Source organism: Bremerella alba (assembly GCF_013618625.1).
Taxonomy (GTDB): domain Bacteria; phylum Planctomycetota; class Planctomycetia; order Pirellulales; family Pirellulaceae; genus Bremerella; species Bremerella alba.
On the sequence record NZ_JABRWO010000023.1, the window covers coordinates 1 to 46,784 of the forward strand.

General features: G+C 55.1%; 40 protein-coding genes, 1 tRNA gene, 1 other RNA gene and 1 pseudogene. 22 read left to right on the forward strand and 21 right to left on the reverse strand.

Annotated elements, in window-relative coordinates:
* Positions 1 to 154: 154 nt before the first annotated feature.
* Entirely contained in the window at positions 155 to 712 is a 558-nt protein-coding gene (locus HOV93_RS24925) for a hypothetical protein (RefSeq protein WP_207399274.1), read from the forward strand.
* Between the two features lie 297 nt (positions 713 to 1,009).
* On the opposite strand, the gene HOV93_RS24930 is transcribed toward HOV93_RS24925, so the two are convergent.
* Entirely contained in the window at positions 1,010 to 2,599 is a 1,590-nt protein-coding gene (locus tag HOV93_RS24930; RefSeq protein WP_207399275.1) for a hypothetical protein, read from the reverse strand.
* 217 nt (positions 2,600 to 2,816) lie between these two features.
* Here HOV93_RS24930 and HOV93_RS24935 point away from each other — a divergent pair, with 217 nt between their 5' ends.
* Positions 2,817 to 4,796, forward strand: coding sequence for a vWA domain-containing protein (locus HOV93_RS24935; protein WP_207399276.1), 1,980 nt, complete (start codon positions 2,817 to 2,819; stop codon positions 4,794 to 4,796).
* A gap of 37 nt (positions 4,797 to 4,833) precedes the next feature.
* On the opposite strand, the gene HOV93_RS24940 is transcribed toward HOV93_RS24935, so the two are convergent.
* Positions 4,834 to 5,451 (reverse strand): hypothetical protein, encoded by a 618-nt coding sequence (locus HOV93_RS24940; RefSeq protein ID WP_207399277.1) that lies wholly within the window; start codon positions 5,449 to 5,451, stop codon positions 4,834 to 4,836.
* Positions 5,452 to 5,700: 249 nt separating this feature from the next.
* On the opposite strand from HOV93_RS24940, the gene HOV93_RS24945 reads away from it, so the two are divergent.
* Positions 5,701 to 6,066, forward strand: coding sequence for a hypothetical protein (locus HOV93_RS24945; protein ID WP_207399278.1), 366 nt, complete (start codon positions 5,701 to 5,703; stop codon positions 6,064 to 6,066).
* 159 nt (positions 6,067 to 6,225) lie between these two features.
* On the forward strand, positions 6,226 to 7,518 hold the full coding sequence (locus tag HOV93_RS24950; protein WP_207399279.1) for a leucine-rich repeat domain-containing protein: 1,293 nt from the start codon (positions 6,226 to 6,228) through the stop codon (positions 7,516 to 7,518).
* 61 nt (positions 7,519 to 7,579) lie between these two features.
* Here HOV93_RS24950 and HOV93_RS24955 read toward each other — a convergent pair whose 3' ends face one another.
* From HOV93_RS24955 to HOV93_RS24965, 3 genes are all read right to left on the reverse strand, one after another.
* Complete coding sequence (locus HOV93_RS24955; RefSeq protein ID WP_207399280.1) at positions 7,580 to 8,413, reverse strand: hypothetical protein; 834 nt, start codon at positions 8,411 to 8,413, stop codon at positions 7,580 to 7,582.
* A gap of 16 nt (positions 8,414 to 8,429) precedes the next feature.
* On the reverse strand, positions 8,430 to 8,753 hold the full coding sequence (locus tag HOV93_RS24960; protein ID WP_207399281.1) for a Dabb family protein: 324 nt from the start codon (positions 8,751 to 8,753) through the stop codon (positions 8,430 to 8,432).
* Positions 8,754 to 8,906: 153 nt separating this feature from the next.
* Positions 8,907 to 9,323, reverse strand: coding sequence for an FHA domain-containing protein (locus tag HOV93_RS24965; RefSeq protein ID WP_207399282.1), 417 nt, complete (start codon positions 9,321 to 9,323; stop codon positions 8,907 to 8,909).
* 114 nt (positions 9,324 to 9,437) lie between these two features.
* Between HOV93_RS24965 and HOV93_RS24970 the strand changes: the two genes are divergently transcribed.
* A complete protein-coding gene (locus HOV93_RS24970) occupies positions 9,438 to 10,394 on the forward strand; it encodes a TIGR01212 family radical SAM protein (RefSeq protein WP_207399283.1) in 957 nt (318 codons plus the stop codon).
* Positions 10,395 to 10,477: 83 nt separating this feature from the next.
* On the opposite strand, the gene rnpB is transcribed toward HOV93_RS24970, so the two are convergent.
* Positions 10,478 to 10,878: RNase P RNA component class A (rnpB, locus tag HOV93_RS24975), an RNA gene on the reverse strand.
* A 194-nt stretch (positions 10,879 to 11,072) separates the two neighbouring features.
* Between rnpB and HOV93_RS24980 the strand changes: the two genes are divergently transcribed.
* From HOV93_RS24980 to HOV93_RS24995, 4 genes are all read left to right on the forward strand, one after another.
* The gene (locus tag HOV93_RS24980; RefSeq protein WP_207399284.1) at positions 11,073 to 11,825 is read left to right on the forward strand and encodes an NIPSNAP family protein; all 753 of its coding nucleotides are present in this window, start codon (positions 11,073 to 11,075) and stop codon (positions 11,823 to 11,825) included.
* A 226-nt stretch (positions 11,826 to 12,051) separates the two neighbouring features.
* Positions 12,052 to 13,560 carry a M48 family metallopeptidase gene (locus HOV93_RS24985; protein ID WP_207399285.1) on the forward strand — a complete coding sequence of 503 codons (1,509 nt, stop codon included), beginning with the start codon at positions 12,052 to 12,054 and terminating at the stop codon, positions 13,558 to 13,560.
* A gap of 90 nt (positions 13,561 to 13,650) precedes the next feature.
* Positions 13,651 to 14,178: an ATP-dependent zinc protease family protein gene (locus HOV93_RS24990; protein WP_207399286.1), complete on the forward strand. Its 528-nt coding sequence runs from the start codon at positions 13,651 to 13,653 to the stop codon at positions 14,176 to 14,178.
* Positions 14,179 to 14,304: 126 nt separating this feature from the next.
* On the forward strand, positions 14,305 to 15,501 hold the full coding sequence (locus HOV93_RS24995) for a RimK family alpha-L-glutamate ligase (RefSeq protein WP_207399287.1): 1,197 nt from the start codon (positions 14,305 to 14,307) through the stop codon (positions 15,499 to 15,501).
* Between the two features lie 61 nt (positions 15,502 to 15,562).
* Here HOV93_RS24995 and HOV93_RS25000 read toward each other — a convergent pair whose 3' ends face one another.
* From HOV93_RS25000 to HOV93_RS25030, 7 genes and pseudogenes are all read right to left on the reverse strand, one after another.
* Positions 15,563 to 16,378 carry a hypothetical protein gene (locus HOV93_RS25000; protein WP_207399288.1) on the reverse strand — a complete coding sequence of 272 codons (816 nt, stop codon included), beginning with the start codon at positions 16,376 to 16,378 and terminating at the stop codon, positions 15,563 to 15,565.
* 580 nt (positions 16,379 to 16,958) lie between these two features.
* Positions 16,959 to 17,246, reverse strand: a pseudogene (locus HOV93_RS25005) (ISAs1 family transposase); the annotation flags it as partial.
* Positions 17,247 to 17,638: 392 nt separating this feature from the next.
* A complete protein-coding gene (locus tag HOV93_RS25010; RefSeq protein WP_207399289.1) occupies positions 17,639 to 18,193 on the reverse strand; it encodes a sugar O-acetyltransferase in 555 nt (184 codons plus the stop codon).
* A 337-nt stretch (positions 18,194 to 18,530) separates the two neighbouring features.
* Complete coding sequence (locus tag HOV93_RS25015) at positions 18,531 to 19,502, reverse strand: quinone oxidoreductase family protein (RefSeq protein ID WP_207399290.1); 972 nt, start codon at positions 19,500 to 19,502, stop codon at positions 18,531 to 18,533.
* A gap of 20 nt (positions 19,503 to 19,522) precedes the next feature.
* The gene (locus HOV93_RS25020; RefSeq protein WP_207399291.1) at positions 19,523 to 19,849 is read right to left on the reverse strand and encodes a nuclear transport factor 2 family protein; all 327 of its coding nucleotides are present in this window, start codon (positions 19,847 to 19,849) and stop codon (positions 19,523 to 19,525) included.
* 104 nt (positions 19,850 to 19,953) lie between these two features.
* Positions 19,954 to 20,838 (reverse strand): RNA polymerase sigma factor, encoded by an 885-nt coding sequence (locus tag HOV93_RS25025; protein ID WP_207399292.1) that lies wholly within the window; start codon positions 20,836 to 20,838, stop codon positions 19,954 to 19,956.
* A 571-nt stretch (positions 20,839 to 21,409) separates the two neighbouring features.
* Positions 21,410 to 21,482 (reverse strand) — tRNA-Ala (locus HOV93_RS25030).
* 233 nt (positions 21,483 to 21,715) lie between these two features.
* Here HOV93_RS25030 and HOV93_RS25035 point away from each other — a divergent pair.
* A complete protein-coding gene (locus tag HOV93_RS25035) occupies positions 21,716 to 22,798 on the forward strand; it encodes a lysylphosphatidylglycerol synthase transmembrane domain-containing protein (protein WP_207399293.1) in 1,083 nt (360 codons plus the stop codon).
* Here HOV93_RS25035 and HOV93_RS25040 read toward each other — a convergent pair.
* Entirely contained in the window at positions 22,713 to 23,684 is a 972-nt protein-coding gene (locus tag HOV93_RS25040; RefSeq protein WP_207399294.1) for a right-handed parallel beta-helix repeat-containing protein, read from the reverse strand. The genes HOV93_RS25035 and HOV93_RS25040 overlap by 86 nt on opposite strands.
* Before the next feature lie 97 nt (positions 23,685 to 23,781).
* Positions 23,782 to 24,684, reverse strand: coding sequence for a hypothetical protein (locus HOV93_RS25045; RefSeq protein WP_207399295.1), 903 nt, complete (start codon positions 24,682 to 24,684; stop codon positions 23,782 to 23,784).
* A 210-nt stretch (positions 24,685 to 24,894) separates the two neighbouring features.
* Between HOV93_RS25045 and HOV93_RS25050 the strand changes: the two genes are divergently transcribed.
* Positions 24,895 to 25,524, forward strand: coding sequence for a phosphopantothenoylcysteine decarboxylase domain-containing protein (locus HOV93_RS25050; protein WP_207399296.1), 630 nt, complete (start codon positions 24,895 to 24,897; stop codon positions 25,522 to 25,524).
* On the opposite strand, the gene HOV93_RS25055 is transcribed toward HOV93_RS25050, so the two are convergent.
* The gene (locus tag HOV93_RS25055) at positions 25,510 to 25,896 is read right to left on the reverse strand and encodes an acyl-CoA thioesterase (RefSeq protein ID WP_207399297.1); all 387 of its coding nucleotides are present in this window, start codon (positions 25,894 to 25,896) and stop codon (positions 25,510 to 25,512) included. The two genes, HOV93_RS25050 and HOV93_RS25055, sit on opposite strands and share 15 nt — an antisense overlap.
* Positions 25,897 to 26,040: 144 nt before the next feature.
* On the opposite strand from HOV93_RS25055, the gene HOV93_RS25060 reads away from it, so the two are divergent.
* The 3 genes from HOV93_RS25060 (at position 26,041) to HOV93_RS25070 (ending at position 29,797) form a co-directional block, all read left to right on the forward strand.
* The gene (locus tag HOV93_RS25060; RefSeq protein ID WP_207399298.1) at positions 26,041 to 26,532 is read left to right on the forward strand and encodes an acetolactate synthase; all 492 of its coding nucleotides are present in this window, start codon (positions 26,041 to 26,043) and stop codon (positions 26,530 to 26,532) included.
* Between the two features lie 175 nt (positions 26,533 to 26,707).
* Positions 26,708 to 27,457 carry an ABC transporter ATP-binding protein gene (locus HOV93_RS25065; RefSeq protein WP_207399299.1) on the forward strand — a complete coding sequence of 250 codons (750 nt, stop codon included), beginning with the start codon at positions 26,708 to 26,710 and terminating at the stop codon, positions 27,455 to 27,457.
* Positions 27,458 to 27,475: 18 nt separating this feature from the next.
* Positions 27,476 to 29,797: an ABC transporter permease subunit/CPBP intramembrane protease gene (locus HOV93_RS25070; RefSeq protein WP_207399300.1), complete on the forward strand. Its 2,322-nt coding sequence runs from the start codon at positions 27,476 to 27,478 to the stop codon at positions 29,795 to 29,797.
* Positions 29,798 to 30,058: 261 nt separating this feature from the next.
* Here the strand turns inward: HOV93_RS25070 and trhO are convergent, their stop codons facing one another.
* From trhO to HOV93_RS25090, 4 genes are all read right to left on the reverse strand, one after another.
* Positions 30,059 to 31,906, reverse strand: coding sequence for an oxygen-dependent tRNA uridine(34) hydroxylase TrhO (gene trhO, locus HOV93_RS25075; RefSeq protein ID WP_207399301.1), 1,848 nt, complete (start codon positions 31,904 to 31,906; stop codon positions 30,059 to 30,061).
* Between the two features lie 60 nt (positions 31,907 to 31,966).
* Entirely contained in the window at positions 31,967 to 32,302 is a 336-nt protein-coding gene (locus HOV93_RS25080; RefSeq protein WP_207399302.1) for an ATP-dependent Clp protease adaptor ClpS, read from the reverse strand.
* A gap of 361 nt (positions 32,303 to 32,663) precedes the next feature.
* Entirely contained in the window at positions 32,664 to 33,281 is a 618-nt protein-coding gene (locus HOV93_RS25085) for a toxin-antitoxin system HicB family antitoxin (protein WP_207399303.1), read from the reverse strand.
* A 470-nt stretch (positions 33,282 to 33,751) separates the two neighbouring features.
* The gene (locus tag HOV93_RS25090) at positions 33,752 to 34,672 is read right to left on the reverse strand and encodes a sugar phosphate isomerase/epimerase family protein (protein ID WP_207399304.1); all 921 of its coding nucleotides are present in this window, start codon (positions 34,670 to 34,672) and stop codon (positions 33,752 to 33,754) included.
* 304 nt (positions 34,673 to 34,976) lie between these two features.
* Between HOV93_RS25090 and hflX the strand changes: the two genes are divergently transcribed.
* The 5 genes from hflX to HOV93_RS25115 all read left to right on the forward strand — a co-directional run bounded on the left by hflX (position 34,977) and on the right by HOV93_RS25115 (position 41,149).
* Complete coding sequence (gene hflX / locus HOV93_RS25095; protein ID WP_207399305.1) at positions 34,977 to 36,308, forward strand: GTPase HflX; 1,332 nt, start codon at positions 34,977 to 34,979, stop codon at positions 36,306 to 36,308.
* Positions 36,308 to 37,090, forward strand: coding sequence for an SDR family NAD(P)-dependent oxidoreductase (locus tag HOV93_RS25100; RefSeq protein ID WP_207399306.1), 783 nt, complete (start codon positions 36,308 to 36,310; stop codon positions 37,088 to 37,090). The genes hflX and HOV93_RS25100 overlap by 1 nt, the downstream gene beginning before the upstream one ends.
* 419 nt (positions 37,091 to 37,509) lie before the next feature.
* Positions 37,510 to 39,000 carry a Gfo/Idh/MocA family protein gene (locus HOV93_RS25105; protein ID WP_207399307.1) on the forward strand — a complete coding sequence of 497 codons (1,491 nt, stop codon included), beginning with the start codon at positions 37,510 to 37,512 and terminating at the stop codon, positions 38,998 to 39,000.
* Positions 39,001 to 39,167: 167 nt separating this feature from the next.
* The gene (locus HOV93_RS25110; protein WP_207399308.1) at positions 39,168 to 39,917 is read left to right on the forward strand and encodes an RluA family pseudouridine synthase; all 750 of its coding nucleotides are present in this window, start codon (positions 39,168 to 39,170) and stop codon (positions 39,915 to 39,917) included.
* Positions 39,914 to 41,149, forward strand: a complete 1,236-nt coding sequence (locus HOV93_RS25115) for an amidohydrolase family protein (RefSeq protein WP_207399309.1) — start codon at positions 39,914 to 39,916, stop codon at positions 41,147 to 41,149. The genes HOV93_RS25110 and HOV93_RS25115 overlap by 4 nt, the downstream gene beginning before the upstream one ends.
* Here the strand turns inward: HOV93_RS25115 and purM are convergent.
* Positions 41,120 to 42,181 (reverse strand): phosphoribosylformylglycinamidine cyclo-ligase, encoded by a 1,062-nt coding sequence (gene purM, locus HOV93_RS25120; protein ID WP_207399310.1) that lies wholly within the window; start codon positions 42,179 to 42,181, stop codon positions 41,120 to 41,122. The genes HOV93_RS25115 and purM overlap by 30 nt on opposite strands.
* A gap of 671 nt (positions 42,182 to 42,852) precedes the next feature.
* Between purM and glgX the strand changes: the two genes are divergently transcribed.
* From glgX to HOV93_RS25135, 3 genes are all read left to right on the forward strand, one after another.
* A complete protein-coding gene (gene glgX, locus HOV93_RS25125) occupies positions 42,853 to 44,940 on the forward strand; it encodes a glycogen debranching protein GlgX (protein WP_207399311.1) in 2,088 nt (695 codons plus the stop codon).
* Positions 44,941 to 45,316: 376 nt separating this feature from the next.
* Complete coding sequence (locus tag HOV93_RS25130) at positions 45,317 to 46,285, forward strand: hypothetical protein (protein ID WP_207399312.1); 969 nt, start codon at positions 45,317 to 45,319, stop codon at positions 46,283 to 46,285.
* Positions 46,286 to 46,406: 121 nt separating this feature from the next.
* The gene (locus tag HOV93_RS25135) at positions 46,407 to 46,676 is read left to right on the forward strand and encodes a hypothetical protein (protein ID WP_207399313.1); all 270 of its coding nucleotides are present in this window, start codon (positions 46,407 to 46,409) and stop codon (positions 46,674 to 46,676) included.
* The last annotated feature ends 108 nt before the right edge of the window (positions 46,677 to 46,784 follow it).

Consider the following 46,784-nt stretch of genomic DNA (forward strand, 5'->3'; position numbering starts at 1 on the left):
ACCCTATGGCAATCAAGAATGGACCCAAGCCGAGGCCCAGCGTTCCGGCTTGAGTTACACCCTCCGCCCCCGCGGGCGGCCGCGTAAGAGTAGTTAGAGAAAAGACCCCCGTCCCCTTTTCTCTCTCTCGAGACTTTTGGACTGGACTAGAACTATGCCACAGACCGACATTTTTGTGACCGATCACGACTTGTATCAATTGGTACAGTTTCTTCTTGATCAGAATTGCAGAATTGTTCCCGACCTGAATTACAAAGAGCCATCCCCACTATTGATTGATAGCATGAGGGAATTTGAGAACACTCGAACCATTCAGGAAGAGAAATTGTTTTTTGTATTGAACAAGTCATGGCAAAAGTCACCTCTGGATTTCGGTCAATACGAAAAGGAGGGACACACCATTTATTACATCAAGCAAAAAAATGGTGGACCGACACTCGACATTTATGCACCGCTTCCAATCGTCCACAAGGATAACGTTGTTCTTCCTCACGGCTTTATTGCTTATCACGGTCAGTTTTGGAATCCCGTCGTAGAGGCAAATGAAACCGCTCCAGATCCCCTTAAGTCAGCTTATTTGAATGCCAGGAAGTTTCTGCGAAGAAATGCAATGACACGAAAGGCCAATAAACGCACATATGTAATTGCTGCAAACGCAAGGAAGAAACTCGAAGAAGGCTATGCTCTAGGGGCACCTTTTGAATCAGAGTAGGCTCCTACTTGCACAATCCGATCGAGCAAGCTGCGAGCGTCCTCCGGCTGCGGAAAAGCCACAATGTTGTCATCTGTTCGGCTGAGTGGCGCTGCCCAATCTTTCATTATGTTCAACCTCTGACCGAGAGCCACTGCCGCCCTCGGCAGTGTGAAGTGGCGAATCGGCTGGCTGTGGTAGTCGGTTAGGGCAATCGGTGTGATGGATCGCGGGGTGGACGGCAGCGGCTATTTTCTCGGAGATCACCTTAGTGGTCGAGAAACCAAGAATTCTGGCACCTTTGCTAAACCTGCCGTTTTAGCGAATCTCTTTTGCCGGGTTTTGTGGGACTTCGGCGATGGCTTCTTTGGGCTCAGCTGTTTCCTCGGTCTTCTTTTCGGTTTCGGCCGAGATCGATTCGGCTTGGGCGACGCGAAGCTGAACTTCGGTGGCATAGCGTGTCTCAGGCCGACCGCATTGAAGTTCGGGGCGAATTAGGAATTGCCCGGCTTCTTTCGTTTCGATCGTTACCGTCAAACGAATGCTCTGGCCTGCTTCAATGGTCAGCGGATCGAACATTGCCTGGCCTGGGGCGATGCGACCGGTGTGCCCCTCGACCTTGATCGGCTCGATCCCTTCCGACATGTTGACCACGGCTTGAACCAAGTCGGTAGGCTTATCGCTGAGGTTGGTCACCTCGATCCCATATTGGACTGGCTTGCCTTGGATGACAGGCACCGAAGGGGTGAAGATTTCCATTTTCAACGCGTCGACTGGCTGACGCATCTCTTCCGCAGTGACCAACGTGTCGATTTCCTGTTTGACCGGTTCTGCGGCTGCGATGTCCTCTGCAGGGGGCGCTTCAACAGCCGTCCAGGTAACGTCGACCGACTTGCTGGCGAGGGATCGCAAGAGCTTCCAGTCGTCGGCCGTTACCAGTAACGAGTTGGTGGCAGGGACCTTGTTGTCTGTATCAACGACGACCGAAATGTCGCCCAGCGAGAGTAACGTCACGTCGTCGATTTTCTCGACGGTGAGATCCGCGTTTTCAGGAACCTTGATGGCATGTTGCCCGATCGCCATGCGTCCGGCGTAGAGGTCGCCCACGGACATGCGAATCGACTTGGATGGCAAGTCGACATGAATCTTGATCGGCCCTTGCAGCACTTTGATCGAGTCGCCAGGGGTTGGGCTGTAGCCCTCTTCCCAGCTGTTGATCGATCGCAGGAAGCTTTCAGGCACGGCATACTTTTGTGAAACTTCTTCTAGCTTCATGCCTGGCAGAAAGGTCATCGCTGGTTTCGCCAAGTGCTTGTTGGGGGCAAAGATGACCGTCTTTGCGAGTTGGTCCCCTTTGGCAAGAACTTGTTCTCGTTGCTCGTCGGTGAGATCTTCTCGGTACGCCAGGCGTTCGATTTGCGTGAGCGCCGTGGCCCAGGTAAATGCGGCTTCCGACTTTTCAATTTCGGACCATGCATCTTCGAAGGACAGCACCTTGGGCAAAATGTCTGCCGTCGCCGGGGTTTCTTCCTCGGGTGCGGACTCTGTTTCCGTTTCTGTTTTCGCGTCTGCCGAGAAGTGGCTCTTGGGTTTCGTCGTCGGTCCGTTGGTAGAAACGGGGATGACCGGAACGGACCCTTGTCGATCTTCGTGGACCGGATTGGCTACGAACTCGTCGGTCGGGGTCGCTTGCTCAGCAGTCAGAATGGTTGGCACTTGCTGCACGCTCACCTGGCTTCGATTCTCGGCGAGCTCGGTGAATGCTTCCTTGGAAAAGAGCGGCGCTTCGCCGGCGCCATTCGCTTCTGCCGAAGGCGATGAGGCCAATTGATTGCGGTAGATCACGTACCCGTTGTACGCAACACAGACTAAGAGTCCCACGATCAAAAGATTACGAAGTACGGACACGGCATCCTCGGCTGGAGCGAGTTTTATCGAAATAATTGCGCAAGTTAGGAGTGCTGTATCAAATCTGAGGAAATCGTTCCAGGCCAATTGGGGGAGAAAATGCCAGCAATATCGCACGAGTCTGCTCGTCTGCGAGAAAATCCATGGCGGTAATTGGGATCATCTTCTAGTATTAAGTAACTCACCAAATTTGTTCCTTCCTCACCGACCGGCAAGCATGCATCGACCTGCCCCCACCGCCGACTGGTCTTCGCCAATCCTTTCTGAGGGGCAGGCTGCGCAAGCGGATCAGCCCAATCGCGAAGCTTCCGTTGGGTGGCTTCGTTTTGAAACGATCCAAAACTCGGCATCGTTTATGGTCTCGCTGATCGTCCATTTCTCGCTGGTCATGGTGATGGCCATGTACACGATCATTGAGTTGCCCACGCAGCAGATCGAATTGGTGGTGGTCGAACCGGATGTCGAAGACCGCGAGCGTCCCTTAGAGATCGAACTCGACGAGTCTGAAAAGATCGCCAAAGAAATGACGCTCGCGAATCTGACCACGCCTGAGCAGGGCATGGCCGGATTGGTCGAAGCATCGCTCACCGCGCCGCAATTGGAAATGCCTCCGACTGAAATCGCCAACGCACCCTTGGTGGCGCTGCAGGCCGAAGCGCTGCTTACCAAGGATGTGGATTCGCTGATCGAAGACATGCCGATCGGAACGGTCGGTTCGGTTCAAGCGGTCGTCGGAGACTACCAGGAAGCGATGGACCAGATCTCGCAAGAATTAGTCTGGATGCTTTCCAAGGATAATGTCCTGGTCATCTGGCTGTTCGATCAGTCGGAAAGCATGCAGGACGACCAAGCCAAAATTCGGCAGCGAATCCACCGCATTTACGGAGAAGTCGGACTCAGCGAGCATGCCCGAGGAGACGCACTGACGACCGGCGTGGCCAGCTTCGGGCAAGGCTTTCAACTGCATACCAAAGTGCCCACCGCCGATGCTGAAGAAGTCGATCAGGCGATTGCCTCGGTGCCAGTCGATCCTTCCGGCGAAGAGATGTTCAGCTCGGCCGTGGCAGAAGTGCTGACGCTGCACCGTCGTTACGCCAAGATCGCCGATCGTAAGGTGGCGCTGATTGTCGTGACCGACGAAAGTGGTAACACCAAAGACAATGAAGGGCGGCTCGAGAAAGCGATCTCGATTGCTCGGGCAACCGATACGCGGGTATTCATCCTGGGACGGGAAGCGGTCTTTGGTTATCCCTTCGCCCATGTGCGGTGGATGCATCCCGAAGAAGGAACCATCCATTTGCTGCCGGTCGATCGCGGACCCGAGGCCGCCCTGGTGGAGCAACTGCAGACCGATGGCTTTGGTAAGCGCACCGATGCGTTGACCAGTGGCTTCGGGCCCTTCGAACAAGTCCGCATGGCTAAAGAAACCGGCGGCATCTTCTTCATGCTTCCCGGCGAAGAGGCGAACATCAACAACGCGATCGATCGCCGGTATAAACCCAAAACGATGGACATGTATCGGCCGAACCTGAGCTCTCGGATGGAGCAAATGGGGGAAGTCAAAAATGACCCACTCAAGACACTTGTCACCAAGATCATTTACGACCTGAATCCTTATCAGGAAAGTGTCGCCGACGTGATCGAGATCCAGCAGGTCTTCAGCAACGACCTGAAACAATTTCGCCAAGAGGTACGTCAGCAGCAAGCCAAGATGATTACGTATATCACGTACCTGGACCGAGCGATCGAAGCGGCTGAGAAGAACCGCAGCCTAAGAGACGAGTCGACCTCGCTACGTTGGAATGCCAACTACGATCTGCTGTATGGTCAGCTGCTTGCCTATCGGGCTCGAGCATTCGAGTACGGCGCGTACCTGACGAACTTTGCCGAGAACCCACCGACGCCTCCGCAAATGCCTGGGTATATGGAATTTCGTGGTTGGCGATTGGCCACGGCCGACGAGCTATCGGCCCCTGACAAGACCGAAGCCGACATCTCGCTTTCGCGTGACGTGCTGCAGTTTGTCATGCAAGAGCACGAAGCCACGCCGTGGGCGACGCGGGCCAGTTGGGAGATCAAGCGTGGTTTTGGCGTCAAGCTCGAGCCGATCTTCTTCGATACCCGCCGAGTCAATCGTCCTCGACCGGCCGCGCCCGGCGGACCACCTCGCATGCCGGTACAGATTCCGAAGCTCTAGTTCCTGCTTGGCGTGAAAAGCCTTGCCGGGGCTTCGCCTATTCGTCGTCGTTGATCAGGAATCGGGCAGACGACAGTCCGTAGCGTTGTTGATTCACTTCTTCCCGCGACATCCCCGAGTTGGTCAGCTCTTCCTGCTCGCTGGGTAATTCTGTCATCGTCGCATTGGCGGTCGAGTAGTTTGCAGAGTAGCCCATTGACTGTTGGTAGGCTTCGTCAGGCACCGCGATGGGGTCGCTCTTCGCGACTCCCAGCAGACACGCGACGTCGAGCATGGTTCCGGCGATAAAGCGGCCAGGGCCTAAAACAGCGTGATAGAACATGAGCGCTCGATTCCAATCGTCGGAGATATGAAAAGGATCGTCGACCATGCCGCCGAGCCAGCCCATGTTGTCGGTGTTGGCGTGGGGGATGAATAAGAAGGCCATGCCGATATAGATCATCGCGAAGCCTGCGGAGACCAACCCGCTTTGCCAGACCGGCAGGGGCAAAAAGTATAAGGGAACCCCAAACAGCCCGGCCGTCATCAAGGAGGCGGCAATCAGCTTGAAGAAGACCACCCACTTGCTCTGCTGAGCGACGTGCTTGGTGTTGACCTCGATGTTGCCAACCGGCTGAGGGTCGTCTAGTTCGCACCAGTATTCGTAAAGACTCATCGCGACCGGTCTTCCCAAGGAATATTTGCTTAGCTGCAGGACCTTTCTACAAACCTAACCCACAAACGGTGCAGGGGCCGAAATCGGGTTGTTTTTGAGAAGGGGTCTCATTGCTGTCAAAGTTGGGCCTTTTTGGATTTAGATAGGAGGAATTTGATTTCCGGAAGATTACTATGAGGCGGATTGGGCGGAATCAAGCGATTTTGCCGACTTCCTGTTTGACAACCATGTGCTGTGGAGAATGGTGAAATGAACCGTGTTATGCTCGTGCTGATTGGCTTGCTTTCGGTCGCCCTGCTAAGTGGCGTCGCCATGGCGGATAAGGGTAAGGATTCCAAGTTCAGTACCGAAGAGATCATGAAGAAAGCCATGAAGGGTGGTTTGGTCGCTAAGGTTGCCAAGGGGGAAGCAAGCGAAGAAGACCAGAAGCTTGTGGTCGAAATGCTGGAATCGCTGGCCAAGAATCCGCCCCATAAAGGGAGCGAAGAAAGCTGGAAAGAAAAGACCGCCGCATTGTTGGCAGCGGCCCAGGGTGCCGTCGAAGGCAAAAAGGGCGCAGATGCCAAATTGAAGAAAGCGATGAACTGCAAGTCGTGCCACGACGAGCACAAGTAAGCAATAAATAGCAGGTTTACTGAGTTTTCGACAAGGGCCCTGGGCGATGTTCGCCGAGGGCCTTATTTCATTGGTTGCGGATCTTCTAGGTGTGCTGTAGCCTAAACGGATTACGCATACTCCTTTGACACCCGCCATTGACTAAGGATTGAGTTCCCCATGAGTCGTTTTTGGATTCTCGGTATTGTTCTGCTTGCCCTTCCGTTTTGCGTCGGCTGCCCGACAAGCACTCCTACCGATTCGCCTGAAAGTAAGGCCGCGGCGCCAGAGCCAGACGATCCGGAAGCGGTTGCCGCGCTCGAGAAGCTGGGTGGCAAGCTGACCAAAGATGGCAATGGAAACGTCATCCGCGCTGATTTTTCGGCCGTCGTGCCTGAAGACGTCAGCGAGTTTGAACCGATCTCGAAGCTGAAGCAATTGCAGCTGATCAAGTTCTACGGCGCGGAAATCACCGACCAGGTCACGACCTACATGAAAGACCTAACCGAGCTGCGTGACGTTGATTTCACCAACGGTGTGATCACCGATGCAGGCGTCGAGAATCTGACCAACTCGAAGAATCTTTCCGCGTTCGGTCTTCGCCGGACCAACATCTCGAACAAGTCGCTGGAAATCATCGCCAACAACTTCCCTAAAGCCCGTTACCTCGACTTTCGTTACTGCAACGTCGACGACGAAGGGATGAAGTCGGTTGGCCAGATGAAGAACATGGAAGTGTTGCGAACTGAGGGTGCTTTCATCAGCGACGAAGGAATGGCCCACCTGGCCGACCTGACCAAGATGCGTTTCCTGAACCTGCGTGATAAGAAAATCACCGATAAGGGAATCGCCTATCTATCTGGGATGAAGAACCTGGAGACGCTGGAACTGAACGAAGTCGCTTGTTCCAACGAAGGGCTTTCGCACATCCAAGAGTGCGTCAAGCTGAAGAAGCTGCACTTGTTCCGTACCAAGGTCACCGACGACGGAATGCAGTACCTGACCGAGATGAAGGACATGGAAGACTTGAAGTTCCGCCAGTCGCCGGTTCGTGGCGAGCAGATGGAACAGCTCAAAGGGATGACCAAGCTGAAACGCCTGGACGTGAGCGAAACCCCGTTTGTCGACGATGGCGTGGCCGTGGTCGCGACCTTTGAAAACCTGGAACTGCTCAACCTGTGGAACACGTTCATCACCGACGATGGGCTGGCACCGGTTAGTAATCTCAAGAAGCTGAAAGATTTAGACCTACAAAACTGCGCGTTGAGCGATGCCGGCGTGAAGCACCTGGAAGGGATGACCTCGCTGACCAGCTTGTCGTTGAAAGAGAACAGCTCGATCTCCGACGAGTCGATTCCGGTCCTCAACACGCTCACTAACTTGAAGAAGCTGACGCTGAACTTCACGCAGATTTACGATGACGGTGTCGAGCAGCTCAAAAAAGCCAATCCCAAGCTGGAAGTGAGCTTCTAAGCCGCACCGCTTAACCCAAGAGAAGCCTGAGCGATTTTGTCGCCCAGGCTTTTTTAATGCGCTACGTGCCTGCTTTCTTTCGCAGCGTGCGCAGGGCCCGGTGCGCGATCCGCTGGGTGTGTTTCGAGTTGGTCTCTGAAAGCCAGGCAGCGCAGAGGTTCTCGACAAAGTCAGGCCGCGTCTTGCTGGCATCGTTCAGCCAGTTGGCGACCGAATCTTGCACGTACTTGGTTTCGTCTTCGCGGCACATTTCCAGCAGCGGCTGGGCGATTTCCGGACGCTCTTTCAAGTCCGTAATATGCTTGGTCCATACACCACAGGGCCGAGAGAGCTCGATCGCGAAACGCCGCATAAGATAGTTCTTATGCTTAACAAACGGATGCAGCTTTTCGATTTGCGAAACAATGGCATCGGCAGCCGGGACGCGGACGCTCATCCAGGCCGTTTCCCGCAAGCCCATGTTCGCATCGGTGGCAAACACCCTGGCGCGTTTTAGACGCTGGGCAAAGGAAAGCTTGGCGTCTGCTGCATCCATGAAAGCAGCCCAATTGCGAAAAGTATCGCTCGGGTGGGAAGCCAACTGTTGGTAGACACTTTCGCGAGCATCGCTTCCCGCAAGCGTTTCATGAAAGACGCGACCCGTTTGGCCAAGCCTCTGCATGATGCCCACATCGGCCAGCTTTTTAATCGCTGCGGTAATGCTTTTGGCGGACTTGTCATCCAGCGAAAGCTGCGACTTCGCATTGCGAAACAGCTTGGCATGGTCGACGGCTAGAAACTCGACGAGGTTGACCGTTTCGATCTCACCTCGATTCAATGCCGCCAGAACGTTCGACGGAATCTCGCTCCGCCGAACGGCACCTTTGCGTGCTCTTAAGACTTCGAGATCAGCCACGGCTTTGCCTGTTGGGTTAGCTACCGACCGTGGAATCGAAGACGCGAACCGATTCCCAGTTTTCTTTGCTCTCGGCAATGAATTGCAGGTGACGCTCGGCCGTCTGGTAGGCATTCTGAGATTCGAGCGAATCGAAAACCACATGCAGGGCGACTTGAAACGCACGGTCGTTCACCGGACGATCGAGTTCTTCGGTCAGCACACCGGCGGCAAAGAAGACACAGCCAGGGTGCCCGGAAAGGTATTTCTGGCAGGCCTCGACCAACTTCTGCTGGGCTTCGGGCGATTTGTCTTTCAGGGTGAAGTAAACGTTGTGGGCGATTTGCGTCAAGTTTTCCATAGCAGGCAATCGTCTTCTTAAGCGAACAATAAGGGGGTTTGGTGAAGCAGTGCAATGTACCTAGCCTCTTGTCCGATCACAACGCAGGCGCATGAAAAAGGCCGCGGTAAAGACCACGGCCTGGGTTGCTTGCGACAGCGGATGGGGCGGCGGTTAGGCTTCTCCGCGGCGACGCGAGGTGCCGATACCGGCACGTTCGAGCAGAGACTTGCCGAGGATCTCTTCGGCCACGTTCTCTTCCGCCGGAGGTGGGCCGGTTGCGCCCAGTTCGATCGGATCGTAGTGCAGCTCGTACTCGTGCTTGGCGATCGCGATCGTATTGCCGGGATCGACTCGCTTGTCGGTATCGCGAACGCGTTTCCCGCCTACCTTCGTGCCGTTGCGGCTGTTCTGGTCTTCGATGAACCAGTATCCCTGCTTAATGTAAAGCTGGCAGTGATTACTGGAGACATTGGCAAACCGCAGGACGACATCGCAGGTCTCGCGGCGACCAATCAATAAGGTTTTCTTCAGCAGAGGTATCGGGTCTCCCCCGCCAACGGGGAGAAGCTCCCCAAAATTCTGGGACATTCAAGTGCCTCGTTCCGGTAGTGGCTAGATGATAAGTCTAAAATCGATAAGAATGGCCATCTCTCAATTTATCAATTCCTTAACACGAGTCAACATTCATCAACAAGGTTTGATTTGTCTGCGACGGTTGAAAATAGGTGGCACGAGGCAGGGCTTCGTTACTATGCCTACAGTTGGTATCTTCGGCAGCGATTTGGCGAGCGTATTCAGAAGGTAAGCCTCGACGCGAAGTTTACCTGTCCGAATGTCGACGGCACCGTCGCCAAGGGGGGCTGTACGTTCTGCGATAATCGTAGCTTCAGCCCGAGTCGCCGAGAGCCGATCCGCGACATTACCGATCAGTTGGCCAACGGCATGACGCGGCTTAAGCGGCGTTATAAGGTCGACAAGTTCATTGCCTACTTTCAGCCGGCTACCAATACCTATGCCGCTGTCGACAAATTGCGACCGCTTTACGAGCAATCGATCGATCACGAGAAAGTAGTGGGCCTGAGCATCGGGACCCGGCCGGACTGCGTCGAACCTGACGTGATGGACCTGCTGGAAGAGTTCGCCGGGCGAACCTACATGACGGTCGAATATGGCATGCAAACCATACACGATCGTTCGCTCGATTGGATGAATCGGGGACACCACCACGACGCCACGGTCGACGCGATCGAGCGTAGCCGAGGACGCGGTTTCCAGATCTGTTTGCACGTGATTTTAGGCCTGCCGCATGAGTCGCATGCCGACATGATGGCAACCGCTGCGGAAGTCGCTCGGCTGAATATCGACGCCGTGAAGATCCACAATCTGTACTGCGTGAAGAACACCAAGATGGCCGATCAGGTCGCTTCCGGCGAAGTGGTCCTCATGGAACGGCAGGAATACATCAGCACGCTGGTCGATTTCCTGGAACGCATCCCGGCCAATGTGCTGGTCGAGCGAACCATCGGCGATGCTCCGCCTGACTATTTTGTGGGGCCAAGCTGGTGTCTGGATAAGTCGGCCGTGCTACGGGCAATCGACGACGAGCTCGTCAAACGCGATACGTGGCAAGGGAAGTTCTGCGAAGTGGAAACCGCGTAGACCGGAAGAGTTCTTAAGCACGGATGGGATTGAAGAGATTAGTCAGCCCCCATCCCATTCCGCGAGTCATCGCGCATCAAAAAGACCCGAGTGGATCGATAAGCCGGGTTTTGTCCTGCAACGAGTGCAGGGATAGTCATTCCTCTACGGCGTGAATTGCTCCACGTCTCTAGCAGCGTACCCGGCGGTAGGTGACGGGCCGGACGAGCCCGTGCGGCGTTGTTGCCAACGCGTTTTCCGCCTGTTTGCCTTGCTCCGGGTGGGGTTTACCAAGCCAGCTGAGTCACCCCAGCTGCTGGTGCGCTCTTACCGCACCATTTCACCCTTACCGTTCCCCGAAGGGACTTAGGCGGTATATTTTCTGCGGCACTTTCCCTGATCTCACGACCGGTCGACGTTATCGACCACCCTGTCCTGTGGAGCCCGGACTTTCCTCCCGCTGGCGGCAAAAATGTCGTCAGCCGGCGACTATCTGATCCACTTGGGTCAATGTTTAGCATAGGTTAGCGGCCTGAAATTAGCCACGTGGCTGTATGCAGAGTGTTCACATTACGACGCAATTAGCGGGAAAAAGTTCGCCCATCTGCGAAAATTCCCCGCGAAACGCTGCTTTAATTCATTAGAATAGTGATCTCGGACCCTCCTCAAATTCCTCCTTATCTCGGGACAAGTTGCACGATGCGCGCGATCCAACTCTCCTATGGGCTAGCTGGCCTGTTGCTTTCTATCGCTTTTATTTCTTCGGCAGACGCTCAAGACCGGGTGTACGAGCTTCGCACCTACACCACCAACGAAGGCAAGCTTGAGAACCTGCATGCTCGGTTCCGCGATCACACGGTGGGGCTATTCGAGAAACAAGGCATGCAGAACCACGCGTACTGGGTGCCCAACGAGGGCGAAAGTGCCGATAACACGCTGGTTTACATCATTTCTCACGAAAGTACCGACGCGGCCAAGAAGAGTTGGAAGGCTTTCATAGAAGACCCAAAGTGGAAAGAGGTAGCCGCCGAATCAGAAAAGGATGGCAAAATCCTGGCGAAACGCCCCGATTCGGTCTATATGGAAGCAACGGACTTCTCGCCGCAAAATTTTGAGTCGGCCGAACAACCACGGCTGTTCGAGTTGCGTACTTACACCACGGCGGAAGGTCGCTTGCCGGCTTTGCTTCAGCGGTTTCGCGATGGCGAGCTTGCGTTGTTTGAAAAGCAGGGGATGACCAACGTCGCTTATTTCACCCCCGTCGAAATGCCGAATACATTGATTTATGTCGTCGCCCACAAGGATGCCGCCGCCATGAAGAAAGCCTGGGACGGTTTTCGCAATGACCAAGAGTGGCAACAATTATGGGAGAAGTCGACCAAGGATGGAAAGATCGTGATTAAGGTCGATCGCCAGATTTTGCGTCCCGTGGATTACTCGCCTATGAAATAACTCGCAGATACGCCCCCCAGGATGTAGGGAAAGGGGTGTCCAGGATTCTGTTCCTATACAGAATTAAACCAGTAGCGTCTTATCTATGGGATTGTCAGGCTTAGTCTGGCTACCACAAGCGAAGGTTCACGAGCAGATGAAGATTGGATTTCGCTGCCGTCATTGCCATCAAAAGCTGACAATCTCGGCGTCTGCTGCGGGAAGCCACCAAAAGTGTCCCCGTTGCTTGTCAGAAATTGTTGTCCCTTTTCCTCCTTCGCAGCAACCGACCGATCATCCGGGGGCCACGCAGCACCGGGGAGATCCGCTGAGCGAGGCGACATCGACCGAGACGTGGAAATCAACTCCGCAGCGGTCGTTACGTCTTCCTACGCAGCGAGCCGAGCATTTCGAAAAGTGGTCGCCGCTCAAGGTTCCAGCCTTCCCGGAAGATGGCCTGCGAATCCTCAAGGCCTTTGGCCCACCGGTCGAGAAAACCAAGCCCACTTGGACCTACAAACTGGGCGTGGCCATTGTGGCGTTAGTGATGATCACCCTGCCGCTGATCTATTTCACGTTTGTCGGCAGTATCTGTTATGCGACCTATTGGTATTTTACCCAAGCGCAGTATTGGCTGTTCCCGGGAATGGTGGGGCCCCTGCCTTACTTTGTGGGCTCGGCGATCGGCACGATTAGCAGCGTTGTCGTTTTCTTTCTGTTGAAGCCTGTTCTCGCGCGCCCCGCGCATGTGGCCCGCACACGAAGTATCACTTCGCAAAGCGATCCGATGCTTTTCGCGTTTGTGTCTCGGGTGTGCGATGTGGTTGGCTCACCGTTTCCCTCGCGAATCGATGTCACGTACGACGTCAACGCTTCGGCCAGTTTTCGGTCGGGCCTGGGCAGCATCCTTCACGGAAATGACCTGGTCCTGACCATCGGTGTTCCCTTGGTGGGCTCGTTGACAATGCGGCAGTTCGCTGGCGTGCTTGCTCACGAGTTCGGTCACTTCAGTCAGGGGACCGGCATGCGGCTGACCTACGTTATTCGTTCGATCAGCGAATGGTTCGCGCGAGTGGTCTTTCAACGCGACGAGTGGGATAAGTGCCTGGACATGCTGTGCGGTCCTGAATTTTTGCCGTTAACGGTCATCACCTGGCCCGCCCGGTCGTGCGTGTGGCTGTCGCGGCAGTTGTTGCGGATGCTGATGAATGTAGGCCTGTTGGTGGGTGGATTCCTTCTGCGAGAAATGGAATACGACGCCGACCGGTACGAAGCCCGCGTCGCCGGCAGCAACGAGTTTGCCGAAACCAGCTGGCGAATTCAGTTGGCCAGTTACGCCTGGCTGCACGCTCAATCGCAGATTTCCCAATTGGCCGAGCGAGACATTCTGATCGACGACGTGGCCCTGTTGGTGCGGCATCATATCGCCAGCATGTCTGACGCGATCAAAGAGCAAATCCACCGCGACATCAAGTCCGGCAAGAGTGGGCTGTTCGATTCCCACCCCTGCGAAGCGGCTCGCTTTCAAAACGCCCAACGCGAGAACGCTCCTGGTATTTTCACGTTAGAGGATGAAGCGAAAAATCTATTCGCCGACTTCGAATCGATGGCCAAAAGTGTCACGTGGGATCTGTACTGTCAGTATCTTCGCCGCAGCGTGAAACGGAAGACTTTGCAAGACACACAGACCGTGCTGATGCGGTATCGAATCGGCGTGGGTACGGTCCGCCCGTGGAATGAACCCGACTACTATTAGGTTTCTAACTGGCCTACAATCCTGTCAACGTGAGGTGGCTTTGAAGTGCTCCTCTTGATTGTCGACTGAGATCTCTTCCACGAGTCAGGCATGTCCTCCAAAGCACAACCAGTCAAGCTGCCGATCATTGGGTGGCGCGAGTGGGTCCAACTTCCCCAACTCGGGATCGCCAAGGTCAAAGCGAAAATTGACACCGGTGCCAGGTCTTCGTCGCTGCATGCCTACGATCTGAAATACGAAGAACGCGACGGAATACAGTGGGTTCGCTTTAAAGTGCACCCACGTCAACGAAGTTCGGCCGATCAGGTTGTGGCCGAAAGCCCGGTGCTTGAGTTTCGCAAAGTTCGCAGCTCGAACGGACACGTCACCAAAAGGCCGGTCATTCTGACGATGGTCGAACTTCTTGGGGAATTATGCGAAATCGAAATCACCCTGGCCAATCGCGATTCGATGGGCTTTCGCATGCTACTGGGCCGCGAAGCCATCCGAGGACGGTTGCTGGTCGATTCGGGCGCATCCTATTTATCGGGAATTCCGAAGAGGCTCAAAGGGAAGCGAATTGCTAGTCCCACCGTCGCCAATCGCACTTCTCTGAAAACCGAACAAGATGCCACCTAGCATTTCGATTGTCTCACGTCAAAATGTCACTACGATGACGTTAAAGGGGAATCGCTTTCCCGGCGTCATGCTGCTCGTTAGGGCGGCCCCCGTATTTAACTCCTGTCGAGATGGAAGCGCGACGCGATGAAGTTAGGAATTCTTTCCTGCAACCGGTTTTGTTATAGCACTCGCCGCTTGCGTGATTCCGCAGCTGAGCGCGGGCACGACGTTAAGGTCCTCAACACGCTGAAATTTGCGATTGATCTCGAAAAGGGAGAACCGGACCTTTACTTCCGTTCGAAGCAGCTCACCGCGTACGACGCCGTCTTGCCGCGCATCGGCGCCTCGATCACTTACTTCGGCACGGCTGTCGTGCGGCAGTTCGAGCAAATGGATGTCTTCCCGGCGAACAGTTCGTGGGGGATCACCAATTCACGCGATAAACTGCGTAGCCTCCAGATTCTCAGCCGCCACCAAATTGGCATTCCCCAAACGACGTTTGTGCGCGATCGGGCTGATATTCTTCCCGCGATCGAACGTGTCGGTGGGGCTCCGGTGGTGATCAAACTCATTGAAGGAACTCAAGGGGTTGGCGTGATCCTGGCCGACTCCGTGAAGATCGCCGAGGCCATCATCGAAACGCTGCACAGCACGCGGCAGAACGTGTTGGTGCAGAAGTTTGTGAAGGAAAGTCGCGGCCGTGACGTCCGCGCATTCGTCGTGGGCGACCAGGTCGTGGCCGCCATGCGACGGATTGCCCAAGGAACCGAATTCCGCAGCAACGTCCACCGTGGAGGCCTGACTGAAGCGGTCGAGTTGGACGATCGCTACCGTGAAACGGCCGTTCGTGCCTCGCAAATCATGGGGCTTCGCGTCTCCGGCGTCGATATGCTTGAAAGCGACACCGGTCCTCAGGTCATGGAGGTGAACTCTTCGCCTGGGCTGGAAGGGATCGAACGCTGCACCAAGCTCGACATTGCCGGGGCCATCGTCGATTACATCGCCGCCCAGGTCGACTTCCCCGAGATCGATATCCGCCAACGTTTGACCGTCAGCCGCGGCTACGGGGTGACCGAAATCCACATTCCCGAAGGCTCGGAATACTGCGGCAAAACGATCGACGAATCAGGCCTGCCAGACCACGACATCAACGTGCTAACGCTCTACCGCGGCACGTCGGTAATCCCCAACCCGCGTCTCAAGCGAACGTTGGAACCAGGCGATCGGTTGCTTTGCTTCGGCAAACTCGACTCGATGCGAGGACTGATCCCAGAAAAGATCATCAAGCAGCGCCGACCGAAGATCAAGAAGCTGTCGAAGTCAGCGTTGGAAAACGGCTAACTCGACGCGGTTGGGTCAATCTTCCGGTGGTGTGCCAATCCTCGTTGGGTAACGAGCCGCTTCAATTCAACAGGCAGTCGGTGAAGGCCCTCTTTATGGGCCTGAACTGACCGACATCGCTACGTTCGTCGAAGTCATCGTACTGCGACTTTGTGCCGGCGGCGAAGTATCGATTTAGCATCTGGCCGACCTGTTGCCGGACGTGCCCGTTCTCGCCGTCTTTGCGTTTAGACCTTCTTTGCATGTCGACAAAGAGGTGCTCGTGGTGCCCGGCGGTTTTCGCTTCCTGATTGGTCGGTCGGGGCGGCGGCAACCTGCCAGAGTCGGCCGAAGTGGGCTCGGTCTCAGGGCTGGGATGCAGTACGTCTGGGTGCGTCAGGCACAGCCGCGGGGGCGAATTGGTCGCTCGGCAAACCGTGCCGCTTTGCTGGGTGTCACCAGATTGGCACGGTTGGGGCAGGGGCCTGGCCGCTTCGGTGACTTGTCCTGCGGTGGTCTTTGGGCGAGGGTCTACGGGGCGGATGAGGTCCGAAGTTGTGGCCGGTTGGTCGACGTTCTCAGGCTTAATCCGCATCGGCACAGGGGCCTTCACGATGCTGCGCCGCTTTTTAATTCGCGGCGGAGTAACAGCGGGCGACGCTTCAGAGGCCGGTGCTGCACAAGCCGGCGCCGCACAGACCTGCGCCGCACAATCCGGCGTAGTCTCGGTACGACGCGCGAGTGCCGTTTGCAGTCGGTCGATCTCTTGCTGCTTCGAGCGAATCTCTTGCTGCAGGTCTTGAAAGAGCTGCTTGGCACGATCGGCGATCGGCGTTGGCACACGCTGGCTCGCGTCGGTCTGGCGGCTGCGCATGGTCTGCTTGGTGAAATTGGACATGGAAATACTACTTTCGAAAAAAGGGGATACGATGCCCACGTCAGCGTGGGCGTGTTGTTAGGTTCACGAGATTGAGATGAGTCTTGCCGTTGGTTGGGCAGACCGTGTCGCACGCCCAATCAGATTGGGGGCGTGACTCTCCGAATCAAGAGTGATTCGAGGTGTGATTCGTGCAATTTAGGGACGAAACGCTTCTGTGAGATCGTGCGTCCCGAATAGTTTTTAAAGCGGAGGGGGGAGGAAAGGAAATTTCCCGGTCCCGGTATGCCGCCTCCGGACATGTACCTATGTATACCATCCTGGCGCGATCATTTCTAGGGCGCAAGCAAAATTTTTTTAACATTCAGCACCGACCGGCCCTCGCGGGCATCCCTAAGCCTGCTTGGGCGTGTGGGTTGCGGAGATTGAAATTTTTTTTAGCAACTTCGATGCGATAGATGCGTCCCCGCGTCCGGCGCAGGGGTCCCCGTGGACGCGGCCATGGCACACGTTAGCAATGGAGCAGATTGTGTCGGCTGATTGCTCTGCTCCTAGAAACGAGCACCAGTAACTTCTTCATCAGACGCACGGCTAACGCATACTAACTCGTTGGCAGGCCAATGATTTCTGCGAGGAAGTTCACGTTCCTGCCTGCCATGCGTCTTCGCATCACGATGCTTTCCTTGCTTTTCTGCTGCTTGATTAAGCTGATCGCCATGCGTTTGAGCCATGCCAGGTTCTCGGCCGCGTAGCGGTTTCTGACGCGACTGTCGTCCTCTCGGAACGTCACGTCGAGCGACCACTGCAACGTGTTCTCGATCCCCCAGTGACCGCGAACGGCCCCGGCGAATTGCTTCACGCCCAGGCGTAACGAGCTTATATAATAACGACATCATCCTGATCAATCTGGCGAGGCATCGGCTCTTCCCTGCAGCGCGAGACACGGATTTGGAAAAGCGTTATCATCGCAGAAAGAGATTGGTCGCGCTGCCGTAGATTACCTAAAGTGCGCGCTGGCCGTGGGCTAGAATCAGGATGCGGTTCGGGATGTTTATATTTTTGCTGCTCTTCATATGCTTTTCGCTTTTTTATATGTCTGCTTTCTTGGAAGTGTTGCTAGGCACGTAGTTTATGGTGCAATCGCCGTGTGAGCCTGCCCTGGATGATTAAGTCCCAAGAGATGCCCGAACTCATGAACAGCAGTTGATTGAGTTCCTGAGGACGATTGGTAGCCTCTTGGAATCAATCGACAATGTAGCAATCGTAGGCGAACTTCTCTGCCTAGTCGATCTCACGTATCACTCGGCACGGGTTGCCAGCGGCGAAGACGTCCGGCGGCAGGTCTTTGGTAACAACGCTGCCAGCGCCGATGACGGTTCGATCGCCAACCGTTACGCCAGGGCAGAGGATCGCGCCGCCGCCGATCCACACATCCGAGCCGATGGTGATCGGCTTGCCGAACTCCTGCTCGCGACGAAGCTTCGCTTGCAGGGGATGCGTGGCGGTGTAGATCTGCACCGACGGGCCGATCAGCGTGTGATCGCCGATGGTGACTCGGCACACATCCAGGACGACGCAGTTGAAGTTGAAGTAGACGTTCTCGCCCAGGTGGATGTTGCGGCCGTAGTCGCATTGAAAGGGGGGCTCGATCGTAGCGGTCGCTCCACCGGCCCCCAGCAACTCGACCAGAATCCGCTGCCGAGACTGCACGTCGCCACGCTGCTCGTGATGTAGCCGGTAACAAAGCTCGCGAGCCTTAGCCCTGGCAGCGACCAGGTCGGCGTCATCGGCACGATATAACTCGCCACGGAGCATCTTTTCGCGTTCAGAAGGCATGGCTTGGCTCATTATTTCCGGCTACTGAGAGTGTGCATATTAAAAGCTCTCAAATCAATCTGATCAGCGAGCTTTTCAAGGTGGAGGATAACGGGACCGAAGTGAGTCGTTGTAAGTGTTTGTTTTAAAGGACTTCCGGGAATCAGCTTTTCCTTGTCCGACATCTTATCCTATCGAATCACACGGTTGTCTACGAAGCTTTACCCGAAGATCAAGCCAAAGGGGTACCTCAGATTGACTTACCCTATCATCGTCATCACGTTCGGCTTCGTGTTCGTGCGAGCGTTCCAAATGGCACGTCCACCAGTCGTAGTGGGCTGGCAGGCTGCGGCCATCATTAGCAAGTGAAGACTGTCTTGCCTCGTGTTCGACCCTCCCACATCGCACGGAATCCATCTCTCGCCTGTTCCAGCGGCAGAACAGCACCGATCTCCGGCTCGATCCCGGTCTGGGCAAGCAAGTTCATCAGGTTTCTCATGTCCTCTTGAGTACCCATGATCGAGCCTGTGATAGTCAACTGGTCAGCGATTACCGGAAGAAGGTTCAGCGACACGTCGAAGCCTGTTGTTCCTCCGACCGTTACCAGCGTCCCACCACGAGCGAGCGATGACAGGCTGTGCATCCAAGAGTCTGAGCCAACGTTATCAATGACTGCTCGCACCTTTCGTGGTAGAGGGTGATTGGAAGGAAAGGTCTGGTGGGCACCGAGCGCCTTCGCCCGGCTTTGACCTTCTTCCGAACGACTTGTAGCCCAGACCTCGAAACCCGCCGCCCGACCGAGTTGAATCAGAGCGGTCGCCATGCCCCCTGTAGCCCCTTGAATCAACACTAACTCGCCCGCACGTAGTTCAGACTTCGTGAACAAGGCACGGTAGGCGGTCAGCCATGCCGTGCCCAATACGGAGGCGTGCAACATCGAAAGATTCTTGGGAAGTGGAACTGCATTGCGTTTCGGCACGACGGCGTAAGAGGCGAGAGTGCCGTGGATAAACTCGCTCGGAATGTGCCACTTAGGATCGAGCGTCTCATCTCCACGCCAGTCATCGCTGCCCATCATGGGGTAGATGACGACGGGTGTGCCGTCATCCAGAGTGCCTGCCCCATCGTTGCCCAAGATGATTGGATAGGAGATACCTTCGGGGTGTCCACTAATTCCCTGGAGTGTGAAGACATCGTGACGATTCAAGCTGGCGTGGCTAATCTTCACTCGCACCCATCCTTCGGGTACGTTCGGTTCGGATTGCTGCCCGACCTCCAAGGCCGAAAGCGGGTCGTCGGGAGCAGCGTGCGTGGCGTAAACTGCTAACATTGCTTGCTCTCCTTTCTTGCTCACAGTGTGATTTCCAATGTTTTGATCTTGTCGCCTTCGAGTCGGAAGAAGTACTGAAGATTGACGGGGCTACCGGGAAAGTTGCCCGTGAGTCGGCTGGTGACGATCACTTGTCCGTCCCGCCGTTCACACACGAAAGGTTCGCATGTGTACTGGTACTTAGCCGAGGCATCCGCCTTCCATTGTCTGATGGCGGGCTGCCCCTTGAAGGTGCATCCCTCATCCTTGACGACGGTATTTTCGGTGAAGCACTGAGCAACGGCCTCGCTGTCGCTCGTATCAGCGAAGAAATAGTTGGCGACGGGCATTGGAAGATCGAGAGTCATGGGTCATTCCTCCAGACAGGTCGGTGAAAATCACGAAGCACTTGCTTCGTCTATCACATAGACACCTGCGGGGATCGACCGTGACAATTCGTTGCGACATTTTTTCAGTTCAGATGCAGCGTATTTCGCAAAGCCTCATTCTCCAGCAGACGCCGAAGCCAACCGACTTGATCCGTAGGCTGGAGAAACGGGTGATCGCCGTAGATGGCGGCGTGCTGTCGTTCTACGACATCCTCGACTTCGTGAACCGTTGCCGGTGCGACATCCCGAACTCGCTGGACATGCTCAGGAACGAACAGGAGATGGTGGGGATCGACGTGGCCGTGGTCGATGAAGCCACGGGTCTTCTTCGGGCAGCGACAGGGATTGGACGTGTTTACCAGTCCACACTGATCGTTCATAAAGTTGTGGAGATCACGGCGGGCACGACTTAAGCATTGGCGGAAGTTCTCGGCTGTCATCTCCAGTACCTCGCCGCCAATTGAATCGCTGACGCCTAGTATCTCGCCCAGCGTAAAGATCAGCCGTTGCCTGCGGTCGAGGCAGAGCAACATCCCCATCGTGCAAACATTTTTGGCTTCTTCGACCAATAGCGGAACAGCGACGGGGACTGTCATCGGATCAGGCAAGTCGAGGTCAGGCGTGCTGTCGATGGCAGCTCCGTAGGCGTCAAACGTTGTCACTTGCATTTCGGCTCTGCGGCGTTTCATGTTGAGGACGTGATTAGTCGCAATGCGGTAGAGCCAAGTGCGGAACTTACTCTCGCCCTTGAACGTACTGAGCTTGGTGATGACCTTGACCAGCACTTCCTGCGTGACCTCCTCGGCGTCGTGTGGCTGAAACACCATGCGGACGGCGATGTTGTAAATCCATGCTTGATGCCGCAGAACCAACTTCTCAAGTGACGAGCGGTCCCCGTTCTTGGCCTGCTCGACCAACTCTGAGTCCGTTGCATCGCTCCCGACGTCCTCGGTGAATGGATTGAACACGATTGCACTCCCTATATGTTATATGCCCCACGGACAGACATTCCCCCGATCTCTTGGACACAGCAAATCGGCGACCGTGACAACTCTCTGGTGACATTTCCAAGGAAGCGTAGCGTCCCCAATCGAATACATGATCTCCCCTTCGAGACAGTTAACCGCTTGCCGCCGACTTCGGGGCGGTAGTAACCCGTAAAATGTCGATCTTGAGTGACGTTGCTTTCGTGTGCATGGCTTTGGTGTCTCTTCTGAGATTTATCAAATTCACCATGATTTTCACGAAGCAACTATGCGACAAGCGTTAAACGCAGAGCCACGTGATCGAAAGATGACGTGGCTTTTTCGTGGTCGGATCGGTACAGATTAGGAGGCGTCCCACGCCGCTTCGGGTGCGTTTGGAATTGATTGGCGGCAAACCTGCGTGGCCGCACTACGGACGCATCTGGCGAGTCGATATCGTGCGGTTTGATACGACATGCTCCGAATTTGATACAAATCCGATTGATACCGAATTTGATACAAATTCCGGGCACGAAAAAAGCCGTAAGTCGTTGTGACTTACGGCTTTAGAAGGTGGAGGATAACGGGATCGAACCGATGACCTCTTGCATGCCATGCAAGCGCTCTCCCAGCTGAGCTAATCCCCCTGGGTGGGACAAAAGCCGTTGGGGTATTCCCCACGACTCTTGCGTTTTACTTTATCGGCAGCAAGTGCCGTTAAGTAAAGGGTTAAAATTACCAATCTGCTCGCAGCGTGTCAACAACCGGTCTCCTTAGTTCGGTTGTAAGTTACACTATCGATACGATTTCCGCTGAATTCAAGATCTGCATCGGACCTGCTAAGGGGCCGACCTTTGCCTTTAGGGATGACAGGACACGCGTGAGTAAGTATCTGATTACGGTCCTGAGATTCCTTGTACCTGCCGCCATTTTGATCTATCTGTTATGGACCATAGGCAGTGACCCAGAAAGCGTCGAGTCGGTTCGGCAGATATTTAGCAGCAAAACACGCTGGGGAAGTGTGGCGATCGGGTTTGGTTGCGGTTTGGCGGCCCTTTGCTGCACGTTTACTCGCTGGTATCTGTTGGTCATTTCGGTGGGCATTCCCTTTACGTTGAAGGATGCGTTTCGTCTTGGTTTTCTCGGATACATGCTGAATTTTGTCGGACTGGGGGGCGTTGGGGGCGATCTGTTCAAGGGATACGCCCTGGCGAAGGATAACCCGAGCAAGCGTCCCGAGGCGGTCTCGACGGTTGTCATGGACCGTTTGATCGGCCTTTATGCGCTGTTTGTCGTGACATCGGTCGCCGCGTTAAGTTTGGACCTGGAAGGCTCGGAGCCGGCGATTCGCACGATGGTTTATGTCGTGCACGGAGCCACGATCGGCGGCTTTCTGGGGCTAACGCTAATCTTCCTGCCGGGGTTCTCGAAGGGATCGTTTCGAGAGTTCTTAGAGGGCCTGCCGAAAATCGGCGGCGCGTTCAAGCGAGCTTTCGCGGCAGTCGGCATGTACCGTCGTCACCCCAAGTATCTGGCCTTCATAGGACTCTTGAGCCTGGGAGTGCACACGTTGTTTTCGGTCGCTGGCTTCTTCCTGGCTTCCGGGCTGTTCGAGCAGCATCCATCGCTGCTCGAGATGATGGTCATCACACCGCTGGCAATGGTCTTTGCGGCCATACCGCTTTCGCCGGGTGGCATGGGAACATTGGAACTGGCGATCACCGAGCTTTACGTGATGGTGCCGGCCGTCGAGTTGAGCAAAGCCAACGGGATTACGGTGGCGTTAGCGTTCCGGGCCATGACCATCGGGCTGGCCTTTATTGGGGCGATCTTCTACTGGACCAATCGCGCGTCGGTCGATCAGTCGATGGCCGAGGCTAGCGCCGAAGAGGAGACGCTGGAGCATTTGGCTGAGGAAGCCGATCAGCAGCCTGAGCCGTCTCAGCGGCCGGAGCATCGCTGACCACCTGGCCGTCGATCGTAATTTTGGCATCTTCGCGGAAGGTCGCTGGGGCCGTGTTCTCTAAGAGTGTTGAATCGATAACGGTGGTTTTCGAGAAGCCTTCGCCGCGAAGTTGAACGGTACCGTTGTCGCCTAACAGAGACCCGGTAATGGTCGCGCGGGAAGCACCGCCGACCGAAACGCCACTACGGCCGTTGCCGCGCGAGGTGATGCCGACAAGCTCGATGTCGTAGCAATTGCTGTGCACGTTGATACCGTCGAGCTGAAAGCCTTGGACGGTCAGGTTCAAGATCTTGACGTTGCGAACTTCATACAGCGTGATGCCGGTGCGACGTGCGCTGAAGGTCAGGCGATAGCTGCCGGGGCCGCGATCTTTTTCTGTGCGAAAGAAGATCATTCCGTTGGTCAGGCACCACTCAAGCGGCTTGAGCGTGTCGAGTTGTTCCATGGCATCGACTACGGCGCGGACGGCTGGTCGATCGTCGAGGTATAGCTGTTGATAAGTCTTGTAAGTCGGCGCGAAGCAGTAGACGTCACCCTGAACGTGTTTCCAGCCATCGACCGGCACCGGGGCGCGTCCGTCGAGAACGGCTCCGTTCCCTTCGATGGTGAGCGGGGTGGATGCCCAGCCGCTGTTGTTGCCGCCTTGCAAGGTGATCGACTCGCGGTAGGGGACGCCCGTGTTGGTGACGATGATGCGATCCCCTTTTCTGGCAATCCTCAAGGCTTTGGTGAGGGAAGCAATGGGGCCGCTTACCCCTTCGGAGTATTCCAGGGAATTGCCCCGATTGCGATCGTCGCCGCGAACATTGTCCACGTAAATTTCCGCACCGCGTGCGGTCGAGTTCAGAAGAATCAAAGCTAGGGCGAATGCGAAAAAACGCATGGATGTCCACTCAATCGATGTAATCGTCAAAACCGGTGTAGATTTACACGCCCCATCATGCCGTGCTTGTCGTGTGATTTCCACAGGGAAACCGCACTTAAAACCAAAAACGCATCCCCGAGACAAATCCATCCAACTCAATCCCCTCTAAGTTGGTGTACTGATACCCCGCGAACACTTCGGCCCGTTTCCATTGTGCGCCTAGGGTCGAGCGAATCCGAAACAGATCCGCCGATCCCACTTTGCCAAGGTCCATCTCGGTCGACCATATCCATGGCTTGCCGAGATAAACGTCGTAGCCTGTTGTGAAATTGATTCCGAACTCGGAACCATTTCGATCTTCCAGTAAGTTCGTTCCCAGCCCGAAACGAAACTGGCTGTGATATCCTTGCGGCGCTCTGAACGTAAAGTTCAAATCGCCGAGTGTCAGTTGATCTGTTCCGCCGGAGGGGATGTTCTCGAAGTACTCGTCCCACTGGATGTCGATGCCCCAGCGACTGGTTCCCTCGACAAGCAGTTTGGTACCGACTCGCGATAGGTCGCTGAAGTCCGTGCCATACTCAACCGATCCACGAATCGATGTCGTCTTACCAATGCTGACCCACTCGTCTCCCATCAGCATGTATCCGAACTCGTGCTGATAGGGGTAATCCGAAAAATACCCCGGCGGGCCATAAATCGTGTACGTGATTTCCTGCCCCGACTCGTTCACGCCGCGGACCGTTCGCTTGTCGGGAACCATCGCATCGACGGTGGCGATCGTCCCATAAAACAGCAGGATCCCCAGGAGTTCACCTGCGGCCGATTCGACGTCATCATCGCAGTCGTCGTGATGATGGCGGGCTCGGCGTTTAGGTTCTTCGTTACGGGGCGGATCGGGATCGTCGGTCCGGCTTTCGCTGGCTGCCGACGAAAGTAACCCCTCGGCCTGGACGCGTCTGGCAAGCAGCGGCAGGGCCACGATCGCTACGATCAGGCTGAGAGCCAGCGTTTTTACCATGCGAAAAGTCCTCGGCCAGTGGGGTCGCGCATGCCCTACCTGATGACGCGCAGCCACCTGGTAGGATCCCGAGCGGGGAAACATTACGAAGCGCCGTTCGCTGGGTCAAGGTGAGTTCCCCGGCGGTAGCCGCTTGCCCTGGTAGCATCGCTGGCAGTTCTCAGTACGATGGGTGGGATTCTGATCCCTTTTTCCCCTACGTATAGCTTCATGGCCCGCATTCTTTTGACCTCGGGACCGACCCGACAATACATCGATCCTGTTCGTTACCTGACCAACGCTTCTAGCGGCCGGATGGGATGTAGCTTAGCCGAAGCCGCCGTGGCTGCCGGGCACGAGGTGGTCATTGTTTCTGGCCCGGTTTCGATTACCTATCCCAGCCAGGCAACGGTCCACTGGGTAGATACCACCGACGAAATGTTGACCGTCGCCCAGCAGCAGTTCGAACACTGCGACGGACTGATCGGCGTGGCCGCTCCGTGCGACTACCGGCCCGAGTTCGTGCAGGGACAAAAGATCGCGAAAACGGGACAACCGCTCGTCTTGCAGCTGATTGAAACGCCAGACGTTGTGGCGACGCTCGGGGCCGATAAGAAAGATCGCTGGGTGGTTGGATTTGCCTTAGAGACCGAGGATCGCCGGTTCCGGGCCCTTACCAAGCTCGAAAAGAAGAGCTGCGACCTGATGATCTTGAATGGGCCTGAGGCGATGAACAGCGAAGAAAACCACGTCGAGGTTCTGGCCAAAGATGGCAGCGTGGTCGCCACATTGCAGGGGAGCAAGCCGGATGTCGCCTCGCAGATCATGCAAATCGTGGGCGAGCGGCTAATCCAGGCGTAGCACATCGGGAATGCGTGTCGGTTTTCCTTCCCGCGTAATACATGCCAGAAGTGTCTTGCCTTCGACGACGAGGTTATCTTCGCAGCGAATCTCGTAAGCCAGCTCGATCCGGGCTCCCTTCGCTTTCACTGCTTTTACCGTGACGTGCAGCAAGTCGTCGAACTCGGCAGGCAAGTGATAGCGGCACTCGACGTCGCGGACCACGAGCAACAAGCCGTCGGCTTCCATGCGTTTGTAATTAAATCCGCCGGCTCGCAACATTTCGGTCCGTGCCAGCTCGAAATAGGTGATGTAATTGGCGTGGTGAACGCGGCCTTGGGCGTCCGTTTCCTGGTAACGGACGCGGACTTCTGCGGTGTATTCAGATAGCATAGGGAAAGGTTTTCTGGGACGATCTAGGCGAAAAGGCCCGGTTTATACTCCCCACTTGTTGGGGCAAAGATTGACCGAACCCTAAGCCTATTTTATAGTTGCGTTTATTAACTGCCAATTTCGTTTTAGCATGATTGGGGCACTATGAGTACGGGAGCCGGCTCCGGTACCAGTTACAGCACCATGCGAGGTCGCGACTATCCCTCGCTTCGCCAGTTCACCGTCTTTTTGGAAAACCGCGTCGGGCAATTGCTTGAGATTGTGCGCCGCTTTGAAGGGAGCAACGTACGGATTGTTGCTCTTTCCATTAACGACGCGACCGAATGCTGTTTTGTTCGTTTCCTGCTCAGCGACCCCGAAGGGGGACGCGAGATCCTGGAGCGAGCTGGTTTGGCGCTGATCGAGTCTGACCTGATCGGGGTCGAATTGCCTGCCCAAAAGCAGCCCCTACTTCGGGTTTGCACGGCGCTGCTGCAATCGGAAGTGAATATCGTGCAGGCCTATCCGCTGCTCTACACGCCGAATAATCGGGCTGCGGTCGCATTGATGGTCGATAACGCCGATATTGCGATGGATACGCTGCTTTCACGCAACTTCAAGGTCCTGACTGAGGATGATTTGAAGTTCGATGATTAGACTTGGTCTGCGAAAAAACCGTTAAAATCGTGCTATCAGGTCCGAGAACTGCTCTTCTCGATGGCGAACCTTCTGACGGGGTGCCATCGATACGGCTTTGTCCGATAGAATTTGACTGCAAGTTCACACGGAAGTTATCCGAACCCCTCACTCGCCATCGGGCACTGGCAGCCGCATGATTCACGTTCGTGATCTCGTCAAGTCGTACGACGATTTCCAACTCGGTAAGTTTACGGCAGTGGATCATGTCAGCTTCTTTGCGATGCCTGGCGAGATTTTCGGTCTGCTAGGCCCTAACGGAGCCGGTAAGACGACGGCGCTTCGCATTCTGAGTACGGTTCTCGAGCCCACCTCCGGTACGGTAAAAATCGCCGGGTACGATGTCACGACTGAGCCCGCTTTGGTGCGACATAAAATCGGCTTCATGTCTGCCAACACGGCAGTGTACGACCGGATGACGGCCTGGGAGATGGTGGAATACTTCGGCAAGCTATACGGCATGCCGGACCACGAATTGCACGACCGGATGGAAGAGCTGTTCCATCGTCTGGGTATGCGCGAGATTCGTGATGTGCTAGGCGCGAAGATGTCGACCGGCATGAAGCAAAAGGTTTCGATTGCCCGGGCGCTTGTGCATGATCCGCCGGTTTTGATTTTCGACGAACCGACACTGGGGCTTGATGTTTTCGTGGCGCGTGCTTTGGTTCAGCTGATTTCGGAGCTTCGCGACCAAGGCAAGTGCATCATCTTTTCGTCGCATATCATGCGGGAAGTCGAGAAACTGTGCGACAAGGTTGCCATCATGAACCGGGGAAAGATCCTCGCCGAAGGCACCATCGATCAGCTACGCGTTCAGTATGACCAACCTGATCTGGAAGAATTGTTCTTTCATCTGATTGGCGAGCCGGATGGAATCGCCAACTAACGGCAGCGAGAGCAAGGAATGAACTGGGACAACGTCAAGCTGATTCTAAAGCGAGAGCTACGTGATCAAGCTCGTGATCGGCGCACGCTCTTTTCCGTGATTGGTTTGCCGGTCCTGTTGTATCCGCTGATGGGGCTGATGGTCTTGCAGGTCATGCAGTTTCGTCAGACCCATCCGACACGTCTACGCGTGATCGGTTTGCACGAATTGCCCGGCACGCCGGATTTGTTCGTGCCGTCGGTGCAATTGGACAACGAGCTGGAAGACGATTCTCGGTATGAGTTTTCTCCTGAGCTGTTGCAAGATGCCGGCGTGACAAGTCGTTTCGAAATTGAAGCGACCGAAGCGTCGGTCGATCCGAATGTGGTCGAGATGACCGCGAAAGAAACGCTCACGGCCGACAAGCTCGACGCGATTATCTACTTTCCTCCTGGCTTCAAAGAGCGAATGGAAAGCTTTCAGGACGACCAGAAGAATGACGAATCGACCGACGAGATTCCTTCCCCTCAATTGATCACCAACTCGTCTGACGAGCATTCCAAGCTGGCGGAAAATCGACTTCGGCAGATACTGCATTCGTGGCGCGAAAAGTTGATCCAACATAACTTGGAAGCCAACGATGTGCCGGCCGTCATTACCGATCCCTTCAACTTCGGTACGGTCGATCTTTCCGATAAGCCGCTCGATCAGTCATCTTATCTGTGGGCCAAGATCTTTCCGTTTATCGTAGTGATCTGGGCGTTGACCGGGGCGTTTTATCCCGCGATCGACCTGTGCGCCGGCGAGAAAGAACGAGGAACGCTTGAGACGCTGCTTTCCAGCCCCGCGCTGCGCTCGGAGATTGTGGCCGGCAAGTTACTTGCGATCATGACGTTCAGTATCGCGACCAGTGTCTTAAATCTGGCGAGTATGGGTTTCACGGCCAGTTTTGTCATGGGGCAAGTCGGTGGTGGAGAAATGGCCTCGCGGATCAACTTCGGGCCCCCGCCGATTTGGTCGTTGGGTTGGTTGTTTCTAGCGCTGATCCCGATGGCCGCGTTGTTCAGCGCCTTGGCGTTGGCGATCGCGACGATGGCTCGAAGCAGCAAGGAAGGCCAGTACTATCTGCTTCCGCTGCTGATGCTCAATTTACCGTTGGTCGTTTTGCCGGTGCTGCCAGATACGGAACTGTCCTTCGGGACGTCGTTGATCCCGGTGAGCGGAATGTCGTTTCTGCTCAAGGCCTTGATGGAAGGGGATTACACCAAAGCGGCGACCTATGTGCTGCCGGTGCTGGGTGTGACGGCGTTTTGTATCTGGGTGGCCATTCGCTGGGCGATCGATCAGTTCAATAACGAGTCGGTCTTGTTCCGCGAAAGCGAACGGTTCAGTCTTCAGGCTTGGTTTAAGAAGATGTGGCGAGATCGCCAAGATACTCCATCGGCTTCTGGTGCGTTTTTGATGGGCATTGTCTTGCTCGCGCTGCCGCACATGGTCGGCAAATACGTGATGCCAGTACCTGGGGAAGACGGCACGCTGAGCGTTGGTTCGTTGGTGCAGTACATGCTGACCAACCAGATCGGTTTGATTCTGCTGCCGGTGTTGATCGCGGCTTGGATATTTACGCGTAGCGTGAAAAAGACGTTCTCGCTGCGGCTGCTTGACTCACGTGTTTATGGGGCCATGCTGATGGCACCGGTGTTAGCAATCTGTTTGCACCCTTTCGCCATCTACTTGCGCGACATCATTCAAAACACGATTCCCATGTCAGAGGATCTGCAGGACCAGTTGGCGAACATGCTCGGCAGTACGGCCGAGCTGTCGATCCTGCATATATTCCTTCTGTTTGCCATCTTGCCGGCCATTTGCGAGGAATTCGCTTGTCGTGGTTTCATCCTCTCCGGCATGCGGCATATCGGACACAAGTGGGCCGCGATCACCATTTCGGCCATCTTCTTCGGGCTACTTCATGGCATCCTTCAGCAGTCGATTCCGGCCACGATTTTTGGCTTGATGATTGGCTTTTTGGCGGTTCAGTCACGAAGTCTGTTACCGGCGATTCTCTTTCATGCCACGCACAATAGTCTGGTGTTCGCTCAGGGGATGATCACGACGGAAACGATCGAAGCCAATCCATGGCTGAAAGTGCTTGTCACGACAGCCACCGAGATGCCTGGCGATGCCCGATACCAGCCGGTGCTCGTATTTTTGTGCGGAATTGGTGCGGTGGCACTGGTGGGTATTTTTGCCCGAATGCCTGCGGAACTTTCTTCGGAAGAACGCCGCCAAGAAGCCCTGAACCATCAGGGGGCGATCCGCTCGGCAATGGGTAACCGCAAGGATAGCAGCGCGAAGTCTTAACGCCGGACGGGACTTGAGGGCAACGATCTCTACACGCCGCCTGATCGGGCAATCCAACGTAGTCCCGTAGTTACCACGGGGTGGCCCAGAGATTTATCTCTGGGTAGCCGCAGGCTACAAGCGGCTCATGCATCGACGTTACCGAAGATGGATTCTTGCCACCTTATTTCAGCCGGGACCTTTAGCCGCTTGTGACCCAAGGTCACCCAGAGATAAATCTCTGGGCCACCCATTTAGTTTGATGGGTGAAGTGAGGATTCTCTATTCGCCTCGGTTCGCCCAACTAGGGGCCGGTGCTTGAAAGGTCACCATCTCCGCAGTTTGTGGGTGGCGGAAGCTGACTTCCCAGGCGTGCAGACACATCGGTGGTTCGTCGATTTCGAGCGTCTGTCTCTCTTGCATGATGTTATCGCGCTGATACATCGGATCGCCCACAATGGGAAAGCCGAGGTGCCAAAGATGTAATCGAATTTGATTGGTGCGGCCTGTCTTGGGCGAGACTTCCAGCATGGCCGTTCCGTCATCGAACCGCTTCTGAACCATGAAATCGGTACGCGACGGCTGACCACCTTCTTCGACTCGGCGGCCACCTCCTCGAACGCGTGAGGTGCCGATCGGTTCGTCACAGATGAATTCATCTTCTGCGGGATGCCCATAGACCAACGCCAGGTAACGCTTCTCGACTTTGCCCTGCTCGAACTGCGGCTGCACCTGGCGAGCGACGGCGCTGGTGCGGGACAGGACAGCGACCCCAGTGGTGTTGGCGTCCAAGCGATGGGCAATTCGCAGCTTCTGGGGATGATAAACCTGCTCCAGAAAGCTAATCAGCGAATTCTTGTTGAATCGGCCGCACGGATGCATGGGCAAAGGGGCCGGCTTGCTGACAACGATCAACGCCGAGTCTTCGTAAAGAATCTGAATGTCGGTGCTGACGTCCGGTTCAATCGTGCCGGGATAGCGAGGCTCGAAGAGTTGGCCAGCAACCAATGGGATGCTCGGGTCTGCCACGCGATACTCGATCAGGCGTTCGTCTTGATGTTGAATGATTTCAACGAGCAACTTCTGAGCGACCATTTTCTCCCAGAAACCTTGCGAGGCAGCCGGGACTTTTTCGGCAAGTACCTCGTACAGCGTTCTTCCTTTTTGCTCGGACGAAACAAATAGACGCCGCGTATTGGTGTAAGGAATGCTGCCGGGCAGAGGAGTGGTCACCTCTTTCAACTTGGTTTGCCGCTTGGACACCACTTCGGCCATCGTTTCCTGAGCCGACTTAAAGCAGTGAGGGCAGGATTCGTTGGGCACATACAGCGGCGAGTTCTGTTCTTCGGTCGTCAAAGGAGTCTGACAGGCGAAGCACTGGGAAACGGCCGATTCTTGTAAACGCGGATCGACGGCAACGCGTTGATCGAAGACGAAACAGTCTCCTTGGTAATGATCGCCGCCAACCAATTCGAAGTACTTGAGGATGCCTCCGTCGAGTTGGTAGACCTCGTCGAAGCCGGCCTGTTGCATGAAAGGACCGGCCTTCTCGCAGCGGATGCCCCCGGTGCAGAACATAACAACAGGTGTCGATTTGACGTCTTCCGGCAGACTGGCAACCGCTTTGGGGAAATCGCGGAACGTATTGATCCCGGCTGGCACGGCTTGCTCGAACGTGCCGACTTTCACTTCGTAGTCGTTTCGCACGTCGTACAGCAGAAGCGGTTTGCCGTCGTCGAGCCACTGCTTGAGTTGCTGGGGAGGAAGCTTGGGGGCGGTACGCTCCGCAGGCTCGATCCCATCGATACCAAACGCAATGATTTCCTTCTTGATCTTTACCAGCATCCGGCGAAAAGGCTGGTAGCTGGTGAAGCTCTCCTTCGCCTCGAGCTTCTCGAGGCCAGGAATTTTACGAAGCGCAACTAGCAGGCTATGGACACTTTCGTCGGGACCGGCCACGAAGAGGTTGATGCCTTCGGTGCTGAGCAAGATCGTTCCGCGTAGGTCGAGTCGTCGGCACAAACGGCGCAGCGAATCTCTCAGCGGCTTCAATTCCGACAACGAAGCGAACAAATAGGACGAAACGTTCAAGACTGGCCCGGCATCGGGCACGGCGGTTGGCGTATTCATACCGCAAATTATCTTTGGAATCCCGTTCTTCGCAAACGGGGGAGACGCGAGAAGACGCAGCTATTGAGGCATTTCTTCCAGAGTGACACGCAGTGGAAGGGCTCCCTTCGCTTTCATCACGGGGTCAGGGCCGCGTGAGATCACTTGTTCCCGCTTCAGCTCGGCACCTTCCAGGGTACCGCTCCAGACCAGGCATCGGCCCTGTTCGTGGGCTTCCTGGGTCAGATGAAAGCATTTCTCTAGTTCGTACCCAAAGACTTTGCGCAAAGTCTCGATGACGAACTCAAATGTGTTGATTTCGTCGTTGTGCAGAACGACCCCGTACGGCGGCTGACGTTTCGGTTTGTTCTCGACGATCGATTCGGGGGTGGCGACGACCGTATCTTCGCTGCTCATAGTTCTTCAAATACTGCCGAGGTAATAACAAGGTCCAACTATACCTAACGTTGTAATGACCATTTTGGCAGTTGCCAAAGAAAATCAATACTCGGATATCCGCGGAATGACACAAAAAAAGGGCCGGCAGGTTCGCTTTGCGAAAATGCCAGGCCCTTTTCGTCCTCAGCCGCAATCGAATTCAAGTTCGCCACCGCCCGTAGTGATGGGATTCATCACGCATGAGCGGCGCGTTTGAGCGCGTGTATTGCCTGGTGGTGTTGACCATCCGGCGCGCGGATTGTTCCACCTGGCTAGGTTTCCTCGAATCGAGCCGTACCGCATGCTCACCAGCGGTACGCCCTAAGCGTCTGGGTAGAGCTTAGTCGTTGGGGATCATCGAGTCGTCGATGACCTGCAGTAGCTTCGAGATGCACAGCTTGTTCATGCTGGTACGTCGCGAGTGAGCTTCAACGCGGAGCGACTCGTGAAGGCTCTTGGGCAGACGCACGGTGATGACCCGGGTCGGCTCTTTCGATTCGTTCTGGACGTTGGAGCGTTCGCGCAGCTTGACGATCATCAGCTGGATTTCGCTGTACTCTTCGGACTGCTCGAACTTCGTGAATTCTTCTGGCTGTGGGAAGAGTCGGTGAACGACCCCTTCGACGCCGAGGATCTCACGGAAGTAGGTGACCCAGTCCGGCACACCACGGAAAAACTCACGAGCGATACGAACGCACTCGATCTTCTTTTCCTCGAAGGTGGCGGTTGGGGCGACGTTCAACGCTGGCCCTGCAGGAGCGGCCGGCTGAACCGGTGCTTGCGGCGTGCCGGTGAAAGTCGGACGCGAGGTGGCGTAAGCACCTTCGCTGGCTGCCGGCTGCGGCGAATGGTACTGCGGCTGGCTAGGCTGCTGGGGTGGGAACGTGGTGTTTGGGTAAACCGGACGCGGTGCTGGCTGCGACTGCGGGTACGAATTGCCTGGGTTGTATTGGGACACTTGCGAGGCTCCTTCCTGGAAACGACTGAGGACTTTGGACACCGTCGTGGCTGTGTTCACCACGCGATGTGTAAGGGTATGCCAGAATCCTTGGTTGCAAGTCAAGACCAGCGTAGAAGTGACTGCAGTGCAAGCACTTACGACCGACAGCAGTGCATGCACAATCTGGTTGCAGTGACGCGACTTTTTTGGGCAGGGGTGTCCCTGCTTAAGAAATAGGCAGAGGTCAAAGTCGCATCGAAGGAGCTGTCCCTAGGGGACGGGTTTATTTTTCCCGAAATAGTTCCAAATAGTCTCCGGAAGCCGGGTTTTACGGGGGAATCGCGCAAAAGAAAAACCCCGACGCGAGATCGCGGCGGGGTTCTGTTTCGTGGAGCCCTAGGGGCTGAGGGCTGAAGTCACGTTTTCGTAGGTTTGAAATCAGCGTCGCCCCGCTGCTCACCTGGTTATGGGCGGCAGATCGACTTCACCTACGCTAGCTTGGCGGCGCACTTTTCCAGGAGCTTGCGAGTCAGGACGATTCCTTCGATCTCGCCTGGGTTGCCCCCTTCCCATTCAACGCCGACATAACCGTGATAGTTATGCTTGTTGACGACAATGTCCATCATCTTGAAGAAGTCGGTGTTGGTTTCCAGGCCTTCTTCATTGAAGTTGTGCGACTTGGCGCTCACGGCCTTGGCGTACGGCATTAGTTCGTCGACGCCCTTATAGCGGTCGTACATTTCGTCTTTGCTGACACGGAAGTTGCCAAAGTCTGGCAGCGTGCCGCAATTTTCCATGTCGACGGTCTTCATCACCGAAGCGAGCCACTCGCCGTTGGACGAAAGTCCCCCGTGGTTTTCGACGATCACGTTCAGGCCCAGGCCCTTGGCGAATTCGCTCAACTGGGCCAGGCCGTCGGCTGCCAGCTTGATCTGTTCTTCGTAGCTACCACTGCTTTTGGCGTTCACTCGGATCGAGTGTCCACCAAGGGTCTTGGCTGCTTCGGCCCATTTGTAGTGATTTTCGACCGCATTCTTGCGTTTGGCTTCGTCCGCATCGCCCAGGGCACCTTCGCCGTCGACCATGATCAGCAATTGCTTAACGCCATTGTCGTCAGCTCGCTTGTTCATTTCGGCCAGGTACTTTTCGTCCTTGGCTTTGTCTTTAAAGAACTGGTTCACGTATTCAATCGCTTCGATGCCGCATTCCTCTTTGGCCGTTTTGGCGAAGTCGAGGTTGTCGAGCTTGCCGCTACGGATGGTGCGGTGGAGCGACCACTGGGCCAGCGAGATTTTAAAGGGGGCTTTCTTGTCGGCGTCGGCCGCAAGAAGGTGTGGACCGAGGGTCAATGCGGCGCCGGTGGCGGCCATCGATTGAAGGAATTGACGTCGACCGAGATGCCGTTGCATGGGTGTCTTCCTCAGGGGGTGTGGGTTAATCGTGAACTTTTGGCAAGGTTAAACCTCTAGTCTAGTTTAGAAGACGGAGCATATCGCGACTATTCCCTGGGGAAAAAGGGGCGAAAATTGCCGGTTCTGCTCCAGGATTTCTTACCGCTGGGGGGTGTAAATGCACCTTCGCTCCGGCAATAAGGCTGGTTAGAATTGTAGGAAAGGCTGCTGGCCAGGATTCAGCGGCTGAAGTAATCCCCTGTGCCGAAGGCCACTTCCCTGGTTCGGCACCGGTCAAAGAAAGGAAAAGCAGGCACCGCTTGTGACAGAACGAGATCGCAAACAGAGCGTCGCTCAGGAAAATGCCATTCTGGTCAAGTTGTTGGATCCGTCGATCCAGTATTCCGACGATCCACTGGAGGAGCTGGACGGACTGGCGACCACCGCCGGAACGACAGTCGTTGGCAAGCTGACTCAGCGACGCGATAAGCCGGAACCGGGAACCTATCTTGGTAAAGGAAAGATTGAGGAGTTATCGCTGTGCGCCGAAGCGTCGGAGGCGGACGTTATTATCTTCGATAACGAGCTTTCGCCGGGGCAGACCCGCAATCTAGAGCGGGAAACCAAGCGGAAGGTGATTGATCGGACCGAGCTTATTCTCGATATCTTCGCCACCCATGCGCAAACCCTTGAATCACGTCTGGCGGTCGAGTTGGCCCAGCTAGAGTATTCGCTCCCAAGGTTGAAGCGAATGTGGTCCCACTTGGACCGTATCAAGATGGGTGTCGGGATGCGTGGTCCTGGTGAAAAGCAGTTGGAAGTCGACCGCCGTTTAGTCGAGAAACGCATTCGCGATTTGAAAGACGATTTGGACAAAGTGGCCAAGCGTCGCGAGCGTGAAGTGGCGGCCCGGAAAGAGTCGATGACGATCAGTCTGGTGGGCTATACTAATGCAGGTAAAAGCACCCTGATGAATGCGTTGACCTCGGCCCAGGTATTGTCTGCGGATATGCTCTTTGCGACGCTCGATACGCGGACGCGGCGTTGGCGGTTGCCGCATTGGGGACCGGTTCTGCTGAGCGATACGGTCGGTTTCATTCGGGACCTCCCTCACCGCTTGATCGCATCGTTTAAGGCCACGCTGGAAGAGGCCAATCAAGCCGATCTTTTGCTGCACGTGGCAGATGCCAGTAACCCTGAAGCCGAGCAGCAAATTGCCGCAGTTTACGATGTTTTGGCTGAATTAGGGATCGAGCAAAAGAATACTTTGCTGGTTCTGAATAAAATCGATCGCATCGAGGATCCTCGGCGTTTAGAGCAGCTTCAAGCTCGCTACCCCCAGGCCGTTTCGGTGAGTGCCGTATCGCGGCAAGGGCTCGATAAGCTGGCGATCGCGGTAAGCGATGCGTTGAGCAAATCGTTCTCTGATGTCGAGATCGAAGCGTCCGTCGACAACGGTAAGCTGGTCGCCTATTTGGCCAAGAACGGCGAGGTCGTTTCCAAGCGATATGGCAATGAGAAGTTGTTCGTTCATTGCCGCATTCCGACCGCTCATTTAGGGCGTATCGAGAACCAGAATCCGGACGCGGTGATTCGTCCCTATGAGCCCTCTTCCGAGACCGAAGAATCGGATGCTGTGGGGGATGTCGCCTAATGCGGCGGAAGCTGGATGGCCTACGGATTTTGATCACCGGCGCGTCTTCCGGGATCGGTCGCGCTATGTCGATTTTAGCGGCGGAAGCAGGGGCCAAGCTGCTGCTTTCCGCCAGGCGTGAAGACCGCCTGGAGGAGCTGCTGGAGGTGGTTCATGCCAAGGGGGCCGACGCCCAGTATGTGGTCGGAGACGTGACCGATCCGGCCCTTCGTCAGAAGCTGCTCGAAAAGGCTCAGCACCATTATCAGGGGCTGGATGTGCTGGTGAACAACGCTGGCATCGGGGCTTATGGAGCCTTTGCCGAGGCGTCGCCCGAGCGTCTGCGGCAGTTGATGGAGGTCAATTTCTTTGCCCCAGTCGAGCTGACTCGCCTCTTTCTGCCGATGCTCGAAAAGGGGAGGACGCCGGCCATCTGCAATATCTCGTCGATCCTCGCGCATCGAGCCGTTCCAGGCAAAAGCGAGTACTGTGCTAGCAAGTTTGCCTTGCACGGTTTTAGTGATGCCCTGCGTGCGGAATTGTCGAGTAAAGGAGTAGACGTCATTCTGGTCAGTCCCAGCACGACCAGCAGCGAGTTTTCCTCCTCGGTGATCGAGAAAAAAGGAAAGGCTCCGGCCACGGGAAAGTTCACTCGAACACCTCACAGCATTGCCGTCGCTGCCCTGCGGGCCATACGCACCGGGCGGCATGAAATCATTCCGAGTAAAACCGGCTATGCGATGGTTCTATTGGATCGCCTGTGGCCATCTCTCGCGGATTGGACAGTCGCCAAATTCGGCTGATTTTGACCAGTCAAAAACACCGCGTTGTTTTGACTGGCCAAAAGGTGCGATCGGCTCGGTAGTTCTCGGATCAAACAGGCTTGGCATAGAGGCCTTTTAGGTCCTTGATTTCTCATGTTCCGGACAAGCCTGATCGCATAACGGAAGCCGAACCATTGGGTCGTAGGTTACGTAGTATCTTTATCCCTGGCTGTTCGCGTTGCTGCTGGGATCCCTCTTTCTTTTCATGGGGGCTAGCAGGGATCGAAATAGTTGTCAGGAATCCTAAGTTTAGTTATGTTAAGAGATGATCAGAGACGCTCTTTTCAAGACACTTTCACGGTGAGTCGAATTCCGTGAAGACCTTCTGGAAATGTGCCCCGCGATCGCCCACCTTTCCCACCGCCCAGCAATTCTTTTTCAACACAAAGGCTGAATCCATGACGATTCGCAAGACGCGTCGCGAGTTCCTCGAAGATTCCATGTTTGCCACCGCGGCTGCCGCTGCGTTTGTGGCTCCCACTTCGTTGATCGCGGCCGAGAAGCAGAGCAAGAGCCCGAACGAAAAGCTGCACGTCGCCGTTGTCGGATTGAATGGCCGCGGTAATGCTCACATCGGTGGTTTCACCAACCGCGACGATGTCATTATTACGCACCTGTGCGATGTCGACTCGAAGTTCCACGAGAGCAAGGTCGAAGGCGTCGCCAAGCGACAGGATGGGCACAAGCCTAAGTTTGAGACCGACATGCGTCGGGTCCTCGACGATCCTTCCGTCGATATCGTCAGTATTGCCACTCCGAACCACCTGCACTCGTTGCAAGCCATTTGGGCTCTCCAGGCCGGCAAGGATGTCTATGTTGAAAAGCCAGTCAGCCACAACGTGAGCGAAGGTCGCCGTGTGGTTGAAGCGGCCCGCAAGTACGAACGCATTTGCCAGGCCGGCACGCAGAGCCGATCGAACCCAGGCATGATCGATGCCATCGAGTTCGTTCAAAGCGGCAAGATTGGTGATGTGAAGGTCGCCCGTGGTTTGTGCTACAAGCCGCGTAAGAGCATCGGTGAAAAAGGTACCTACCAGCCACCGAAGTCGGTTGATTACAGCTTGTGGCTTGGCCCAGCTCAAATGCAGGAAGTTACCCGTCCGCGGTTCCACTACGATTGGCATTGGCAAATGCCGTTCGGTAACGGTGACCTCGGCAATCAGGGCATTCACCAGATGGACTTGGCTCGTTGGGGCTTGGGTGTCAATGAACTGAGCAACGCGGTCATCAGCTACGGTGGTCGTTTCGGTTACGAAGACGCCGGTACCACGCCGAACACTCAGGTCGTTGTGCACGACTACGGCGATCGCTCGCTGGTCTTTGAAGTTCGTGGCTTGGTCTACGACAAGAAGTTGAAGGAAAGCAGCGTCAGCTACCAGGGCTCGAAGATCGGCGTGATCTTTGAAGGAACCGATGGTTACCTCGTGATGACCACCTACCATTCCGGAACTGCCTTTGACAAGGACGGCAACAAGATCCGTGACTTCAAAGGTGGTAGCGACCAGAACCACTACAATAACTTTATTGAAGCGGTCCGCAGTCGTGAAGTCGATCACCTCAATGGCGACATCCTGGAAGGCCATCTTTCCAGTGCTTTGTGTCACACCGGGTTGATCTCGTACCAGATGGGTGAAGAAGTTTCGCCAACGGAATGCCTGGAACGAATGGAAGCGATCAAGACAACTGAAAACGTCCGTGCAACCATGGCACGTGTTCAGGATCACCTTCGCGACAATGGCGTGAACATTGACAGCGAAGGGGTCAAGCTGGGCCCCATGCTGGCCTTCGATCCGAAGAGCGAAACGTTCATCGGCAACGAAAAGGCAGACCAATACCTTAGCCGCGATTACCGCAAGGGCTTTGAAGTTCCTGCTGAAGGTAAAGTCTAAGCGACACGGTCAAATCGATAAGCGAAAACGCCAAGCCATGTGCTTGGCGTTTTCTTTTTCTTGTCCCTTGCTAAGGGAGAAGGTTAGGGTAAGGGGTAATAGCCGGGACAAGGTTCCCCCCGCACCCTCTCCGGCAATGAGCGAGGGGACACGATATAATGGGCTCCATGAATCCGTCGACGATAACTCCGCCGTTTCGCATCTTGTACGAGAAGGGTCCGTGTATCTGCGTGCAGAAGCAGGCAGGGCTGCTGACGCAAGCTCCGCCGGGGATCGACAACCTGGAAGTGCAACTTCGCGACTTCATTAAGCAGCGCGAAGCGAAGACCGGGAACATCTACCTGGCAATCATCCACCGGCTTGATCGCCCTGTGTCCGGAGCGATCGTTTTTTGCCGCAATGTCCGCGCTGCTCAGCGTTTGGCGGCGCAGTTTCGCGAACGCACCGTTTTGAAGACTTACTGGGCAATCGTCGAGGGCCGCCTCGAGCATTCGACCGGCGAGTGGACCGATCACGTGCGAAAGATTCCCGACGTGGCGAAAGGGGAGGTCGTTGACGCATCGGCCGACAGGGCCAAGTCTGCCCAGCTAAGTTATCGCGTACTTGCCGAGACCGATTCGCATAGCTTGTTGGAAATCGAATTAGGAACGGGGCGTTATCATCAGATCCGCCTGCAATGCTCCCGTCGTGGGTTTCCCGTGTTGGGCGACAATCTTTATGGAGGGTGCGAAGCGTTCGGCCCAAAAGTTGAAGACACGCGGCACCATCACATCGCGCTCCATGCCCGGCGGTTGCAGTTTCGGCATCCGATGGTGGAAGAGCAGGTCGACGTCACCGCACCGCTTCCCTTATCTTGGCAAGAGTCAGAGATTTGGCAGAAATTGAGCGATCAACTGGAAAGGGAGGTCCCGTCATGATTCGTCGTTATCGAGTAGGGTGGCTCTATACAATGTGTGGCGCCCCGATCCCGGATGCCACGATCATGGTGGAAGACGACCGAATCGTCAGCATCGAAGAAACAGGCATCTGGCACGACGCCGTCGACCTGAGTCAATGGGCCGTGATGCCGGCGCTGATTAACGCGCATACGCATCTCGAGTTCAGCAATTTAATCGATCCCCTGGGAACGCAGGGAATGAACTTTACGCAGTGGATCATGGAAGTGATTCGCTACCGGCAAGGGTTTGGCGAGAGTCTGGCGGTTGAGAAGGCGCAAGCCATTCGAAGTGGGCTCAAGCAGTGCGCCGAGCATGGTGTCGGCGTGGTGGCCGAGATCGCGACGTTTCCCCTGATGGAAGTTGCCTACGAGCGGCCCGACGTCCATGTCGTTTCAATGTTAGAGATGCTGGGATTGGATCGGGGCCGCGCGCAAGAGCGGCTTGACCAGGCCCGCGAGCATGCGGTTTATCCATGGTCGCACGAGAATGTCACCCCTGGGTTGAGTCCCCATGCGCCCTATTCGGCTAGTAAGGGGATGATCGACCAGTGCGTTGCCCTATCGCAGCAGCATCAATTGCCGATCGCGATGCACTTGGCCGAGTCGCTCGAGGAGCTAGAACTGCTCGAAAGAGGAACAGGCCCTTTTCGCGTGATGCTCGATAATATGGGCTTATTCCAAGAAACCGACTTTCCCGGCGGTAAGAGGCCTGCCGATTACATCGAGCAACTTGCCTCGGCGTACCGGGCGATGGTGGTGCATGGCAATTATCTTACAAAGCCAGAGATTGCATTGCTCAAGCAGCACAAAGAAACGATGAGCGTCTGCTATTGTCCACGTACGCATGCTTACTTCCGTCACGATCGCCATCCGATTGAATCTCTGCTGGCCGATGGAATTCGCGTGGTGCTCGGGACCGATTCGCGGGCCTCTTCGCCGGACCTCGACTTATGGGCCGAACTGCAACACGTGAGCGAGACCTTTCCCAATATCCCGGCCGAGCAGCTTTTGCCGATGGTAACGCGCGACGCCGCGTTCGCTTTGGGGCTGGAAGGATCCTTTGGGACGATTGATGCCGGGCAGAAGGCAATGGTCTCTGCTTTCGCGATCGGTAGCGATTGCCCGGATGTGCTCACCGCGATGCTGGGTGGTCAGCCGCGACTGTGGAACCTGGGAGTTGGTTTAACGCAACTCGACCTTGCCACTGCCTGAGGTGACTTTGCCGATCTCGAAAACGTCGCAGCCACCTTCGCTTAGCATCTTCTGGACGCTGGCGGCGTAATAGCTGCTGACAATAACGACCAGGCCAATGCCCATGTTGAAGACGCGGGCCATTTCTTCGTCTTCGATCTCGCCCAACTGCTGGATCCATGGGAAGACCGGCAGTTCAGGCCAGCTTCCCTTTTTGATCTCGACGTCCACATTCTTAGGCAAGATTCGCTCTAGGTTTTCCTGCAGGCCACCACCCGTAATGTGGGCGATACCGTGAACAACGTTCTTGATCTTGTAATGAGATAGAACGTTTCGAACCGGTTGGACATAAATCTTCGTCGGCGTCAGTAACGTTTCGCCAACGGTTGCCCCCAGCGATTCGATCGGATCGTCCAGTTTGAGCCCAGCAATCTCGAAGACGACTTTCCGAACCAGGCTGAACCCGTTGGAGTGGACGCCGCTAGAGGACAATCCCAGGACAACATCCCCATCGCCGATCGTCTTGCCGTCGATCAGATGCTTTCGATCGGCTACGCCCACGCAGAACCCGGCCATGTCGTAGTCGCCAACCTTATAAAGGTCCGGCATGATCGCCGTTTCTCCGCCGATTAATGCGCAGTCACTGTCGACACAGCCGTTGGTGATCCCGGTGACCAGTTGTTCCAGCAATTCGGGGTCGTCTTTCCCCATGGCGATATAGTCGAGGAAAAACAGCGGTTCGCCACCACAGCAGATCGCATCATTCACGCACATTGCGACCAGATCGATACCGACGGTATCGTGTTTGCCGCTGTCGATGGCCAGTTTGAGCTTCGTTCCTACCCCATCGGTGCAGGAAATAAGGACGGGATCTTCGTACTTTCGGGCGAACAGCGCGTTATCGAAGTCGAGTTTGAAGAGCCCAGCAAAGCCGCCATCTAGCTGCATCACCCGAGGAGAGAACGTCCGCTTCACCAACCGGGGAAGACGGGACATCGATTCTGCGTAAACGTCTAAGTCGACGCCGGCATCTTTATAGGTGGCTTTTGCCATGGTGGTTGTCAATCGAAACGAAGGGTTAGCGTCTAGAGACGACGATTTTCGGCCCCACCGCCAGGATTGTCAACGCACCTCGTTACCTGTTACTTCGTCTTCCTAAGGGAGAGGGCTAGGGTGAGCGTTAGGAAGCAGGTGCACGTTTCGCCCCTTGCCTTCACCCTCTGCCCAATGGAGCGAGTGGGCCCCATGCAAAATTTTCCCAAAATTCTTTCCGGGAAAACCTGCTACGGTTTTGAGCAGAATTTGCACATCCTCTAGCATCCAGAGAGGGGACCGTGTTCAAATGCGGGTATTAGAATGGTTAAAATGAGCCGGCAAAATCGGTGAAATGGGAAAAATAATCGTAGGCGGCTCCAAATCGCTACCCCTATTGGTCCGAACATTGCGGTTAATGCGGACAATCCGGGAGGACGGGTTGCCAACGCAATCCTAGTCTTCCCAAGCGACGCCATCGGCAGGTTGAACTCCTTCGAATCATTAAACTCTACGCAGGACCTACGCCTTAGCCCTAAGCTATTATTTCGCCAGACGATGCATCACGTGTTTTGAAGATAAAAAATTGGTTTTAGGAGGGGCGTCTTTTCCGGTCTGCTGCGAATTGGGTGGTAGTGTTTCAGCACAATCATTCAATCGAGGTCTTAGGAGGTTAGATCGGACAGTCGCCTATGCTTATGGTTCATCCGCATCCGGAGCTGCAATTTAGTCACGTGCTTCCTTATGGAGCCATCCTGCACGAACGCGGCGTACGGTTTGTTGTATTCAGCCGATCCGCCACGGCGATGCGACTATTGCTATATAAAAACGTCGATGATCGCGAACCAAGCGAAATCATCGACTTCGATCGTGAGACCGATCGCTGGGGGGATATCTGGAGTATCTTTATTCCAGGCCTGTCAGAAGGTCAGCTCTATCACTTTCAAGCCGAAGGGCCCTATAACCCCGACGAAGGCATGCTCTTCGACGGTCGGGCTCGGCTGATCGATCCTTACGCCAAGGCGCTCGCTGGCACATTCCAGTCAGCCGAAGACGGGATCATCCGTCCGCCCAAGTGCGTGGTGGTCGATGAAAGCTTTAACTGGGAAGGGGACCGCCATTTGAAGCGGGACCTGAGCGAATCGATCATCTACGAGATGCACGTCAAAGGGTTCACCGCCGATGAGTCGAGCGGTGTCGATAACCCAGGCACGTATCGCGGCGTGGTCGAGAAAATCCCGTACCTGAAGTCCTTGGGGGTAACCGCGGTCGAGCTGATGCCGATCCACGAGTTCCCCATGATGGACATGATGACCGGGAAAACACCCACCCGCGGCAACTATTGGGGTTACGACTCTATGGCTTTCTTCGCACCTCATCGGGGGTACGCGGCGAGCAAGAAGCCAGGTGGTCAGGTTCGCGAATTCAAAGAGATGGTCAAAGCCTTGCATCAGGCCGGCATCGAGGTCATTCTCGACGTCGTTTACAACCATACCTGTGAAGGGAACGAGAAGGGACCGATCCTCAGCTTCAAGGGGCTCGAGAATCAGGTCTACTACATGCTGGCCAACGGCGGCCGCGAGTATAAGAACTACTCAGGCTGCGGCAACACGGTCAACGGTAACCATCCGATTGTCCGTGAGATGATCTTTAACAGTCTGCGTCACTGGGTGCATAACTACCATGTCGACGGTTTCCGGTTCGACCTCGCGTCGATTCTAAGCCGTGACCGGAGTGGTAATCTGGTGGCGAACCCACCACTGGTCGAAGCCATCGCGGAAGATCCGATGCTGGCCGATACCAAGATCATCGCTGAAGCTTGGGACGCCGCCGGTGCTTACCAGGTCGGTTCGTTCGCCAACTTGCGTTGGGCCGAATGGAACGGTCGGTATCGCGACGACATCCGTAGCTTCTGGAAGGGCGAACCACACAAGCTCGGGGCACTTGCCACACGCTTGGCCGGTTCCAGCGACCTTTACCAGGCCGGTGGCCGTCAGCCGTACCACAGCATTAACTTCATTACGTCGCACGATGGCTTTCCGATGAACGACCTAACGTCGTACAATCACAAGCACAACGAAGCGAACGGCGAAGGGAACCGCGACGGCGACAACCACAACCTGAGTTACAACTATGGTGTGGAAGGTCCAACCAAGCGAACGAGCATCGAGAAGCTTCGCCGGCAGCAGATCAAGAACATGTTCTGCACCTTGCTCATGTCGCAGGGCGTGCCGATGATTTTGATGGGAGACGAAGTACGTCGAACGCAGCACGGCAATAACAATGCCTACTGCCAAGACAACGAAATCTCGTGGCTCGATTGGTCGTTGGTGAAGAAGAACGACGAGATGCGTCGTTTCGTGCGGGCCCTAATCGCGTTCCGTCGCGATCAGCCGACGGTGCGTCAGAAGCACTTCCTGGGCGGTTACCCAACCGGTCGTCGTGGTTTGTTCGACGTGAATTGGTACAACAATCTTGGCACCGCAGTCGATTGGGACAGCGGCGACTCGATGTTGACTTGCCTCTTCGCCGCTCCGACCAAAGACAACGATTCCGAAAACTTCGGTCGCGATGTCCTGCTGCTGATGAACGGAAGTGCTTCGCCGCAACAGTTCATTCTGCCACCGGTTGCCAAGGGAACCAGTTGGCGGATGTTCGTCGACACGGCGGCGACTTCGCCGAGCGATGTCTACCCAGACCTGAACGGCCCACGCCCACCAGCGGCTGGCAAGTTTGTGATGCCAGAACGCAGCGTGCGGATTTACGTGGCTTCGCGATAAGTTCGCGTGCGGTGATAAAACGATTTAAAATGGCGGCTTGGAAACGAGCCGCCATTTTTTTGTTTTGAAGGTGAGAAAGAACGAGTTTTTGGTGTCTGTGAACGGAATCCAAAACTGGGTCGAATCGATTGGCTGCGAATTCCGGAGCTTTCGTTGGACGCCCCTTTTGAATTGCCTGCGTAGGCTTCAATAATATCGAGATAAACCAGTAGCTAGGCGAGCCACAAACGCATAGAAAATCGATAGGCATTGTTCAGCTGTCGCGATCCGGGAAGCTCTTTTTAAACATCGAAATCCGTGTTTGGGTTTGATATACTTCGCATGTCCTGGTGAGACCCCTTTAACACGCTACTTGCTATTCGGGATGCGTTTCATAATGGCGAAGTCTTTTGATGCGGCGACATTCTTGGCAAATATTAAAGATCATGGGCTGCGAGGTTTCATGCAGCAATACGTTTCTACGGGAACAGCATTGTCTTTGGATCAAATCAAGTTTCTGATATTTAATACATGTGATAGCGACAATATTACTGATCGTGAAGTGCGTGATATTAACTACATCGTTCGGAATTACCCACTACTGCAAAGTGACCGCCCCAGAATTATGCAGTTAGTGCGTCGATTTACCAGCGATCGCACGCGGTTTCAAAAGTACCGCGGGTTTTCCGACTATGACTTGTCGACCTTAACCAACGATTTTCTCAAAGCACGTCATCGTGCAACAGCATGTGCATTGCTTTTTCTGCCGTTGGTTGGCGGGCACGGTTTTTCCAACTGGCAGCATGAATATCTGCTAAGGGGGACGTTCTCAATCAATTCTTCTCATCCCGGCGTTAGTATCATATGCCGTAGGTTCAGTGCAGTTGCAGAGTATTTTGGTAAAGCTGACTTTGTGTATCGGATCATGCAACCTGTTCGATCGCTGAGAAATCCGAATAAGATGTCAATTCCTCTTGCGATGGCGAACCGGCATGATGATCGGCGATATCGAATCTTTATTTCACAAAACTACTTTAATCGAGGTAGTGATAATTTTCGACAAAGCATTCTGATTCATGAGATGATCCATTGCTTGTTGCATCACCGACAGGACGAGCATGTGGATGGTCATCCGGGCGCTGTTCGATCCAGTGGGGGCTTGCCGTTGGGTGTGAGGTTTAATCAAGCGATTGGGAATCCTTACTGTTACCAATGGTTTTCGTTTTGGTATGACAATACAGGCTTGTGGACCCAAATTCCAGCGGAAGTCCGCCGACGGGCTACATCGAGGACCAATAATTTAAATTCAGGAAGCAGGAGTCCTAGGGGCGGAGGTAGTTCATCCACGCGTCGCCGCTTGCGTTGAAAGGCTTAATGATGCTTGTGTGCAAAGTCTACGTGGCTTCGCGATAAGTTCGCGTGCGGTGATAAAACGATTTAAAATGGCGGCTTGGAAACGAGCCGCCATTTTTGTTTCGAAGGGAACCATGAATTCGCGAAGGGCCATACTGCAGTTCTCGATTGCCGAAGTGATTACCGTCTTAACGGTGTTCTGTTTGCTGATTGGCACGATCTGGACGCCGTGGTGGATGCTAGAGTGGATCTTCTTTGGGGTTGCGATAGTTGCTCTCTTAACGACCGCTCTCGCTTGTACTGCCATAGGAGAAACCAGGACGTTCGCCGCTGGATTCTCGATTCTGTTAATCGGTTACCTGACGCTGTCGGTCATCACTCAGGCCACGGCTAACGCATACTAAGTCGTTGGCAGGCCTATGATTTCCGCTAGGAAGTTCACGTTCCAGCCTGCCATACGCCGCCGCATCACGATGCTTTCCTTGCTTTTCTGCTGTTTGATCAAGCTGATC

Bases quoted from the DNA above. Each gene is read 5' to 3' on its own strand.
- HOV93_RS24925 (WP_207399274.1), top strand. From the start codon at position 155: ATGCCACAGACCGACATTTTTGTGACCGATCACGACTTGTATCAATTG.
- HOV93_RS24935 (WP_207399276.1), top strand. From the start codon at position 2,817: ATGCATCGACCTGCCCCCACCGCCGACTGGTCTTCGCCAATCCTTTCT.
- HOV93_RS24940 (WP_207399277.1), bottom strand. From the start codon at position 5,451: ATGAGTCTTTACGAATACTGGTGCGAACTAGACGACCCTCAGCCGGTT.
- HOV93_RS24945 (WP_207399278.1), top strand. From the start codon at position 5,701: ATGAACCGTGTTATGCTCGTGCTGATTGGCTTGCTTTCGGTCGCCCTG.
- HOV93_RS24950 (WP_207399279.1), top strand. From the start codon at position 6,226: ATGAGTCGTTTTTGGATTCTCGGTATTGTTCTGCTTGCCCTTCCGTTT.
- HOV93_RS24960 (WP_207399281.1), bottom strand. From the start codon at position 8,753: ATGGAAAACTTGACGCAAATCGCCCACAACGTTTACTTCACCCTGAAA.
- HOV93_RS24965 (WP_207399282.1), bottom strand. From the start codon at position 9,323: ATGTCCCAGAATTTTGGGGAGCTTCTCCCCGTTGGCGGGGGAGACCCG.
- HOV93_RS24980 (WP_207399284.1), top strand. From the start codon at position 11,073: ATGCGCGCGATCCAACTCTCCTATGGGCTAGCTGGCCTGTTGCTTTCT.
- HOV93_RS24990 (WP_207399286.1), top strand. From the start codon at position 13,651: ATGTCCTCCAAAGCACAACCAGTCAAGCTGCCGATCATTGGGTGGCGC.
- HOV93_RS24995 (WP_207399287.1), top strand. From the start codon at position 14,305: ATGAAGTTAGGAATTCTTTCCTGCAACCGGTTTTGTTATAGCACTCGC.
- HOV93_RS25000 (WP_207399288.1), bottom strand. From the start codon at position 16,378: ATGTCCAATTTCACCAAGCAGACCATGCGCAGCCGCCAGACCGACGCG.
- HOV93_RS25010 (WP_207399289.1), bottom strand. From the start codon at position 18,193: ATGCCTTCTGAACGCGAAAAGATGCTCCGTGGCGAGTTATATCGTGCC.
- HOV93_RS25015 (WP_207399290.1), bottom strand. From the start codon at position 19,502: ATGTTAGCAGTTTACGCCACGCACGCTGCTCCCGACGACCCGCTTTCG.
- HOV93_RS25020 (WP_207399291.1), bottom strand. From the start codon at position 19,849: ATGACTCTCGATCTTCCAATGCCCGTCGCCAACTATTTCTTCGCTGAT.
- HOV93_RS25040 (WP_207399294.1), bottom strand. From the start codon at position 23,684: ATGCGTTTTTTCGCATTCGCCCTAGCTTTGATTCTTCTGAACTCGACC.
- HOV93_RS25045 (WP_207399295.1), bottom strand. From the start codon at position 24,684: ATGGTAAAAACGCTGGCTCTCAGCCTGATCGTAGCGATCGTGGCCCTG.
- HOV93_RS25050 (WP_207399296.1), top strand. From the start codon at position 24,895: ATGGCCCGCATTCTTTTGACCTCGGGACCGACCCGACAATACATCGAT.
- HOV93_RS25055 (WP_207399297.1), bottom strand. From the start codon at position 25,896: ATGCTATCTGAATACACCGCAGAAGTCCGCGTCCGTTACCAGGAAACG.
- HOV93_RS25060 (WP_207399298.1), top strand. From the start codon at position 26,041: ATGAGTACGGGAGCCGGCTCCGGTACCAGTTACAGCACCATGCGAGGT.
- HOV93_RS25065 (WP_207399299.1), top strand. From the start codon at position 26,708: ATGATTCACGTTCGTGATCTCGTCAAGTCGTACGACGATTTCCAACTC.
- HOV93_RS25070 (WP_207399300.1), top strand. From the start codon at position 27,476: ATGAACTGGGACAACGTCAAGCTGATTCTAAAGCGAGAGCTACGTGAT.
- trhO (WP_207399301.1), bottom strand. From the start codon at position 31,906: ATGAATACGCCAACCGCCGTGCCCGATGCCGGGCCAGTCTTGAACGTT.
- HOV93_RS25080 (WP_207399302.1), bottom strand. From the start codon at position 32,302: ATGAGCAGCGAAGATACGGTCGTCGCCACCCCCGAATCGATCGTCGAG.
- HOV93_RS25090 (WP_207399304.1), bottom strand. From the start codon at position 34,672: ATGCAACGGCATCTCGGTCGACGTCAATTCCTTCAATCGATGGCCGCC.
- HOV93_RS25100 (WP_207399306.1), top strand. From the start codon at position 36,308: ATGCGGCGGAAGCTGGATGGCCTACGGATTTTGATCACCGGCGCGTCT.
- HOV93_RS25105 (WP_207399307.1), top strand. From the start codon at position 37,510: ATGACGATTCGCAAGACGCGTCGCGAGTTCCTCGAAGATTCCATGTTT.
- HOV93_RS25110 (WP_207399308.1), top strand. From the start codon at position 39,168: ATGAATCCGTCGACGATAACTCCGCCGTTTCGCATCTTGTACGAGAAG.
- HOV93_RS25115 (WP_207399309.1), top strand. From the start codon at position 39,914: ATGATTCGTCGTTATCGAGTAGGGTGGCTCTATACAATGTGTGGCGCC.
- purM (WP_207399310.1), bottom strand. From the start codon at position 42,181: ATGGCAAAAGCCACCTATAAAGATGCCGGCGTCGACTTAGACGTTTAC.
- glgX (WP_207399311.1), top strand. From the start codon at position 42,853: ATGCTTATGGTTCATCCGCATCCGGAGCTGCAATTTAGTCACGTGCTT.
- HOV93_RS25130 (WP_207399312.1), top strand. From the start codon at position 45,317: ATGGCGAAGTCTTTTGATGCGGCGACATTCTTGGCAAATATTAAAGAT.
- HOV93_RS25135 (WP_207399313.1), top strand. From the start codon at position 46,407: ATGAATTCGCGAAGGGCCATACTGCAGTTCTCGATTGCCGAAGTGATT.